Genomic DNA, 57,671 nt, shown 5'->3' with positions numbered 1-57,671 from the left:
TCGGTGGATGACACACCGCAATCGGGGGCAAGCCCCCTCCCACATTTTTACCGCGTTTCTTCAGGGCGACATCACCACTCGGCGAAACTGCCGTCGGCATGGCGCCAGATCGGGTTGCGCCAGCGGTGGCCGATGGCCGCGCGCTCGACCACGTATTCCTCGTTGATCTCGATGCCCAGGCCCGGCCCGTTGGGGATCTTCACAAAGCCCTGGTCATAGTCGAATACGCCCGGGTCGCGCACATAATCGAGCAGGTCGTTGCTCTCGTTGTAATGGATGCCCAGGCTTTGTTCCTGGATAAACGCGTTGTAGCACACAGCGTCCAATTGCAGACACGCCGCCAGGGCAATCGGGCCCAGCGGGCAGTGCAGGGCCAGGGCCACGTCGTAGGCTTCGGCCATGTTGGCGATCTTGCGGGTTTCGGTGATGCCGCCGGCGTGGGACGCATCCGGCTGGATGATGTCGACATAGCCTTCACTGAGCACGCGCTTGAAATCCCAGCGCGAGAACAGGCGCTCACCCAGGGCAATCGGGGTGCTGGTCAGGGGGGCCAGTTCCTTGAGGGCTTCGTAGTTTTCGCTGAGCACCGGTTCTTCGATGAACATCAGCTTGTACGGGTCCAGTTCCTTCATCAGCACCTTGGCCATGGGCTTGTGCACGCGGCCATGAAAATCGACGCCAATGCCGACATTAGGGCCGACCGCATCGCGCACGGCAGCGACGTTGGCCAGGGCCAGGTCGACTTTTTCGAAGCTGTCGACGAACTGCAGCTCTTCGGTGCCGTTCATTTTCACCGCAGTGAAACCACGGGCCACAGCCTCTTTGGCCGCGCGGGCCGTGTCGGCCGGGCGGTCGCCACCAATCCACGAATACACACGGATCTTGTCACGCACCTGGCCGCCCAGCAGGTCGCTGACGGACACGCCCAGGGCCTTGCCCTTGATGTCCCACAACGCCTGGTCGATACCGGCGAGGGCGCTCATGTGCACAGCGCCACCGCGGTAGAAACCGCCGCGATAGAGCACGGTCCAGATGTCTTCGATATTGCGTGGGTCTTTGCCGATCAGGTAGTCGGACAATTCTTCAACGGCAGCGGCCACGGTGTGGGCGCGACCCTCAACCACGGGCTCACCCCAGCCGGTGACGCCCTGGTCGGTTTCGACCTTGAGGAAGCACCAGCGCGGCGGGACGATGAAGGTCGTCAGTTTGGTGATTTTCATCTGTTGTCTCTCTTATAGATGCAGCGCCAGCAGGCGCGGAACTTGAACTCAGCTCAGGGCTTTCCAGGCCGCGACATAAGCCTGGGCGCGGCTCGCAACCTGCTCTACGCTCATACCCGGTTTGAACAATCCGGAGCCCAGCCCGAAGCCCTTGGCGCCGGCGTCGGTGAACACTTGCATGTTGTCCGGCGTGATACCGCCCACCGGCAGCAGCAACGTGCCCGCCGGCAATACCGCAAGCCACGCCTTGATCACCGCCGGGGCCATTTGCTCGGCCGGGAACAGTTTCAATACGTCGGCGCCTTCGGCCAGTGCGGCAAAGGCTTCGGTCGGCGTGGCGACGCCCGGCGACAGATACAGGCCCGCCGCTTTCGCCGCCCGCAATACCCTGGCATCGCTGTGGGGCATCACGATCACCTGGCCGCCGGCGGCCTTGACCTGCTCGACCTGCTCGGGCGTCAGCACCGTACCGGCACCAATCAGGCAATCGGCGGGCAGGCTGTCGCGCAGGGTGCGGATGCTGGTGTAGGGGTCCGGCGAGTTAAGCGGTACTTCGATGACGCGAAAACCGGCCTGGTACAGCGCCTGGCCGACGGCTTCGGCTTCGTCCGGGCGCACGCCGCGCAGAATCGCGATCAGACCGTTTTGTGCGAGTGCTGTTTTAAGCATGTCAGGCCTCCGTTACAGGTTGAGTGAGCCCGGCCGCCACGGCCAGTTGCCACAAACCGCGCTCGCTGGCGGCCTGCGCCAGGCTGACGTCGGTGAAGCCGCACAGCGCGAGGGCACGTTGATAGCGAGCGCAGAGGGGGGCGGCACCGACCAGGACGATCGGCTTGGGTTTTGCGCTGTCGGGTAAACCGGCCAGTTCATGACCGATCAGCAGGCCGGACAGGTAGTCGGGCTGCTGCTCGGGCGTCAGTTGGGCAGTCAGGCCAAGGGTGCGGGCACTGAACAGCGTCGAGAGCACGCCGCGCCGGCCATCTGCCGAAAGAGCCACATGCACGCCGCGGTCAAACGCCTCGGTCTGGAAATGTTCCGATGATTGCTGGGTACGCCCCAGGATGCTGTGCTGGCTCAAGACGGCGAACAGCTCACCGGTCATGAAGGTGTCGAAGTGAGTGATACAGCCTTCGACGACCTCGACCCATTTGGAATGGCTGCCCGGCAGGCCAATCAATACGTCGCTCGCAAGCCCGTGCAGCACACCGAGCACCTGGGTTTCTTCGCCGCGCATCACATTGGGCAGGCCGACCTGTTCGATCACGCCCGGCACGATATGCACATCAACCCCACGCACGCTGCGCACCTTATGCAGCGCCTGCCCCAGGCTCGCCACATCCACCGGGGTGTTGCGGTAAGCCGCTTCGCTCCAGCCCTGTGCGCTGCCGACCATGCCGCAGGCAATCACCGGCAGGTCGGGCTGGGCGTCGAGCCAGTCCCCACAGGCGCTATCGAAGGCCAGCTCGAAACCATTGCTGCAGCGCACGCCTGCAATGTCACGCGGTTCGCTGGGCAAATGCATGATGCCCGACGCCAGTGAGCGTCGTTCCAGCACCACGCCGGCGGGGCCTAGTTTGTAAGCACGAAGGGAGCTGGTTCCCCAATCGAGCGCGATCAATTGCGCCTGCATCGCTTCACCTGAAATGAGTGGGTGCTGAAAAAAGCAGATGGGCGAATATAAACCTAAGCTTTGTAATATCTCAATATATAAATATCAGTCCCATATATTGGGAGAATAACGCGAAAAATCATACATCTTCCTGGGAAAATGAGCATTGCATTAGCTTGGAAAGCGCCGGGCCTAGACCGCAATCGATGGCAGGGCCAGCCCGGTCAATGACTGCGCACTGCCGGCCTGCTCCGCCAGCAGCCAATCGACAAACCGTTCGACCAACTGCCCGCGACGCTTGCGCTGGGGCTGCACCACGTAATAGCCGAAGCGCGAGACCACCGTCTCGCTGATCGGTCTGCACAGCCAGTTCTGCTCCAGCAGGTTATCCACCAGGTGGCGCCAGCCGATCGCGACGCCCTGGCCGGCAATAGCCGCCTGAATCAGCAGCGTGTAATTGTCGAAACGCAACTGGCCAGGGGTGGGCGCGGCGCTGATACCCAGCTCGCGAAACACACCGGCCCAATCGAACCAATGGCGATTGTTTTCCTGACGCAAGTGCAGCAGGGGGTAGTCCGGCAGGGTCTGCACCGTCAGCGCAGTGGCCTGGTTCTTGAGCCACTGGGGGCTGCACACCGGGAACACTTCCTCATTGAACAACCAAAGGCTGTCGCCTTGCTTGAAGCGTCCATCGCCAAACAGCACGGCCACGTCGATGTCGCTGCGCAGGCTGGCGTGGTTGCGCTCGCTGGTCACCAGGCTCACGTCAACCTGCGGGTTGGCCTCGTGGAACCGATGCAGGCGCGGCATCAGCCAGTAGGCGGCAAAGGCGAAGTCGGTGGCCACTTGCAGCACTTCGTGCTGGTCCTGCCGGGTGACGGTGCTCAGGCCCAGGTTGATGGTTTGCAGGCCGGCCTGCACGTGTTCGAACAGCAGGGCGCCGGCGTCGGTCAATTCGATGCCACGGTAGATGCGATCGAACAAGCGGATCGCCAACTGCTCTTCAAGCCGTTTGATCTGCTGGCTGATGGCCGGTTGGGTGGTGCCCAACTCCATCGCGGCGGCGGTAAAACTGCGCTGCCGCGCAGCCGCTTCGAACGCGCGCAGCAGGTCGAGGGAGAGGTCACCCAGCGCTTCATACATAAGCTGTGCTTATCCTAGGTATTGTTATTCATGGGCTTTACCACGTTTTTCATGGGCCGCATGCTCAGTGGCATAAACACCGCCTATGGAATGCCGAGAAACCATGAAGCGCAAGAACATTCTTTTCATCATGGCCGATCAAATGGCCGCGCCGCTGCTGCCGTTCTACGGACCTTCCCCGATCAAGCTGCCCCACCTGAGCCGCCTCGCCGAACAGGGCGTGGTCTTCGACGCCGCCTACTGCAACAGCCCGCTGTGTGCGCCTTCGCGCTTCACGCTGGTCAGCGGCCAGTTGCCGAGCAAGATAGGCGCCTACGACAACGCGGCGGATTTCCCCGCCGATGTGCCGACCTATGCCCACTACCTGCGTCGCCTCGGCTACCGCACGGCGCTGTCGGGCAAGATGCATTTCTGCGGTCCCGACCAGTTGCACGGCTATGAAGAGCGCCTGACCAGCGACATCTACCCGGCGGACTATGGTTGGGCGGTGAACTGGGATGAGCCGGATGTACGCCCCAGCTGGTATCACAACATGGCTTCGGTGCTGCAAGCCGGACCCTGTGTGCGCACCAACCAGCTGGACTTCGACGAAGAGGTGGTGTTCAAGGCCCGGCAATATCTGTTCGATCATATCCGCGAGGACGGCGAGCAACCGTTCTGCCTGACCGTGTCGATGACCCATCCCCATGACCCGTACACCATTCCCAAACCGTTCTGGGACCTGTACGAGGACAGCGACATTCCCTTGCCTGCAACGCCGGCCCAGGGCGATCTCGACCCGCACTCCCAGCGTCTGCTCAAGGTCTACGACCTGTGGGACAAGCCGCTGCCTGTGGATAAGATCCGCGATGCACGGCGTGCCTATTTCGGCGCGTGCAGCTACATCGACAGCAATGTCGGCAAGCTGCTGCAAACCCTGGAAGACACCGGCCTGGCCGATGACACCATCATCATCTTCTCCGGCGACCACGGCGACATGCTGGGCGAGCGCGGCCTCTGGTACAAAATGCACTGGTTCGAAATGGCCGCCCGCGTGCCGCTGTTGATCAGTGCGCCGGGGCAATTTGCGGCGCGCCGTGTGACCCAGGCCGTCTCGACCGCCGACCTGTTGCCCACCCTGGTGGAGTTGGCCGGCGGCGAGCTGGACCCGCGCCTGCCCCTGGATGGCCGTTCGCTGCTGCCACATTTGCAAGGCGAGGGCGGGCACGACGAAGTGTTTGGCGAATACATGGCCGAAGGCACCATCAGCCCGCTGATGATGATTCGCCGGGGCGCCTACAAATTCATCTACAGCGAAGACGACCCTTGTCTACTGTTCGATGTACACAACGACCCGCACGAGCGGGAGAACCTCAGCCAGTCACCGGAGCACCGGCCACTGTTCGAGGCGTTTTTAAACGAGGCGCGGGCCAAGTGGGACATCCCGGCGATCCACCAACAGGTGCTCGCCAGCCAACGCCGCCGTCGCCTGGTGTTCCAAGCACTGACCCAGGGCAAACTCAAGAGCTGGGATCACCAGCCACTGGTGGACGCCAGTCAGCAGTACATGCGCAACCATATCGACCTCGACGACCTGGAGCGCAAGGCACGTTATCCACAACCCTGCCAACACTAAAAAATACAGAGGGAAGGCCATGCAAAAGTTAACGGTAGTGCTGGGCATCCTGGCGTTGAGCAGCGCCAATGCATTTGCGGACTCAAGTTGCGAAACGGTGAAAATGGCCGATCCCGGCTGGAGCGACATTGCGGCGACCAACGCCATCACCGGTTTTCTGCTGACCGGCATGGGCTACACGCCCAAGGTCGACACCCTGGCCGTGCCGATTACCTTTGGCGGGCTCAAGGATGGCCAGGTTGACGTGTTCATGGGCAACTGGATGCCGGCGCAGCAAGGCTTCTATGACAAGTTCGTGGCCAATGGCGATGTCGTACAGTTGGCGAAGAACCTCGACGGCACCGAGTTCACCCTCGCCGTGCCGGACTACGTGTGGGACGCGGGCGTGCATGATTTTGCCGACCTGAATAAATTCGCCGACCGATTCGGCAAGAAGATCTACGGCATCGGCTCCGGCGCGCCGGCGAATATCTCGCTGCAGGAGATCATCAAGAAGAATGACTTTGACCTCGGCCAGTGGAAGCTGGTGGAGTCGAGTGAACAGGCGATGCTCGCCGAAGTTTCGCGAGCGGTGAAGAAACAGCGCTTCGTCACCTTCCTCGGCTGGACGCCGCACCCCATGAACGTGCAACTGAAAATGCACTACCTCACAGGCGGCGAGCAGTATTTTGGCAGCACCGGCAGTGTCTACACCTTGACCCGCAAGGGCTACGCGCAAGCCTGCCCGAATGTGGGGAAACTGCTGACCAACCTGAGTTTCACCCAGGACATGGAGAACAGCATCATGGCTGACGTGGCCAACAACAAGGTCAGCAATGCGGATGCCGCGAAGGCCTGGATCAAGGCCAATCCGGCGGTGTTGGACAAGTGGCTGGAGGGCGTGAAAACCCTGGATGGCAAGGATGCGTTGGCAGCGGTAAAAGCCAACCTCTAAAGATCACACTCGTGATCGTTCCCACGCTCCGCGTGGGAATGCATCCCTGGACGCTCTGCGTCCGCTTTCAAACCCGTGACGCGGAGCGTCACAAGAGGCATTCCCACGCAGAGCGTGGGAGCGATCACTGGCAGCCTGATACTCTGGCTCAAACCTTTCTACCCGAGCCTGCGATGTCCCGGCCCAACCGCTACACACTGTTCCCTTTCCTCAGTTGGCTGCCGTGCCAAACCCGCGCCAGCGTTGGCCGGGACGCCATCGTCGGCCTCAGCGGCGCCGTACTCGCGCTGCCACAGTCGATTGCCTACGCACTGATTGCCGGGCTCCCACCGGAATACGGGCTGTACGCGGCCATCATTCCGGTGTTGATCGCGTGCCTGTGGGGCTCGTCCTGGCACCTGATCTGCGGTCCTACGGCGGCAATTTCCATTGTGCTCTACGCCAGTATCAGCCCGCTGGCGGTGCCGGGTTCCCAGGATTACATCACCTTGATCCTGCTGCTGACCGTCCTCGCCGGTGTGTTCCAATGGTTGCTGGGCCTGCTGCGCTTCGGCGCGCTGGTGAATTTCGTCTCCCATTCCGTGGTGCTCGGTTTCACTCTTGGTGCCGCGGTGGTCATCGCTCTGGGGCAGTTGCCCAACCTGCTGGGGCTGGACCTGCCGAGCCAGGCCACCGCGATCAACAGCCTGCTGGCGCTGCTCGAGCATGCCGGCGAGTGGGACCGCGCCTCGCTCATCCTGGGCCTGGGCACCTTGCTGGTCGGCGCACTGCTCAAATACCTGGTGCCACGTTGGCCGAGCCTGTTGATCGCCCTGGCCCTGGGCAGCCTCGCCACATGGCTGTGGCCGGCGCTGTTCGGGCAGGTGGCGTTGGTCAGTTCGTTCATCGGCAAGCTGCCACCCTTGCGCCCGTTGCCCATGGACCTGGACACGATCCTGCGCCTGCTGCCGAGCGCTGTGGCGGTGGGCATGCTGGGGCTGGTGACCAGCCTGTCGATTGCCCGCTCACTGTCGGCCCGTTCGCAGCAACTGCTCGACGCCAATCAGGAAGTTCGCGCCCAGGGTTTATCCAATATCGTCGGCGGATTTTTCTCCGGCTATCTGTCGGCAGGTTCGTTCACCCGCTCCGGGCTCAGTTATGAGGCGGGTGCCCGCTCGCCATTGGCCGGCGTGTTTTCCGCGCTCTGGGTGGCGCTGTTTGCGCTGTTTGGCGCAGGGTTGATCGCGCACATTCCGATCCCGAGCATGGCGGCAAGTATCCTGTTGATCTGCTGGGGGCTGGTGGACCACCGCGGCATCCGTGCGTTGTACCGCGTGAGCCGCGCCGAATTCGCGGTGATGGCGCTGACGTGTGTGGCGACCTTGCTGCTGGAGCTGCAAACGGCCATTTATGCCGGGGTGCTGGCGTCGCTGTTTTTCTACCTCAAGCGCACCTCGCAACCCCGGGTGCAGCAATGGCGCGACGGTGACGAGGATGTCCTGCGCGTGGGTGGCTCGATCTTTTTTGGCGCCAGCCACTACCTGCAGGTGCGCCTGCAACGCTTGCAGGGCGAGCGGGTGGTGATCGAGGCGCAGCAGATCAACTTTATCGACTACTCCGGGGTAGAGATGCTGCACCAGGAAGCGCGGCGGTTGGCGGGGTTGGGGCGTAGCCTGACCTTGCGCGGGGCCCGGCCGCAGGTGGTTGAAGAGTTGAAGAAGCTGGAAGGCGCCGAAAACTGCCCCATCCATTTCGAAGACTGAACACGGTCAAAACTGTGGGAGGGGGCTTGCCCCCGATAGCGGTGCTTCAGCCAACACATGGGTAGCTGACAGACCGCCATCGGGGGCAAGCCCCCTCCCACATTTGGATATATGTCAGGCCAACTGGCGGCGCAGCTCGGCCAGTACCGGCGCCGACTCCGGGCGTACGCCGCGCCACAGAAAGAACGCTTCGGCCGCCTGCTCAACCAGCATGCCCAATCCATCCATCGCTACCGCCGCACCCCGCTCATCGGCCCAGCGACAGAAGGCGGTCGGCGCCTTGGCGTACATCATGTCGTAGCAGAACGTCTTGCCCGGTTCGATCAAACTGCCCGCAATCGGCGGTACGTCGCCTGACAAGCTGGCGGACGTGGCGTTGATAATCACGTCCACCGGCTCACGCAGCCAGTCGAAACCACTGGCGGACACCGGCCCCAGGTCATTGAACAGCTCGGCCAGGCCTTCGGCTTTTTCCACGGTGCGGTTGGCAATGATCAGTGAGGCGGGTTTTTCGGCCAGCAACGGTTCCAACGCGCCGCGTACCGCGCCACCGGCGCCCAGCAGCAGGATGCGCTTGCCTTGCAGGTCCAGCCCGGCGTTGACCTTGAGGTCGCGCACCAGGCCTGCGCCGTCAGTGTTATCACCGAGCAACGTGCCATCGGCCAGCTTGCTCAGGGTATTCACCGCGCCGGCGCGTTGGGCGCGCTCGCTGAGGGTGTCGGCCAGCCGGAAAGCGTCTTCCTTGAACGGCACGGTGACATTCGCCCCACGGCCGTGTTGAAAGAACTCACGGGCACAGCCGATGAAGTCCTCCAGCGGCGCGAGCAGTGTGCTGTAGTCCATCTGCTCGCCGGTCTGCTCGGCGAACAGGCGGTGAATCAACGGTGACTTGCTGTGGCCGATAGGGTTGCCGAAGACGACATAGCGATCCATCACACTGCCGCCTTGGGCGCAGTCAGGCCGAGCCAGTCGCGGTCCTGCAGGAAATAGTCGGTAAGGCGCGCTTCTTCGCTCCCGGCCTCGGCTTTCCAGTCGTAGCTCCAGCGCACCTGCGGCGGCAGCGACATCAGGATCGACTCGGTACGCCCGCCCGACTGCAGGCCGAACAGGGTGCCACGGTCATAGACGAGGTTGAACTCAACGTAGCGGCCCCGGCGGAACTCCTGGAACTGACGCTGCTGTTCGGTATAAGCCATCGCCTGGCGGCGCTGCATGATCGGCAGGTAGGCGTCGATGTAGGCATCACCGATGGCGCGGATGAAGGCAAAGCAGGTGTCGAAGCCCCATTCGTTCAAGTCATCGAAAAACAGGCCGCCGATGCCACGCGGCTCGTTGCGGTGCTTGATATGGAAATAGCTGTCGCACCAGGCTTTATAACGCGGGTAAACGTCCGCACCGAACGGCGCACAGGCCTGCTCGGCCACGCGATGCCAGTGGATGCAGTCTTCGTCGTTGCCGTAATAAGGCGTCAGGTCAAAGCCTCCGCCAAACCACCACACCGGCTCTTCGCCTTCCTTTTCAGCAATGAAAAAGCGCACATTGGCGTGGGAAGTCGGTATGTGCGGGTTATGGGGATGGATCACCAGCGATACGCCCAGCGCCTCGAAGCCGCGACCGGCCAGTTCAGGGCGATGGGCACTGGCGGACGGGGGCAAGCCGCTGCCAAACACGTGGGAAAAATTGACGCCGCCTTTTTCGATGACCGACCCGTTTTCAATCACACGGGTGCGACCGCCACCACCGGCAGGCCGGGTCCAGGCGTCTTCGATAAAGCGCGTGTCCGTTTCGAAGGTTTCCAGGGCACTGCAAATACGGTCTTGCAGGTCGAGCAGGTAGGCTTTTACAGCCTCGGTGCGAGTAGTCATGGCATCACCTTGAATCGGGCAAAGCTACGCGAGGCCATTGGGCGTCGGCGGCAAATGGGCGCACAGGATACCACCGCACCTCGTGTCGTCGCAGTTGACGAAGATCAAGCTTAGGAGTCCGATAGGGGCCTTCGTTTATTCGACCCAAGGAGAAGGTAGATGGCCAAACGTATCCAGTTCAGCGCCCATGGTGGCCCCGATGTGCTTGAGTATGTGGACTACACGCCGGCGGAGCCTGGCCCACAACAGGTTCGGGTGCGCAACGAAGCCATTGGCCTGAACTTCATCGACACGTATTTTCGCAGCGGCCTCTACGCGCCACCGTCCTTGCCCTCGGGCCTGGGCGCCGAAGGCGCCGGTGTGGTCGATGCCGTAGGCAGTGAAGTCAGCCAATTCCAGGTCGGCGACCGCGTGGCCTATGGCAGCGGTCCGCTCGGCGCCTACAGCCAGTTGCATGTATTGCCTGCGGCCAACCTGGTGCATCTGCCGGATGAAATCAGCTTCGAACAGGCCGCCGGTGCCATGCTCAAGGGCCTGACCGTACAGTACCTGCTGCGCCAGACCTATGAGCTGAAGGGCGGCGAAACCATTCTGTTCCACGCCGCCGCAGGCGGTGTGGGCTCCCTGGCTTGCCAATGGGCCAAGGCGCTGGGCGTGAAATTGATCGGCACGGTGAGCTCACCGGAGAAAGCCGCCGTGGCCAAATCCCTCGGCGCCTGGGAAACCATCGATTACAGCAAGGAAAATGTCGCACAGCGCGTGCTGGAATTGACTGACGGTAAAAAGGTGCCCGTGGTGTATGACGGCGTTGGCAAGGACACTTGGCTGACGTCGCTGGACAGCGTCGCACCGCGAGGCCTGGTGGTGAGTTTCGGGAATGCGTCGGGCGCGGTGGACGGGGTGAACCTGGGGATTCTGTCGGCGAAGGGCTCGCTGTATGTCACGCGGCCGACGCTGGCGACCTACGCGAGCAACCCGAAGGACTTGCAGGCGATGGCCGATGACCTGTTCTCGATGATCAAGAGCGGCAAGGTGCGCATTGATATCAACCAGCGCTATGCACTGGCGGATGCGGCGAAGGCGCAGACCGAGTTGTCCGGGCGGCGCACGACCGGTTCAACCATCCTGCTGCCTTAAGAAAGCCATCGGGGGCAAGCCCCCTCCCACCCTTGACCGAGGTGTCTCGACGAACACCGATCAAATGTGGGAGGGGGCTTGCCCCCGATAGGCGCGACTCGGTCTCAGGACGGTCGCACCACATCCCCCGTCGCCAGGTCACGGATCAGGCTCGGGTTCTTGCGTCCACCCAGGGCGCCGCCCAGTACAAGGTCCACCTGCCCGCGGAAATACTGCTCCACCCGAATCCGCGTACGTGCGGCCGGGCGGCCCTGGGGGTTGGCCGACGTGGAAATCAACGGCCCGACCTGGGCGCACAAATCCCGTACCAGCGGATGGTCACTGACCCGCAGCGCCACGGTGTCATGCACCCCCGTGACCCATTCCGGCAGCAAGTCCTGGTGGGGCACCAGCCAGGTATTCGGCCCAGGCCAGGTGCTGGCCATGCGCTCGATCCAGGTGTCGGGAAAGTCTTCGAACAGGAAGTCGAACTGGCGGATATTATCGGCCACCAGGATCAGGCCCTTATCCACTGAGCGATTCTTGATCGCCAGCAAACGGTCCACCGCTGCTTCATTCCACGGGTCGCAGCCCAGGCCCCAGACCGCTTCGGTCGGATAGGCAATCACCGCACCTGCGCGAATTTCTCGTGCAGCTTCCAGCACACGCCACCTGTTGACCATTGTTTACTCTCCGAACTAAAGCTCTGGGCAGTTTACCGATCTTCGTTGCAAAACCCAGCTACAACCGTTCGCCACGCGCAAGCCAGCGCCCACTTTCACAGATCACCCGGCCTTCGAGTTCCAACTCGGTAAGGCTCGCCAGCACCTGGGCCAGCGGCCGTCCACTGGCAAGCGCCAGGGCTTCGCTGGTGTGCGGGGCCGCGTGCAACAGCGCCACCAGCGGATGCACAACCGGTACCGGGGCCGGGCGTGACAACGCCTGCCAACCGCGCAAGCCTTCAAGAATGTGCTCGATGGTTTCCACCAGCACCGCGCCATCGCGGATCAACTGATGACAGCCCTTGGCCGCCGGATGATGGATGGAACCCGGAATGGCGTACACCTCGCGTCCTTGTTCCGCCGCCAGCCGTGCGGTAATCAGCGAACCGCTGGCGATGCTGGCTTCCACCACCAGGACCCCCAGGGACAAACCGCTGATAATCCGATTGCGCCGTGGAAAGTTACCGGCCTGGGGTGGCGCGTCCAGTGGAAACTCGGAAACCACGGCGCTGCCCTGGTCAATCATGGTCGCGGCCAGCTTCCTGTGGCGCTGTGGATAAAGTTTTTCCAGACCGGTGCCGAGCACACCGATGGTATGACCGCCCACGTCCAATGCCGCCTGATGGGCCGCGCCATCGATACCCAACGCAAGGCCGCTGGTGATGACAAAACCGGCGCTTGCCAGGCTGCGCGAAAAGGCGGCGGCGGTGTCCATGCCGGGGCGCGAAGCACGACGACTGCCGACCACGGCCAACTGCGGTTTTTCCAGCAGCGATGGGTCGCCGGCAACGAATAACAGCGGCGGAGCGCCCTCTGTCTGGCCGAGCAGCGCAGGGTAATCGGGCTGGTCCCACATCAGTAAATGCTGGCCAGGGCGGGCCAGCCAGGCCAATGCCGCACTGGCCCCATCACGAATATCCACACTGCGCCGGGCATCGGCACTGACGGCCGGCAACCCGAGCGCGCGCCAGGCGCTGGCAGGGGCACTGATGGCTTTCGACGCAGAACCGAACGCCTCGATCAACCGGTGAAAACGCCTGGGACCCAGTTCCGGCAACCGGTGCAAGCGCAGCCGGGCTTCCAGCTCTGCCGGGGAAATTTGATTGCTGTTTATCGGAAACATCTGATCATCCTTGATCGCAACAAGCTGTGGATAACTCTGTTGGTAACTTATTTAGCAGGCTATTTATTGCGATTGATCGTCAGTCTCGAAACGATCCATCACGGCCAGCGGGCGGGACGCGCTGAGAACCAGGGCGTAGCTGAGTTTTTCATAGGTGCGAAACACCAGCAGGGTGCCGGCACGCACATCCGGGAGTCGCGTCGGGGCCCCTGTCAGCGCGTCGCGCACCGAGGCGCCGGCCCTGATCACCGTGAGCAATTGGCCTTCGACCACACCGTCCCGGCGCCCCTTGTTCAAGGTCACCGCATCCAGCACGCCGATCTGTGTGACGCCCTTGGGAATGTCGATGATGTGGCCTTCAACAAAGGGGGCGGATGCAGGCGTTTGCAGATTGGCCAGGTCCACGCCAGGTTCGGCGCGCAGCAAGCGGTCGCCTGGGCGCACTTCCTGGGTAACCCTTTGCACGGCCAGGGTGGTGAGATCATCGCTCAGCACAAAGCGCGCGGTGCCGATGTCGTCGGCATTGATTCCAAGCAGTTCGCGGGTGTCGGGGTCGGTATAGACCTTGCCTCGGCGGAAGATCCCGTAGTTCGGCTGGGTCGGGTCCAGACTGCCCCTGGCGTAGACGCGCTCGCCGTTGGCGCCCAGCACGCGCCCACCTTCGGCGGCGACGATATAGGGTGCGTTATCCAGGTCCTCGGGGGAATCGAGCAGGCGGTTGTGCAGCAGGAAGCCCTGTATGGCCTTTTGCGTGACAGGGTCCAGGCGCTGGCCGGGCTGTGGAATCAGCGCCATGGCCAGCGGGGCCCACAGCAGCAAGACGAGTAGCGATTTCCTCATGGGGTCAATCTCCTTTATTATGTACGTTCGCGTGAAACGCCATAGCCTTCGCGGCTTTCGAACGTTTCACACCGGCTGCCTGGGTCCATCCCACCGCCGATTTGCCTCTACCTCACATGTGCAGCAATTACGCTTATGGCTATTTTGAACATCCTCGAATTTCCCGACTCGCGCCTGCGCACGATCGCCAAGCCGGTGGCCGTAGTGGACGACAAGGTTCGTCAGTTGGTCGATGACATGTTTGAAACAATGTATGAAGCCCCGGGCATCGGCCTCGCCGCGACCCAGGTCAACGTGCATCTGCGCGTCGTGGTCATGGACCTGTCCGAAGATCGCAGCGAACCCCGGGTGTACATCAACCCCGAGTTCGAACCGCTGACCGACGAGATGGGCGAATACCAGGAAGGTTGCCTGTCGGTGCCGGAGTTCTACGAGAACGTCGAACGCCCATTGCGCGTGAAGATCAAGGCCCTGGACCGCGACGGCAAGCCGTTCGAGCTGATTGCCGAAGGCCTGTTGGCGGTGTGCATCCAGCACGAGTGCGACCACCTCAACGGCAAGCTGTTTGTCGATTACCTGTCCACGCTCAAACGTGACCGGATCAAGAAGAAGCTGGAAAAAAAGCATCGCCAGCAAGCTTGATGCCCTCCTTCCAAAGGCTTGCTGCGGCAAGCCTTTTTCTTTTGTGACTGCTTTTAACGAGAACTCCGATGACCGAGCCACTGCGCATTGTTTTTGCCGGTACACCCGAATTTGCCGCCGAACACCTCAAGGCGCTGCTTGCCAGCCCCTATGAAATCGTCGCGGTGTACACCCAGCCGGATCGCCCGGCCGGGCGCGGGCAAAAACTGATGCCCAGCCCGGTCAAGCAGCTGGCGCTTGAGCACAACATCACCGTGCTGCAACCACCGACCCTGCGCAATGCGGATGCCCAGGCCGAACTGGCCGCGCTCAAGCCGGACCTGCTGGTCGTGGTCGCCTACGGCTTGATCCTGCCCCAGGCCGTACTCGATATCCCACGCCTGGGCTGCATCAACAGCCACGCTTCGTTGCTGCCACGCTGGCGCGGAGCGGCGCCGATCCAGCGCGCGGTGCAAGCTGGCGACAGCGAAAGCGGCGTGACGGTCATGCGCATGGAAGCAGGGCTGGACACCGGCCCGATGCTGCTCAAAGTCACCACACCGATCACTGCCCAAGACACCGGCGGCAGCCTGCACGATCGCCTGGCTGAAATGGGGCCGCCGGCCGTCATCCAGGCCATCGCCGGTCTTGCTGCCGGCACCCTGGAAGGCGAGGTGCAGGACGACAGCCTCGCCACCTACGCGCACAAACTGAACAAAGACGAAGCCCGCATCGACTGGAGCCGCCCGGCCGTGGAGCTTGAGCGCCTGGTACGTGCGTTCAACCCATGGCCTGTCTGCCACAGCACGCTCAACGGCGAAGCCTTGAAAGTATTGGCCGCGACCCTGGCCGAGGGCACAGGCGCTCCGGGTGAAATCATCGGCGCCAGCAAAGACGGCCTGTTGGTGGCGTGCGGCGAACAAGCGCTGTGCCTGACCCGTCTGCAATTGCCCGGTGGCAAGGCGCTTAATTTCAGCGATTTGTTCAACAGCCGTCGTGAGAAGTTTGCCCTGGGCACCGTTCTCGGCGTGGTCGCCCAATGAACCCGCGTCTGGCCGCCGCCAAGGCCCTCGCCGCCGTGCTCAACGGCAAAGCATCGCTGAACAGTTCGCTGCCCGTGCAGATGGATAAGGTTGAAGACCGTGATCGCGGTTTCACCCAGGACCTGGCCTTTGGCACGGCGCGTTGGCAGCCAAGGCTGTCGGCGTTGGCGGCCAAGTTGCTGCAAAAACCGTTCAAGGCAGCCGACGCCGATGTTGAAGCGCTGCTGCTGGTCGGTCTCTATCAACTGCTCTATACCCGCGTACCGGCCCACGCCGCCATCGGTGAAACGGTGGGCTGCGCCGACAAACTGAAAAAACCCTGGGCCAAGGCCTTGCTCAATGCCGTGCTGCGCCGCGCCCAGCGCGAAAGCGAAGGGCTGCTGGCCGAGCTGGAACATGACCCGGTGGTGCGCACCGCGCATCCGCGCTGGCTGCAAAAATCCCTGAAGGCGTTCTGGCCGCAGCAATGGGAAGCCATTTGCGCGGCGAACAATGCCCATCCGCCGATGATCCTGCGGGTCAACCGTCGCCATCACCGCCGCGACGCCTACCTGCAGTTGCTCAGCGAGGCGGGCATCGACGCCGCGCCGTGCGTGTACAGCGTCGACGGTATCGTGCTCCAGGCTGCCACAGACGTGCGCAGCCTGCCGGGCTTTGCCGAGGGCTGGATCAGCGTGCAGGACGAAGCCGCACAACTGGCCGCCGACCTGCTCGACCTGGCACCCGGTCAACGCGTATTGGACGCCTGCTGCGCACCGGGCGGTAAGACCTGTCACATCCTGGAAGTCGAAAAGGACCTGGGCGGTGTGGTAGCGGTCGACCTGGAAGCTAAACGCCTGGTGCGCGTAAGGGAAAACCTCGCACGCCTGGGTTTGAGCGCCGAGCTGATCGCCGCCGACGGCCGCGACACCGCCACCTGGTGGGACGGCAAACCGTTCCAGCGCATCCTGCTGGATGCGCCCTGTTCGGCCACCGGCGTGATCCGCCGCCACCCGGATATCAAGCTGACCCGCCAACCCGACGACATCGCCGCCCTGGCCGTGCTGCAGGGCGAACTGCTCGACGCACTGTGGCCCACCCTGGAAGTCGGCGGCATTCTGCTTTACGCCACCTGTTCCACCTTGCCCACCGAGAATACCGAGGTCATTCAAGCCTTCCTCGCCCGCACCAGCGGCGCACGGGAACTGGACCTCGCGACCACGGCCGGCATCAAACAACCGCACGGTCGCCAATTGCTCGCGCAGGAAGGCGGGCATGATGGCTTCTACTACGCCAAACTGATCAAGATCGCCGCCGCGCGCGGCTGAATGGTTTTAAGGGAGTGACCGGATGAAAATCATCATCCTCGGGGCAGGGCAGGTGGGCGGCACGCTGGCTGAACATTTGGCCAGCGAAGCCAACGACATCACCGTGGTCGACACCGACGCCGAGCGCCTGCGCAATCTGGGCGACCGCCTGGACATCCGCACGGTGCAGGGCCGTGCGTCGTTCCCCACCGTGCTGCGTCAAGCCGGCGCCGACGATGCCGACATGCTCGTCGCGGTCACCAACAGCGACGAGACCAACATGGTCGCCTGCCAGGTCGCCCACACGCTGTTCCACACCCCGACCAAGATCGCCCGTGTGCGCGAAGCCGCCTACCTGACCCGCGCCGGCCTGTTCGACAACGATGCCATTCCGGTGGATGTGCTGATCAGTCCGGAACAGGTGGTCACGCACTACATCAAGCGCTTGATTGAAATTCCGGGTGCCTTGCAGGTGATCGACTTCGCCGGGGGCAAGGCGCAGTTGGTTGCGGTGAAGGCCTACTACGGCGGGCCGCTGGTGGGTCAGCAATTGCGTCAATTGCGCGAGCACATGCCGAATGTGGAAACCCGCGTCGCCGCGATTTTTCGGCGTGACCGGCCGATCCTGCCCCAGGGCGACACCGTGATCGAAGCCGATGACGAAGTGTTTTTCATCGCGGCCAAGGCGAATATTCGTGCGGTGATGAGCGAAATGCGCCGGCTCGACGAGACCTATAAACGCATCGTCATCGCCGGCGGCGGGCAGATCGGTGAGCGCTTGGCAGAGGCCATCGAAAGCCGCTACCAGGTGAAGATCATCGAGATGAGCCCCACGCGCTGCCGGCATTTGTCCGACACGCTCGACAGCACCGTGGTGTTGCAGGGCAGTGCCTCGGACCGCGACCTGCTGATGGAAGAAAACATCGCCGACGCCGATATCTTCCTGGCGCTGACCAACGACGACGAGGCCAACATCATGTCCTCGCTGCTGGCCAAGCGGCTGGGGGCGAAGAAAGTGATGACCATCATCAACAACCCGGCCTATGTCGACCTGATCCAGGGCGGCGATATCGACATTGCCATCAGTCCGCAATTGGCCACCATTGGCACATTGCTCGCTCACGTACGCCGTGGCGACATCGTCAGCGTGCACTCCCTGCGCCGTGGCGCGGCGGAGGCTATCGAGGCGATTGCCCATGGCGACTCCAAATCGAGCAAGGTCATCGGCAGGGCCATCCGCGATATCGGCTTGCCACCGGGCACCACCATTGGCGCAATCATTCGCGATGAAGAAGTGATCATTGCCCACGACGATACGGTGATCGCCACCGGTGACCATGTGATCCTGTTCCTGGTGGACAAGAAACATATCCGCGATGTGGAGAAGCTGTTCCACGTGGGCCTGAGCTTTTTCTGATCTGACGGAGTGGACGACATGCTCGAATCCCTGGAGAAAATGCTCGCCAAGGGTGTGGATAATTCGCTGCTGCGGTTTGGCTTGGGCAAGGGTTATCTGGATCTGAAGGACAACGCCAAGGCGGCGGAGCATTTGCAGCGCTGCGTCGAGTTCGATCCGAAATATTCGGCGGCGTGGAAGCTGTTGGGCAAGGCGCAGCAAGGGCTTGGGGATAGCGTCGCTGCTCGCCAGGCGTGGGAGAAGGGCATCGAAGCGGCCCAGTCCCATGGCGACAAACAGGCCGAAAAAGAAATGACGGTATTCCTGAAGAAACTCGACCGCCTGGCCTGAGCAGAACCCAAATGTGGGAGGGGGCTTGCCCCCGATAGCAGTGTGTCAGCCAATACATGGTTGACTGAACCACCGCTATCGGGGGCAAGCCCCCTCCCACATTGGGTTCTGTGGCGATCTTGAGTCAGGTGTGAATCAGTACCACCGTGCCTCACCTGGCGGGCGTTTCTTGAAGCGTTTCATGCTCCACATGTACTGGCTCGGGTAGGCGCCGACATACCGCTCCACCACCTTGCTCATCGCCGCGCAGGACGTGGCGGTGTCAGTGCTGTACATGTCTTCCGGGGCCGCTTCCAGGATCACCTTGTAGCCCGAGCCGTCCGGCAGGCGCAGGGCGTGCAGGAACACGCCCACCGCCTTGTGGCCGGCGAGCATGTTCGGCACGAACTTGCTGGTCAGCGCCTGGGTTGCGAAGAACGGTACGAAGATGCCGGCGGATTCAGCCGGCTCGGGGTCGGCAGGGATACCCACCTGGCCGCCTTTGCGCACTTCCTTGATCACGCTCAGGATGCCTTCCTTGGTGGAGGCGGCCACGCGGTTGCCCAGTTGCACGCGTTGCTTGCGCAACAAGTCGTCAACAGCCTTGAGCTTGGGCGGGCGATAGAAAATGATCGGTTTGCACTGGCTGCAATAAAAATGATTCAGCACTTCCCAGTTGCCCAGGTGGCTGGTGATGCCCACCACGCCTTTACCCGAGGCCAGGGCATCGTGCAGCACGTGCAGGCCTTCGACTTCGCGCACCAGGTCGATGGAGCGCTGGGCCGGCCAGATCCACGCGCAGGCGCTTTCGGTCAGGGACTTGCCGATGTCCATCAGGCTGCGGCCTACCAGGCGCTCGCGTTCGGCCGGGTCCATGTCCGGGAAACACTTGGACAGGTTGATCCGTACTGTCTCGCGGGAGCGGTTGGGGGTTTTCCACATGATCCAGCCGATGCCCGTACCGACGGCCTGTACGGCGCGCCAGGGCAGCAGGGCAAACAACCGAAGAGCGCCTACCAGCAAGGCGCCTTTAAACTTTTCCACAGGTCACTCCTGATCGTGTGTGGTACGCAAAGCGCGCATTCTACCCGGCGTTGACTAGGTCCGCGTAACGGTCGCAGTCCTGGGTGTGGTCCATGACCATGCCCGAGGCCTGCATGAACGCGTAGCAGATGGTCGGCCCGACAAAGGTGAAGCCGGCTTTCTTCAAGGCTTTGCTCATCGCTTGGGCTTCGGGTGTAATCGCCGGGACGTCGCTGCGGTCTTTGAAATGATTGACCTTGGGCTTGCCGCCGACAAACGACCAGAGCAACCCCACAGGGTCTTCCAGCGCCAGCCAGGCCGCGGCGTTGCGGCGTGTGGCGTTGAGCTTCAGGCGATTGCGCACGATGCCCGGGTCCTGCATCAGCGCTTCGATTTCAGCGTCGGTCAGCCTGGCCAGACGCTGCGCATCAAAGCCGAACAGCACCTTCCGATAATGCTCGCGTTTGCGTAAAACGGTGATCCAGGACAAGCCCGCCTGGAACCCTTCGAGCAAAAGCAACTCGAACAGTCCCTGCGCATCGCGCAGCGGCGTTCCCCACTCTTGATCGTGATAAGCCATGTACAGCGGATCTTCAGAACACCAAAAGCAGCGTGGCATAAGGCTCCAGGGAGTGGTGGCGGGGCCGAATCGGGTATACTCCCGCTCTTTAAATCGCAGCCCAAGTAACAGGTGAATTTCGTGAGCCAGCCTACGCCAGCCGTGCGTACCTTCCAAGACTTGATCCTCGCCCTCCAGCAATACTGGGCCGAGCAAGGTTGTGTGGTACTTCAGCCCTACGATATGGAAGTAGGCGCCGGCACTTTCCACACCGCTACCTTCCTGCGGGCCATCGGCCCGGAAACCTGGAACGCCGCTTATGTGCAGCCCAGTCGTCGCCCGACTGACGGCCGCTACGGCGAAAACCCGAACCGTCTGCAGCACTACTACCAGTTCCAGGTGGTGTTGAAGCCCAACCCGGACAACTTCCAGGAACTGTACCTGGGCTCGCTGAAACATGTCGGCCTGGACCCGCTGGTCCACGACATCCGTTTCGTCGAAGACAACTGGGAATCGCCGACCCTGGGCGCCTGGGGCCTGGGCTGGGAAGTCTGGCTCAATGGCATGGAAGTGACCCAGTTCACCTACTTCCAGCAAGCGGGCGGCATCGAGTGCTACCCGGTGACCGGCGAAATCACCTACGGTCTCGAGCGCCTGGCCATGTACCTGCAGGGCGTGGACTCGGTCTATGACCTGGTGTGGGCTGACGGCCCGTTCGGCAAAGTCACCTACGGCGACGTGTTCCACCAGAACGAAGTGGAGCAGTCCACCTACAACTTCGAACACGCCAACGTCGACAAGCTGTTCGAACTGTTCGACTTCTATGAAAGCGAAGCCAAGCGCCTGATCGAACTCGACCAGCCGCTGCCGTTGCCGAGCTATGAAATGGTGTTGAAGGCTTCCCATACCTTCAACCTGCTGGACGCGCGCCGTGCCATCTCGGTAACCGCGCGCCAGCAATACATCCTGCGTGTGCGCACCCTGGCGCGTTCCGTCGCCCAAGCCTATCTGCTGGCACGCGCCAAGCTGGGCTTCCCGATGGCAACCCCGGATTTGCGTGATGAAGTGTTGGCTAAGCTGGAGGCTGCACAATGAGTGCTCAAGATTTCCTGGTTGAACTGGGCACCGAAGAGCTGCCACCCAAGGCACTCAATACCCTGGCCGATGCATTCCTGGCCGGTATCGAAAAAGGCCTGCACGGCGCCGGCCTGAAGTTTGCGGCGAAAAAAGTCTACGCCGCGCCACGTCGCCTGGCGGTGTTGCTGACCGCGCTGGAAACCCAGCAGCCGGACCGCAACATCAACCTCGACGGCCCGCCGCGCCAGGCCGCATTCGACGCCGAAGGCAATCCGACTCAGGCGGCACTGGGCTTCGCCAAGAAGTGCGGCGTCGAGCTGAGCGAGATTGACCAGAGCGGCCCGAAACTGCGCTTCAGCCAGGTCATCACCGGCAAGCCGACGGCCAGCCTGTTGCCGACCATCGTGGAAGACTCCCTGAACGACCTGCCGATCCCCAAGCGCATGCGCTGGGGTGCGCGCAAGGAAGAATTCGTACGCCCAACCCAATGGCTGGTGATGCTGCTCGGTGACCAGGTCATCGATTGCACCATTCTCGCCCAGAAGGCAGGCCGTGATTCCCGTGGTCACCGCTTCCACCATCCCGAGAGTGTGCGCATCACCGCGCCGGCCAACTACGTCAATGACCTGCGCGCCGCCTACGTGCTGGCCGATGCCAATGAGCGTCGCGAGCTGATCAGCAAGCGCACCGAAGAGCTGGCCCGCCTGCAGGAAGGCACCGCCATCGTGCCGCCAAGCCTGCTCGACGAAGTGACCGCCCTGGTCGAATGGCCGGTGCCGCTGGTGTGCTCGTTCGAAGAACGCTTCCTCGACGTACCGCAGGAAGCGCTGATCACCACCATGCAGGACAACCAGAAATACTTCTGCCTGCTGGACGCGGACGGTAAGTTGCTGCCGCGCTTCATCACCGTGGCCAACATCGAAAGCACGGACCCGCAACAGATCATCGCCGGTAACGAGAAAGTCGTGCGCCCGCGCCTGACCGACGCCGAGTTCTTCTTCAAGCAGGACAAGAAGCAGAAGCTTGAAGACTTCAACCTGCGTCTGCAAAACGTGGTGTTCCAGGAAAAACTCGGCAGCGTCTACGACAAGGCCGTACGCGTTTCCAAGCTGGCGGCCTACATCGCGCCGCGCATTGGTGGCGACGCCGCCTGGGCCGCACGCGCGGGCCTGCTGTCCAAGTGCGACCTGGCCACCGAGATGGTCGGCGAGTTCCCTGAGATGCAGGGCGTGGCCGGTTACTACTACGCCCTCAACGACGGCGAACCCAACGATGTGGCGCTGGCGCTGAACGAGCAGTACATGCCCCGTGGCGCCGGTGCCGAACTGCCGAGCACCCTGACCGGTGCGGCCGTTGCCATCGCCGACAAGCTGGACACGCTGGTAGGCATCTTCGGCATCGGCATGCTGCCCACCGGCAGCAAGGACCCGTATGCGCTGCGCCGTGCAGCCCTGGGCGTGCTGCGTATCCTGATCGACAAGAAGCTGGACCTCGACCTGACCCAGGCCGTGGTGTTTGCCGTCGGCCAGTTCGGTGCCAAGGTCAAGCAAGCGGGCCTGGCCGAGCAAGTGCTGGAGTTCGTGTTCGACCGCCTGCGTGCGCGTTACGAAGACGAAGGCGTGGACGTTTCCGTCTACCTGTCGGTGCGTGCCCTGCAGCCGGGTTCGGCGCTGGACTTCGATCAACGCGTACAGGCCGTACAGGCGTTCCGCAAGTTGCCGGAAGCCGATGCCCTGGCCGCCGTGAACAAACGCGTATCGAACCTGCTGAGCAAGGCCGACAACCTGGGCACTGCCGACGTGGACCCAAGCCTGTTTGCCGATGCCAAGGAGTTCTCGCTGAACTCGGCCATCGTCAAGGCCGAGAACGCCGTCAAGCCGCTGATCGCCGAGCGTAACTACGCTGAAGCGCTGGCGCGTCTGGCGTCGTTGCGTGAGCCGGTGGATGCGTTCTTCGAAGCGGTGATGATCAATGCCGACGATGCCGGCGTGCGGAAAAACCGCTACGCCATGCTCGCGCGTCTGCGTGGCCTGTTCATCAATATCGCTGACATTTCCGTACTGGGCTGATCATGTTGAAACTGCTGATTCTCGATCGGGACGGGGTGATCAATTACGACTCCGACGCTTACATCAAGTCGGTGGCGGAATGGATTCCACTGCCTGGTTCGATCGAGGCCATCGCGCAGTTGAGCAAAGCCGGCTGGACCGTGGCCATTGCCACTAACCAGTCCGGCATCGCCCGCGGTTATTACGACATTGCCACCCTGGACGCCATGCACGCGCGCTTGCGCAGGCTGGTGGCCGAGCAGGGCGGAGAGGTGGGGCTGGTGGTTTACTGCCCCCACGGGCCGGATGAGGGCTGCGCTTGCCGCAAACCCAAGCCTGGCATGCTGAAAACTATTGCAGAACATTACAAGGTGCCCTTGGCTGGGATATGGTTCGTCGGGGACAGTCTCGGTGACCTGGAGGCGGCCAAAGCCGTCGACTCTCAGCCAGTTTTGGTAAAGACCGGGAAAGGCGAAAAGACCCAGGCGAAAAACCTGCCGGTAGGCACTTTGATTTTTGACGATCTGGCGGCGGTTGCCGCAGAACTTATCAACAACTAGCCGCCCTCGACTTCCTGACCAGGGATTGTTCGGGAGTGCGCTTTTAACAGGCGGGCCGTGTCCCGCAACGGTAAATGCCGCCATGTCGATCTTGCAGGCCATCAGAACCTTTTTCTTTTACCTGCTGCTGGGCACCAGTTCGTTTCTCTGGTGCACCCTGAGCTTTTTTATTGCACCTTTCCTGCCGTTCAAGGCGCGCTATCGCTTTATCAATGTGTATTGGTGCCGCTGTGCGCTGTGGCTGTCCAAGGTGTTCCTGGGCATCCGCTTCGAGATCAAGGGCGCGGAAAACGTCCCGGAGCAGCCCTGCGTGATTCTGTCGAACCATCAGAGCACCTGGGAAACATTCTTCCTCTCGGCGTACTTCTCGCCGCTGAGCCAGGTGCTCAAGCGTGAGCTGCTGTACGTGCCGTTCTTTGGCTGGGCCATGGCGATGCTGCGTCCGATTGCGATCGACCGTGACAATCCCAAGGCGGCGCTCAAGCACGTCGCCAAGAAGGGCGACGAGCTGCTCAAGGATGGCGTTTGGGTGCTGATCTTTCCCGAAGGCACGCGTGTGCCTTATGGCACCGTTGGCAAATTCTCGCGCGGCGGCACTGCATTGGCGGTCAACGCCAACCTGCCGGTGCTGCCGATTGCCCATAACGCCGGCAAGTTCTGGCCCAAGACCGGCTGGGCCAAACGCGCAGGCACCATTACCGTGGTGATCGGCGAACCCATGTACGCAGAAGGCGAAGGCCCACGCGCGATTGCCGCGTTGAATGACCGCGCTGCGGCATGGAATGAAGCGCAGCAACGGGCCATGGGCTCATTGCCGCCGGAGCCGGTGGTGGTGGAGACACCCGCTGTTTGAACTTCTGTGGATAACCTGTGTACGGTTTGTTGGCAAATTGGAGTTTTTTGATCATAACTGGCTGATCTGGCTACATATTTCTGAAACTTATAAAATCACCAAAAACGTGCATAAGTTTTTTCCTCATTAAAAAACCGGTCCTGGTGACCGGTTTTTTAATGCACACGCAAGAGGTCGCTTTTCAGTCGTCCAACAGTGGCAGTCGCAGGATGAACGTCGAGCCCGTGCCCAACTCGCTTTCGCAGGTCACACGCCCACCGTGGCGTTCCACCACGGCCTTTACCATCGTCAGGCCCAACCCCAAGCCGTCACTGCCCTGGGCCGAGTCGAAGCGCCGATATTGATTGAACAGTTCCGGCAGATCCTGCGGGGCAATGCCTGGCCCCTGGTCGCTGATGCGGCATTCCAGCCAGCCCTGCGCGCTGCCATGGCTTAACCTGACACGGGTGTTGGCGGGAGAATATTTGATCGCATTTTCCAGCACATTGAATAACGCTCGGGTGAGCAGCGATTGATCGGCGTTCACCATGCCTTCATCCGCTTCATCCAGATCGTGAACCAGGTGGATGCCCTTGAGCTGGGCGATAACCGCGACTTGATCGAAAGCGTCCATCACCAGCATGGCAAACAGGGTAGGTTGGAAGTGGTAACCATCAGCCTCCGCTTTCGCCAGTTGCACAAAGGACTCGGTGAGGCTCAACGCACGGCGGACCTGTTGTTCGATCTGGCCGAACACGGGCGATTCGCTCTCATGCAGATCCAACAGGGCGAGGATTGCCGAATGCGGCGCACGCAGGTCATGGGAGAGGAAGCGCAGCATGGTTTCGCGATGCTGTTGGGCTTCGCGTTCCTTGCTTAAATCCGTGAGGCTCAGCAGCCAACCCAGGGCGGTGTCACCTTCGGCCGGCAGCAAGGGCGCAAGCTCCATGCGCAGACTGCGTTGGTGGATATCACGGAACTCCACGAGCACCAGCTCAGAGAGGGCAACGCGCACGCCATTGTGCAACGGCGGATAACCCAGGTCGGCCAACTGCTCCAGCAGGTTCTCGGCGACAAGGTCATTGCCGAATACCTCGCGGGCAACGCGGTTGGCCAGCAAGATATTGCCCTTGGGGTCGGTAATCAATGTGGCCACCGGTAAGCATTCGAGACCATCGGCCATGAACCGCCGGGTATCCCGTGTGCGGCTTACGGCTTGCTCCAGGGCAAAGATACGCGCCTGCAATACATCACCCTGGCTGGCGGGCGCACGGCGGCGCTCAGGCAGCACTTTGGGTTCGTTATCCAGGCGCGCCAGTTCCCAGCCGAAGTAAGCGATGATCACGCTGAGGCGGCGCCAATTCCAGATCAAGTAGCTGAGCAGCAACCCGATCAGGCTGGCCGCAGGCGACCACCAATGGCCGAGACGCAACAGGGCCCAGGCGCCGAGCACCGCTGCGGCCATGCAGCCCAGGGTCAACCACAACGCATAACGCGGACGGTAGAGCAGCAAACCCAGCAACAACGCCACCAGTGACGTCGCCATCAGCGCCGCCAGCCAGCCGGGCAGATCGACAGTACTGTGCCCCTGCAACAGACTATCGAGCACATTCGTCTGAATCTCCACCCCCTCTGTAGTACCGGGCGTGGAAGACAGCGGCGTGACAAACCGGTCGCCCATCCCGGACGCCGTCGCCCCCACCAGGATCAGGCGATTGCGCAGTTGCTCGGCAGGCACTTCACCGCGTAACACGCTGGCGTAGGACACATGGGGTAAATCAGTCTGCGCCGCGCGCACGACTTCGGCCAGGCGCTTGTCATTCGCGGGAGCGGCGGGGTCACTGAAGATTGCATCGAACAGAATACCTGCTGGTTGCGCCGCACTCAGGCGCCCGATCAGATCGGCGTGCACGTTAGGCGGCCAGGGCCATGGCCCCAGCTGTTTCAGGCTGTCCTCATCGATGGTCACCAGCAGGATGCGTGAGTCCACGGGCAGTGGAGTGAGGCGGCGCAGGCTGTCGTATAACGGGTTATTCAAGGCCAGGCCCGGGCTAAGCGACAGGTAAGCGGTGATGGGCAACAACAGCAAACCGATCCACAACCACTCACGCACGAGACGGTGAAACAAGCGCTGGGCCTGGGTAGGTTGACGTTTATCGGCCGTTCTCCAGAGCGTCATCGGTCAATGTGCCTGGGTAGTTGGTGGGTGATATGAACTGTCATGGGTCGCGGTTCCTCTCTGCTGGCTATTGTCGTCATGGGCCGACCAGCGCACTTCAGAGAACGAAGCTTTGAGCCCAGTGAAGCTCATTTTTCGGCACGCAGGAAAACTTTTCCTGTCTGATGTTCATTCCAGAGAGCCACTGAGATCAGCACACAGCCGTTTACGTCAGCGCATGCGTCGGCTGATCCTTTTCCTAACCGTCGGGAGCCGGTATCTTTCCCCTGTCGGTACGGAGGACTTTAAAGCGTGAAACCGCTCCTTAATCCCATCGTACCGATAGATCCAAGGGGTCGACGAATCCGAGCACAATTCTTCAGATTCAAGACTGGCATCTGCGCAGTACGTGCCGACGACTGCCGTACTTTTCAAGAAGAAAGGACCCACCCATGCGTGTCGCAATACTGGATGACGAACCCGCAGAACTGCGCCGGGTAGAACAGACACTGCGACAGATCCCCAGTAACGTCGAACAGCCTTGGACCCTGCATTGCTTTGAGCGCGGCGAAGACCTGCTACGCCAACTGCGCCGGGAAACCTTCGACCTATTGATACTCGACTGGCAACTGCCGGACATCACCGGGATCGCGCTTCTTCGCTGGACGCGTGAACACATGGAATCGCCGCCCGCCGTTATCATGCTGACCAGCCGGGATGCCGAGAGCGATATCGTCACGGCGCTGAACAGTGGGGCCGATGATTACGTCAGCAAGCCCTTTCGCCCTAATGAGCTGAAAGCTCGCGTGACGGCGGTACTAAGGCGCCATGGACTAAAGAAGTCGGCGACCCAGGAAGTGCAGAGCTTCAACGACCTGACCTTTGACGACGCTGAACTGACTGTGACCCGCTCGGGCAAGCCTATCAATCTCACTGAACGTGAATACCGTTTGGCCAGTTGCTTGTTCGCCAATTTGGCGCGGCCGCTGTCGCGCGAATACCTGTATGAACGGTTTTGGACTCACGAAGAAATGGTCTCCTCGCGACCGCTGGATACGCATATCTATCGGCTGCGCAATAAGCTGGGGCTGACTGCGGACAGGGGTTGGCAGTTATTGACGATTTATGGGTATGGGTATCGGTTGGAGAGCGTATCGGCAGTGGCTCCGGACTGAAAAAGTTGATGTTCCACGTGGAACGCTCATATCCGTTGCAGAACGTAGCTGTTCTCGAAGCCGTGCACACTGCCCAGCACATTGAAACCTTCAAAGAAACCTGTGGCTCTGAGCAGGTCGACCGTCGGACCCACCTCTGGCGAGTGCTGAAAATCGCGGTAGTCGTCTAATACGATGAAACCGCCCGAGACTACGCTTGGCGAATACAGCAGGAAATCCAGCACCACGTTGCGCCGTGTGTGGCCACCATCGATATGCAACAGCGCAACGGAGGGCTCGAGGTTGTAGAAACGTTCGGCACTCAGTTCCGAAAAGCCACGGACCACCTGTGCATCAGGCAGCATCAGGTCCTTGTAATAACTAAACTCTTCGAACTGGTTTGGCAATTCGAACGGGTCAATACCAATGACGCGACGCTCGTGGTTGCATACCTCATTCATCAGCATCAACGATTTGCCCTTCCACACGCCGATTTCCACCAAATCACCCGGTAGCTCGGCAATCAGAAATGTAAGGTAGCCCAATAAACGCACTTGATCATGGAACGACAACTCGCGACGCTCCATTGCGAGCTCAGGCGGCAAGCTGGCCTGCGCCTGCTCGAAATGCTGGCCGATAAACTCCCAGATCTGCGTGATGTTGTCAGTCAACTCCGGGCCACTGGTAAATTCGTTGAGCGCTTGAATAGTTATCATGGTTCTCTCCGCTTACTTCTAATGATTACGAGGGAAGCTCTGAAAAAGACTTCCAGAATTGATAAGACATTGAAATAACAAGCGGACCAGTCAATCCCTGAACCAGGCATTTCGCCAGGCAACCAGGTGTTCATCCCGGAGCATCCATTTATCGACGACAGCACTGCGTAGAGCCTCTCCGGCAGCGGCGCTGGCGCTTGGTTCAGCAAGATGCTCGCGGATAGCGGCAATCCATTCTTTTGACTTGTTCCGCACCCGAGTCACAGGCAAATCACCACGATAACAAAGGATGTCCGAGCAGATCACAGGGAAGCCGCAGGCGCCGTATTCCAGCAGCCGTAAGTTGCTTTTACAGGCGTTGAAGAAATTGTCTTCCAAAGGCGCCAACGCCAGGTCCAGATTCAAGTTGGCCAGCTGTGCAGGATATCTCTCGATATTTACGCCGTTATGGAACTCATGGACATACGGACGAAGTTCAGGTGGGCACATGCCCATAAATACCCATTCCACTTCGCCAGCCAGTTCACGAACGACATCGGCGATCACGAGCAAGTCGCCACCGTGGCTCGACCCGCCCGCCCAACCGACCCGAGGTTTGCGGCCTTGTTGGCGATGGCTCGTCAGCCCGCTCCACCAGTGAATTGGCAGGCGGTTCTCCACCACACGAATGTCAGCGTTAAAACCCTTTAACGCATCGGCCAGTGGCTGGGTCGACACCACCAGCCGGTCGCACATACCCGCAGCTTTTTTCAGGCGCTTGGCGATATCTTTGGGAAACAGTTCTCGGCTTGGGTTGCTGCTGGGCAATTTAAGAATGTAGTCATCCAGCTCAAAAACCTTGAATGCCTTAGAGAAGGCCTGGGTGTTCTGCATGATTTCCAGCTGAGGCGTACTGCATTGCCGCTGGAAAATGATCGTGTCTGGCGCCAGGCGATGCAGCTCCACGGGGCGAAGCAGCCAATTGCTTACAGTGCCACCTATCAGGCCTGCGGCTTCAAGGGCCGCGAAGGGCTGGCGAACACGATAATGTCCAATGCCGAAAGGGTCGGAGGGACAGCACAGCGCGTAAGGCAAAGAGCGACCGGCCAGCGGTTGCCAAGCCACCTCGCTACGGCATTCGTAGCCAAAGCCGCCACGTTCCAAGGTCAGGTTTGGGTTGTAGGCGGGGTCGCCAGCGAGCTGAGGCAGCCACTTCTCGTACATCACCGACTGCTCGCGCTTGAAACGCTCTTGCTTGACGTTCAACTTCGCCTTGTCGACCTTATTCTGGCTGACGTTAGCTTCGTGCATGAGAAGCGCATAAGGCGTCCAGACGATCAGTTGCCCGGCCTGGCCGACTTTCAGGCACAGATCGACGTCATTATAAGAAACCCCCAGGCTGGTTTCGTCCATGCCACCGACCTGGCGGTACAACTCGGTGCGGATCATCAGGCAGGCGGCCGTCACGGCGCTGTAATTCTGGTCAACCTGGAGACGGTGCAGGTAACCATTGGACTGCATCGGGGCACCGACGAATGCGTGGTCTGCCAAGCCACGCAAGCCGAGCACCACACCTGCATGCTGAATGGTTCCGTCGGGAAAGAGCAATTTGGCGCCGACTATCCCAACTTCCGGCCGCTGGGCGTGATGGAGCAGCGAACCAAGCCAGTCCCCATCAATGACGGCGGTGTCATTGTTGAGCAACACAAGATAATCACCACGGGCGTGGCTGACGGCAAAATTATTGATCGCCGAATAGTTGAACGCGTGGGGGTAACGCAGGATGCGCACCTTTTCGCTGTTCAGGCGCTCCATACCCGCGAACCAATTCTGTGCTTCAACCGTTTCACTGTTGTTGTCGACGATGATGAGTTCGAAGTTCGTGTAGCGGGTTTTTTCCATGACGCTTTCGACGCAGCGCATCAGCATCGGCAGTTGGTCTTTAGTAGGAATCACTATAGACACCAGCGGCTGTGAGGTGTGCTGGTAGATCACCCGGTTGACCATCGGCAAAGGTCCTGGGCGCAACTCATGAGCCACGCCCAGACGTTGCAGGTGCGCCTCGACGATAGCAGCGCTGTACTTGACGACCTGGGGTTCGACCAGCCACTGGCCGAAGTTGATTGCATGATGTACCAGCACTTCACTGAGGTGTCCGACAGTGCCCAGTCCATTAATTTCAATCAACCGATACAGCAGATCGTGGGGTGCCAGTTCGGCAAAAGCGAGATCGAAGCCATTAGCATCCAGCGCGGCCGTTCGGTTGAAGGCCAACGCTCGGCCGACATACGGATAACTGCGCAACAGGTCCAGGTTCAGGTCCGGCTTGAATATCGGGTCTTGGCAACCCTCTGGGGTAAGCGTGTCTTCATCGCTGTAGCACACGCTGATACCCGGGTTCAGGGCTATACCCTCGGCGAGTAGCAGCAGTGCGTGGGGGTCGATTTGGTCTCCACCCCGAAGCAAATAGCACCAGTCGACATCGATCCCTTGCAGCAGCTCATTCAGCTGGCTTGGCCAGCACTCAGCGAGCGGCAGCCAGACCAAATTGTCGGCTGCCGCTACCCCGACAGGCTCGGCGTTAGAAAGCACCGCGATGGCTGCCGCGCCGTAAAGCTGGCGATCAATGCTTTCCAGGCTGGAACGTAACTGCGCAATGTCACCTGTGGTATCAGTCAACACCACCAGAATGTTTGGGTGCTGCTGCCAATTCGCAAGCCGTGCGGGCAAACCTTCGAACTCAGCGGCGGATAGTTGCCGGGTATCCAGCCAGCGACGATACAGATTGATATCGCGTTGCTCTTTACCCACATTCGCCAACACGCCAAAAAAACGTTCCAAAGCGTGGGCCATGGTGCCGTCCAACTGACCGCATTCAGTTTCAAAATCTTCGTCGGTCAAATGCATCTGTTCTAAGTGAGCCAACACCTCTCTACGCACAAAGAACATGGTACCGGCAAAAAAATCTGCCTGGCCTATTCGCTGTGGATCAATGCCAGCACGCTTAGCGAGAGTAAGGAGGTGAGAGTAGTTGGCCTCACTAAGGTTTTTGGCCACCGCCTGTCGGTAAGGCTCAGTGCCGAGTAGCGGATGATGCATTGGGTCGGCAAGGTACTCTACTGATTCCCTGAAGCGCACAGGGTTTAGCAGATCATTGAAAAGGTCTTGGGCCCAAGCGCTTTCCATGTGCAGCGAACGCTTGGTGTGGAGTTTGACCACCGTCTGGATGTTGTCTGCACGTAAAAACGGCAGCACTCGCAGGAACGGCAAAATATCCCTTCCGTGATTGGGTACCCGATACAACGAATAGCTCAGCCCGCTCGCTGCCAGCAGGTCGCCCACCTCTTTATCATTACCTCCCACGCAGGTGACGTAGAGGTGCAGGTGTTCATTCAATTGCGTCAACCGGCGCAGGATTTCCTGCAGCTCACCCGGGTAATACGCATGGATGACGACTCCGATTGGCGGCTCACCGTCTTCAAGCCAAGGTTGGCCCAAGAACAGGACTTCGCACTGCTCGGCGAAGGGGATAATGCTGCCGGCGGTATAGAGGTTCAGGCTGTCAGGCGCCAGGTAAGCCTCTCGCAACCGAAACAGTTGAAAGGCCTGGCCGGCTGACAAGGGCGCTCGGCGCACTTGCCTTAACGGCTGTGGGTTATACAGCCCCAGAGCACGTATCTGCTTGACGAACCTTGCACGACCCTCGTTGAATAAGTCTTGCATGTCTGGCTGTTTCTGGCGCTGTTCGACGTGATGGCGAAAGAGCGACAGAGGCTCACTTAGAAACGCCAAGTGGCCGTGTTGCAGCAAGTTCACATACAACGCCAGGTCGTTGATCGCATCAACGAGCACGCCTCCAAGGGCGCAAATATTCGGGACTTTGTCTATCACCTGAACCCGGCGAAACATGACGGTGGTGGGTTCGCCAATGAAGTTAACGGGCCAGTCGCAGAGCAGTGAAGTCAGGTCGGCGCCATGAAGGCAGACATCCTCGTCAAATACTTTAGACGTCTCGAGGATATCCGGCAGCGTCTCGCCCTGGGCATCTATCAAACGGCGCCGCGAGGTGACCAGCGATATGTCGGCGCGGGCATCCAGCACAGCGGCCATGCGCGTTACACAATCTGTCAGTAATACGTCATCGTCGTTGAGAAACTTGATGTACTCACCCCTGGCTTCTTCCAGGCCGCGGGTGAGATTGAGCAGACCGCCCAATTGCTGTTCGTTTTTCAGGTAACGAACCGGCACCGTGGTTTGTGCGGCAAGACGTTCAGTGATCAAACGAATACCATCGCCGCGACAGTCGTCGGTGACCACGATTTCGATATTGGCGTAGCACTGGTTGATCGCACTGTTCAGCGCTACTTCGAAGAAGCGCGGGTTGTGAGCCGGTATCGCAATGCTGACAAGCGGCAAGCGTTCAGCCAAGAGGGGATTTGTCATGCTCACACCAATTTGCACAAGGGATGAAGGTAGGACTCGCTTAAGCCGCTTTCACTGCCTGGCTGACAGCCTGACTCTTTGCCGGCCGGCCTATACGGTGCCAGTAATTGTTCTTGGGTCATTGATTCACCTGCTTTTCAGCAAGCAGCTCAGCCAGGCACTCGATCACTCTCTGGATGCTTGCATCGTTCAATGAAAGGTGGAATGGCAAACCCAGCAGACGTTCGGCCAAGAGGTCAACAATTGGCAGCGGGCCCATCGCGCACGCCTGAAAGGCCGGGTGTCCCTGGAGGGGAGGGCAGTACCAGCGGCGGGTTTCGATGTTTTTGCCCAGCAGCCGCAGTTGAATATCAGCAGCCTGGAATCCCGGGGGCAGTAGCACCAGCATAAGGCTGTAAACGCCATCCATGGGTTTGGCCTGGAGTTTCAGCGCGGGAATTTTTTCCAGAAGCCGTTCAGTGTAGCGCTGATGTAGATTGCGCCGTGCTTGAGCAACGGTTGGCCAGTTATCCAGGGCAGCCAATGCAACTGCGGCGTGATATTCGCTCATCTTACCGTTCTCACCCGCCTCGAAGACGAGCCCGCCGCTGTGTGCATCGATACCGAAGTTACTCAACGCTCGCATGCTCTGGGCATACGCAAGGTGCCGCGAAGCGACGAAACCGCCTTCTCCACTACCGAGGGCCTTAGTGGCGTGCAGGCTGAAGGCGACTTTGGTGGTCAGGCCAATCTCCTGGTTACCCCAGGCACCTGCGGCGTCGACAACAACAGGAATGCCGGTTTCGGCAGTGAACAGGTCCCACCCTGTGACATCCTGGGGGCAACCGTAAGTGGACACCGGCATCACTGCGTCGAATGGCGTTTCAGCAAGGGCTACGCGTGCGATAGCGGGCGTCAGTAACCAGCTTTCGGCGTTTACGTCACTGATCAAGGGAGTGAGTCCTGCCCGGATGATCGCAGTTGCCGTGGCGACGAATGTCAATCCGGGCACCAGTACGCGCGCTCCACGGCGTAGCTTCAACGCTTCCAAAGCAATTTGCAGCGCACAGGTGCCATTCGCCATGGATACAACGTGCACCTGCGTTGGCTCCCGACTGAATGAGAGCGACAGCCGACGTTCGAGCTCGGTTACAAGCGGTCCGAAGTTGGTGTACCACTGGTTTTCATCGATTTGCTGCCAGTAAGTGAGAATCTGCTCGACTTTAGGCATCTCAGGAACTAACAACTTGATGATGCTTTTCATGGTACACACTGCCGTCAATGAAATGTCGTCCTGTATGATCAGAGGAAGGCTTAAGCAGAATTCGCGCCAACTTCCAACGGCCATACCTCTGACGGCAAGTTCCACACTGCCGCCATCCTTCAGCGAGAAGGCCGGCCAGACGCATTATCCCGCTGGCTGCCTGGATGAGCAGGGTGGAGAGCTTCTTTGGAGGCATCAAGGTGTATCCGCGCGATGGCAACTCCGCCCCCGGCCTTGACCTGAAAAGCGAAATGGCAACATTATGGATTACGTAACACTCAGCCGACCCGATATATTTGGAACGCAGAGAGAGAAGAAGGTTTGAACAAAACTCAATGAATGCGCGAGACGCTTGAATACATAAATAAGAAGTCAGTTATTCCGAGAACAGCGCACTGGAATACTCAATACACTCCTGATACTGACAACGTTCGGCCGTAGCATTGCTCAGACCACGGATAATTCAGCTAACACTTTAGGAGCTGATATGAAAATTTACGCAATTGTAGGCGCGGGCGGTTTTGGCCGTGAAGTTGCACCTCTGGTCAACACAATGCCGAGCGTAATAGATCAAGGTGATTTCAGAATTATCTTTGTTGTCGATAACCCGAAAGATCAGACTATTAATGGCTATGATGTGGTGAGCAGGGAGTCTTTTTTAAACATGGAGGGGGATAAGTTTTTCAACATTGCCATCGCTGACAGTAAACATAGACAGGAAATCTCCGAATACCTTATTTCGGCGGGCATCACTCCATTTACTATTTCAGCGTTGAATGCGGTAAATTTGAGCCACAATACTATTGGTCAAGGCGCTGTCCTCTGCCCATTTACCACTATCACTGCGAATGCAAAAATCGGTGATTTTTTTCATGCAAACATTTATTCGTATGTTGCTCACGACTGTGTGATCGGTAACTTTGTGACGTTCGCCCCTAACGTGCATTGCAATGGACGTGTTGTCATCGAAGATCATGCCTACATTGGAACTGGCGCGATCATTCGTGAAGGCTCCCCCGACAGACCAATCGTTATTGGTGAGGGCGCCGTTGTTGGGATGGGGTCCGTTGTAACGAAAAGCGTGGCACCCTATACAACAGTCTTTGGTAATCCAGCAAAGCCCATGCGCACCACTCAACCGTAAATCAACGCGAATAGATAACCTGGCCCAAAAGGGAAGGGCTATCGGCAGGATCGGTCAGTTTCCAATCAGCGCCCTTTCCGGCCTCGCAACGCTACAGCACCCGCAAGTACCGCTCCAACTCACCCGCATTCACCGGCTGCCTCAGCATCCCCAGCAACTGAATATGATGGGTCCTGGCCCAGGCAAATATTTTCGGCTGATCGGCGAAGGTGAAGTCACCGAGTAATAAAAATCGCTTTATCAGGCAGCCGTGACTCAGCGTGCGGATGTGCTGTTCGTCGGCAGTGCCAATCTTGAAACCGTCGACGATAAAGCAGTCGATCCGTTGGGTTTTTGCCAGGGTACGCTTCACTTCCTTGATCGATGAGCACAGGCCGATCCGAAAGTAGCCGACGTCGTTCAACAGCGCGCTGTATTTCAGCAGGACGCCGGCGTGACGGCACAGCACCAGGATGTTTTTCTGCTTCACGCACTTGCCGTTCATGTCGATGATCCGTGTAGGTCGATGAACGCATGATCGAAGGTGCGTCAGCTGCCGGCCATCAGGCAGTTCTTAAAAGTGGATGAGGGTTACTGAAATTTCCCGGCGTTCACGCAATAGGTCACCAGGGCCTGGTCGGTGGTGACTTCCAGCTTGCGCATGGCCGAGACCTTTTGTGCGCTCACCGTTTTACTGCTGCGATTAACCATGCGCGCGATAGCAGTCACGCTGTGGCCGGCGACGAAGAGGCGCAGCACCTCCATTTCTCGCAGGGACAGGTCGGCAAAGCGCTCGTTGACCTGCTGCGGGTTGTGCAGCACCGAGGTGGCATCCTGCACGGGACTCTGATAATTACGGCGCGATGCGATAGCGTTGAGAGCGTTCTCGATTTCTTCGTGCAGGTGGTTTTTTTGAATCACGCCCATCACGCCCAGTTCATGCAGGCGAGTCACGATCAGGCTGTTGGACATCATGGTCAGCACCAGGATCTGCGTGTCGACGAACCGCCGGGTGAGGTACTCGATCAGTTTGAGGCCGTCGCCGAATGTGGAGTCGCCGGGCATGTGGAAGTCGGTGATGACCACCTCCGGTTTTTCGCTCTGCAGCTTTTCGATCAGTTGGCTGGAGCTGGTGGCTTCGCCGACCACTTCAAAACGTCCGTCGCGCTGGATGACTTCACGCACGCCGAGCAGCACGATGGGGTGGTCGTCAGCAATCACTACGTTGATTTTCTTCATGTCTACCTGTCCGATGGTTGGCCCTGTGAGCCAGGGTTGAGCGCGAGGGCGTCCAGTACCGCTTCCAGGCGCTGTAGCAGGTTGCGCACCCGCGTGGCCAGGCTCGTGGTTAACGAGCCTTTGTACAGCGCCTCCTCCAGCGCATTGCAGGCAGCGCTCAAGCGCGAAGCACGCACCGATGCGAGTGAGCCATTCATGCGGTGCAAGTGCCGCACGACCTGTTCCTTGTCAGCGGCGTCGAGGCCCTGGCGCGTCAAGCGCATGTCGTCCTGCATGGTGGTGATGAACAACTGGTGCATGCTCGCGGAAAACGAACTCCACCCATCCATATCGCCCTGCTGCAGGCGGGTATCTTCGAGCGGCTCGACCCCGCGCTCGCCGCAATAGCGCAGCAGGGTTTTGCGCAACGCATCCAGGCTCAAGGGTTTGACCACCCACGTGTCCATGCCCGCAGCCAGGCACTGCTCGCCTTCTTCCCTCAGGGCATTAGCGGTGACGCCAATAATCGGCATTTGCCCGTCGCGTTCGCGCAGGGCTCGGGTCAGGCCATAGCCGTCGAGCCGTGGCATGTTGATGTCGGTGATGATCAGGTCAAAGGCGCCAGGCGACCAGCGTTGCAGCGCGTCTTCACCGTCTTCAGCGACAACGACGGCGGCGCCCAGTGCTTCCAGTTGTTCCTGCAAAATGGCGCGGTTGATCGGGTTGTCTTCAGCCACCAACACTCTTAGCCCCACAGGCTGGGCGATGGCGGCTTCGGTTGCTCCGTACGGCTTGACGCTGCCCGGGCGCGCTTGCGACAGCGTACGGGCAATGCCGCGTATGTCGTAGGCGTTGACCGTCCAGCTCTGCGCCAACGCGTGGGCATACGGTGCGCCGAGTTCGGTGGCGGTAATGTGCCGGCCCTTCCAAACCGCTTGCTGGCCGGGACCGGTCACGCTGTCCAGCAGCAATTCATTTTCATCACCCTCGTAACCCGACGGCAGTGCGAGCGCGCGAGCGCCCCAACGGTTAAGCCAGTCGATCAGCGATTGCTCAAGCTCCTTGAACGGTGCCCGTACGTAAACCGCCAACCCTTGCAGCTCGATGGCCGCACACTCCGGCAATGGGCCGGGGACGATGGGCACGCGTTGATGCAGAGAGAAACTGCTGCCCAGCCCCGGCTCGCTGACCACCCGCAGTTGCGCGCCCATCAGCTCGCTCAAGCGTGAGCAGATCGACAAACCAAGACCCGCTCCGCCCGCCTGCTGGCTGCCAGCCAGTTGCGAGAACGGCTTGAACAATTGCCCCAGTTGCTTTTCGCTGATGCCGGCGCCGGTGTCGGACACCTGCCATTGCAACGTTGCGTGATCCGGCTCCAGGTCCGTCACCTTGAGGCGCACGATTACCCGCCCGGAATCGGTGAACTTGATCGCATTACTGAGCAAATTATTGAGGATCTGCCGAATGCGCCCAGGGTCGCCGCTCATCAGCGCCGGCACGTTCGCGTCCACACAGGCGAAGACCTGCAAGCCTTTGTTGAGCGCGGCGGCCGCGTAGCTGTTGACCGCATCTTCGAAGATGTCCAGCGGGCAGAACGCCACGGTTTCCAGCGCCATCTGCCCGGACTCGATTTTCGACACGTCCAGCACATCGCTGATCAACTGAAACAACACCGCCGAGGAGCGCTCGATGGTCTGCAGGTAGTCTTGCTGGCGGGCGTCGAGCGGGGTCAGCCCCAACAACTCCAGGTTGCCCAGCACGCCGTACAGCGGCGTGCGGATTTCATGGCTCATGGTCGCCAGGAACAGCGTCTTGGCCGCACTCGCCTCGTCGGCGGAACGCTTGGCCTGCTCCAGCAACTGCGCATCGTCGACATGCCGAGTGATATCGTTGAACCCGCAGAGCACCACGTCTTCGTCCTGATAGCGACTGAACCTGAACGACACCAGCAAATGCCGCCCGGCCACCTCGATTTGCATCTCACGCGGGTCTTCGTTGCGATAGTCGCGGTTGAGCAGGCCGATCAGCTCTGCGGTTCCTTGCCATTCCTGGGCGCGCTGGTTTTCCAGCAACACCTTGCTGTTGTTGCGCTGCACCACGCAAAACCCCACCGGCGCGCTCTGCAGCATGGCGCGGTTGAATTCCTCGCTCTCGGTCAGCAAGCGTGTGGCGCGTAACGCCGGCTCGACGATGCCAGCGCGGTACCAGCGGTTGATCCGCCAGCCCAGGAACACCGCGAGCAGAAACGCCGCCGCTGTGCCCAGCAATGACCACTTGGCGAAGCGAAAGAAGTTTTCATAGCTGATGGTGTACAAACCCACCCATTGATCCTTGCCGGTGGACACCACCTTGAAGCGCAAACCTTCGGCGCCCAGACTCATGCCCACCGGCAGTGACGCTGAATCCTTGGCATCACCCAGCAATATTTCGCCTGCCGGCGAGATCAGCGTGACGCGGTGGTCGATCGGGCGTATCAGCAAGCGGTCCAGGTCGTTGATCTGCCCGGCGTCCAACAACGCCGCGACCGTCAGCAGGCCGTCATCCCTGTGTTCGGGCATGACCAACGGATTAATGTCCAGGCCGATAAACGCCACAATCGTTTCGGAACCCTGCAACAGCCCTGGGGGTGCGCGCATCCAGCTCACACGCCGGTTGTTGAGTTGTTCGTGACGGGGGAGGAGCCCTTGGTGGAGGCGCGACGTCACGTCAAAGAAGTTGCTCTTGAGCAACACCGATGCCTTGCGCGTGCCATCGACGCCCGGAATCGCGATGTTGAACTGGTCGGTCGGCGAAAACAGGAATATCTGCGGCGCCGAATAGAACGAGCTGGCCCAGAATGCGCTGTAGTAATCGGTCAGTTGCACGCCCAGCGAATAGCCGCCCTGCAACTGCTGCAGGTCGTAATGCTTGCGCTCGCTCAGGGTAAACGGCTGGGACAGGGCCAGGCCGTGGTTCTGGAACACGCGCTCCTGGCCTTTCTGCAGGATCTCGACACGGGACACGGGGCGGATGTCGGTCAGGGTGTTCTGGTTGCTGCGGTCATACGCACTGGCGACGCTGCGCAAAAACGTGTCGTACTCGTGGATGCTTTCGATCAAGCCCGAAAAATGAAAGTCGACCTTGATCCGCTCTTCGTCCAATACCCGTTCGACCGCCCAATAGCACATGCTGACCAGCAGCACGGTGAGACCGGCGAGTACCAGCAATAGCTTGTTGATTCGTTGAGAGCTCAAGGCGAAGACGCCGAACTTCAGGCTTGCATTTTTCATCACCGACGCCCCGGGTGCAGGAATGAGGCGGCGGGGAGTTTCTCCGCCACTGTTGCCATTCCATGGCGCGCTACAGGTAGACAATTTGGCTTCAATTTAGTGCTGGCTTAAAGCCATCTTCACGCAGCAATTCCAGAAATCTTTCAGGCGAGACCGCCGCACAAATCAAAAAGCCCTGCGCCTGATCACACTGGATCTTGCGCAAGAACTCTAGCTCGTCTTTGGTTTCCACACCTTCTGCGGTGACGATCAGGCCCAGCTTGCGGCTCAGCTCGACAATGCTCTGTAGCGCGGTGGCGAGGCTGTCGTTGTCGACACAACCGTGAACCAGCGAGCGGTCGATCTTCAGTTCACTGAAGGGCGTAGACACCAGGTTGAAATAGGAGCTCAGGCCTTTGCCGAAGTCATCCTGCGCCAGCCCGAAGCCTTTCATGCGCAAGCGGCAGGCGCCGGCATAATAATCGCTGAGCGACTCGGTGGTGGATGTCTCCAGCAGTTCGAAGCCGATCGAGGCGGGTTCGGCGCCCAATGCCAGCACGCGGTCATGCAGGCGATCGGCAAGGTCAGGGCTGTCGAGCAAGTGGGTCGGCAGGTTGATGGATACCGGCACTTCGCAGCCCCGGCGCCGCCAGAACGCCTGGGCTTCGATGGTCTGCTCCAGCATCAGCCACAGCAATGCTTCCTCCAGCCCGAAGCATTGCAGCGACGGCAGAAAATCCCTGGGCAGCAACGTCCCCTGCTGCGGGTGTCGCCAACGCACCAGCGCTTCAGCGCTGCACACCCTGCCGTCACGCAGGGATTTTTTCGGTTGGAACCACGCCTGTATTTCTCCACTCTGCATGGCGGCCAACAGGCACTGGCGAGCCGGCTGCAGCGGATGGTTGCGGGCGACATCCAGGTCGCTGCGGCGCTTATCGAGGCACGCGCGCAGGCGCAGGATATCGCACGCCTCCACCGGCTTTGAAATCAGCCCGAGCACCTCCAGGCTCAGGTTCTTCGCCACCAGCCCGGCACTCACTAACATGCGCCGCGAGGCCACGCTCATCAGCGCCAGGGCCGGCGCGTTGTCGAGCCTGGCGATGCTCTGGATCAGCTGCACACCGTCCATCACGGGCATGAACAAGTCCGTCACTACCAGGTCGTAGGGCTGCGCATTCAGGCGCTGCAGCGCCGTAGCGCCATCCCACACGGCCTCCGCCTGGAACCCACCCAAGGTACCGAACAGGTTGCGCAAAAATTCATGCTGAAACGGGTGGTCTTCAACAATCAGCACCCGATAGGGTTTCAATTGCCACTCCTTTGGTAAGGTTCCAGGCAGGTGTACAGCGTGCGCAAGGCAAACGGCTTGACCAGGCAGCGGTTCATGCCGGCCTGCAGGCACCGCTCGCCTTCTTCGCTCATTGCGTTCGCGGTGGCGCCGATAATCGGCAAGTGGCAGTCGAGGCTGCGCAATGTGGCGGTCAGTTCGTAGCCGTTCATGCGCGGCATATTGATGTCAGTGAGGATCAGGTCGAACGTCGACTGGCGCCACATCTCCAGCGCCGTGAGCCCATCTCCGGCCAGTTCGACTGTACAGCCGAGCTCTTCGAGTTGATCGCGCAGAATCAGCTGGTTGATAACGTTGTCTTCGGCCACCAGCACGTGGATGCCCAGGTTGAATACCGGATAGCTTTGCGCCGGTGCCGCCGCGCCGCGCATGAGTTGCCCTTGAGCAGCGCCGACCGCCTTGCGCAGGGCTTTGAGGCTATTGAAACTGACCACGCCGACCGGATTGCTCAATGCCTCATCGTGCAAGTCACCGATCGCCAGCACCCGCGGGCCCTGCCAGTGTGCAGCCAGGGTCTCGCCCAGTCGGCCGGGATGCAGTTCAACCAGCACCGCGCCCTCGGTCGTGTCATAAGCCTTGGGCAACCCCACTTGGGCGCGCGCGCCCCAGCGGCACAACCAGCCGCAGATGCTCTCGGCCAGCTCACGTATCGGCGAGACCACGCAGACCAGCTCCGGCAACAGTTCGTCAGCGCCCGCCGAGGGCTCCAATGCAGACAACTGCTCAAGGGGCAGGTGCAAGGTAAAGCTGCTGCCCAGGCCCGGCTCGCTCACCACTCGCATGCTGCCGTTCATCAGGTGCATCAAGCGCTTGCAGATGGACAGGCCCAAGCCGGTGCCGGCGACCACGTGAGTATTACCATCGGCCTGATAAAAAGGCTCAAACAGGTGTTGCTGGTCTTCGTGGGAGATGCCTTTGCCAGTGTCAGAGACTTGCCAGTGCAACATCACGCGCTCACCGTCGCGGCTGTCGAGTTTGACGCGCAGGATGATTCGCCCACTGTCGGTGAATTTCAGCGCATTGTTGAGCAGGTTACTGAGGATCTGCCGCAGGCGGCTGACGTCGCCATTGAGCCAATCCGGCAGTTGCGGATCGACACAGGCAAACAACTGCAGGCCCTTGCGGTGAGCGGCGGCGGCATAGCCGTGAATCACTTCCTCGATCAGCTCCAGAGGTGAGAAGCGGTTGCACTCCAGTTGCAACTGACCCGCCTCGATACGCGACACATCCAGCACGTCGCTGATCAACTGCAACAAGTTGGCAGAAGAGCCCTCGATGGCCTGCAGATAACTTCTTTGCTGATCGCTCAATTCGGTGCGTGCCAACAATTCCAGGGTGCCCAGCACGCCGTACAACGGCGTGCGGATTTCATGGCTCATGGTCGCCAGGAACAGGGTCTTGGCCTCGTTGGCCGCGTCAGCCATACGCCGTGCGTGGTCGAGCGCCACTTCCACCTGCTTGCGTGCGCTGATATCGCTGAACGCGCAAATCAACACATCCTCGCGCTTGTAGCGAGTGCGCGCGAAGCTCAGATACAGGTGTCGACCGTCGGCCAATTGCAGCTCGTCGAAGGTGTTGTGTTCGGCATCATCAAAGCCGCGACGAATCCAGTCTGCACTGCGTTGCTCGCGTTCCTGGCTGTGGCCGATCCACTGCGTATACAGCGGATTATCAAGCACCACCTCGCCGTTCTGGCGACGCAGCACGCACAGCGCAACCGGTGCGATGCGGATGACCGCTCGGCTGAACGCCTCGCTTTCCACCAGCGCTTCAATACGGTTGCTGGCCGGAATGATCAGGCGCTGATCAATGCGCCGCATCAGCCAGATCATCAGCCAGGTAAAGAGCAAGCACAGCGCCAGGCAGGTCAGCACGGGGGATATCAGCGCGGAGAACAGCGCTTGCATGTCGAGGGCGTAGACGATTTGCCAGTTGGAAAAGCCCAGCTGTTTACGAATCGCCAGATGATCCGGCAACCAGTGGCCGCCCACCAGGCCGAACGACTGGGGCGCCGGTAGTTGGGCCAATTCCTGGCGCAGTGACTGGCCTTGCGCACTGTCAAAAATCAGCTCGCCGCGGGCATCGAGCAAGATGAACTGGCCGGCGTTTTCGTTGTGCAGGGCGCTCAGCAGGTCGGGCGACTCGACTTCCAGGCCCAGCCACCCCGACTGCGGGCTGCGGTCATCCAGCCGGGTGAAGATGTACAGCGGCGAATCATCGCGCTCAGGGTCGGTGAGCCACAGCTCGTCAACGCTGCTGTTGTCTTGTGCGTTGAGCCGTTCCAGCAAATGTGGAGCAATCAGTTGGACCGGTTCGCGCGCGGGATTCAGGCGCAGGACCTCGGCCCGGTCGCCGGTCGCGACGTACAGCAGGTTCACTTTGTTGAGCCGCAGGTGGTCGGTCATGCGGCGCGTCAGCCAGAGGCTCCAGGCCTGTTTGTCCGACCCCAGGCCGACGTGCACCTCTTCGCCGGCGACCACATTGGCACTGGCGACCGGCGCCGTGGTGCTGCGCACGGCCGCCAGTCGCAGCGTATCGAGCAGCGTCTGGCGGCTGACAAAAAAACTTTGCGCGTTGGCGATTGCCGCATTCATGTAGCTGCGCCGCAGGGATATTTCCTGGCTCAAGGTGGCGCTCACGTAGCTGTAGACGCCAGCGTAGAACCCCAGCACGAGAGCGATAAACAACAGGCGCAGTAGCTTTCTCGCCGCCGCGGGGGTGGAGAGCGACGTGTCGAGCGGAGGTAAGGCTTGGCGTAGTTTCATCAGGGAACGTTAAGCCAAGGCCCGGGCCCTCGGAATAAGACGATCCTCAAAGTCGCAGACGGTGCTGTCGGCGCTCCCCCCGGCGTGACTTTTAAGAATCGCCTGATTAAACCCCGCACTTGCTCTCCCTAAGATTGCGGCGCCTGGACAAGCACCGTTACGCCCGTCGGCGAACCGGACAGCCTCCATGCATTGTCCTAATCACCGTTAATGAGGAGTTCCACCATGAAGCGTATTGCCTTGATCCTGGCGATGACCGCCGCGCCCGCCCTGACCTTCGCCGCGGGCCAGAACACCATCACGTTCACTGGCCAGGTATCGGATCAAACCTGCGCCGTATCGGTTAATGGCAACGCTGCGAACCCGGTGATCCTGATGCCTACCGTCAGCGCAGCCGCCCTGACCGCCGTGGGTAGCACAGCGGGCGAAACGCCGTTCACCATCAGCGTGAGCGGCTGCACCGCACCGACTTCGAACCTGGCCATCAAAACCGCGTTCCTCGGTAACAACGTGACCAGCGCAGGCAACCTGGCCAACGCCGGCACAGCCTCCAACGTGCAAGTACAACTCCTGAACGCCGCCGGCGGTTCTGCTGTGGTACTCAACGGGATTACCTCGGTTTCGGGCCTGACCCTGAACTCCGGCGCCACCAGCGCCAGCCACGATTTCGCCGTTCGCTACATCAGCGAAGCCGGTGCTGCCACCGCCGGTACCGTATCGGCCACCGCTCAATACGCCCTGGATTACCTGTAAGACCAGGCATCTGCCGGGCCGCGTGCCCGGCAGGTTTATCCACACCCCCCGATTCTTTATTCGCTCTGCGCCTGCTGCACGGAGAACACCATGACTCGCCTGAAGAAAACCACCCTGGCCCTGGCGCTGACGCTCGGCACAGCCATGACCTCTTGCGCGCACGCCAGCGTCGTAATGACCGGAACCCGCGTTATCTACCCGGCTCAAGCTCAGGAAAAAGTGGTGCAACTGACCAATCAGGATACCCATCCCTACCTGGTCCAAATGTGGCTCGACACGGGTAACCCGAACCTCACGGCCCAGACTGCCGATGCCCCGTTCATTGCCAGCCCGCAAGTGTTTCGCATGAACCCCAATGCCGGCCAGGTGGTGCGCCTGGTGTTTACCGGCAGCGACCTGCCAAAAGACCGCGAATCGCTGTTCTACCTCAATTTCATGCAGATGCCGGCCATCAAGACCAGCGAACTGCAAGCCAACAAATTGCTGCTCAGTGTCAGTAGCCGCATGAAGCTGTTCTACCGCCCGCAAGGGCTGGCCGGCAGCCCCGACGCGCTGAGCCAGTCGCTGCATTTCAAGCTGCAGGGCAGGGCGGTGATCGCCAGCAATGACAGCGGCTATTTCGCCACCGTGCGCCGTGCCGATGTGGTCAGCCACGGCAAGTCCTACACGCTGTCCCAGGCGTCGATGGTCGCGCCGTTGAGCCACGCCAACTGGCCACTGCCCGCCGGCGCCTCCGCCGCAGCGGGAGACACCGTGCGCCTGACCCTGGTCAACGACTTCGGTGCGGATGTCGTCACTGATCTGCCGCTTCTCTGATCCGCCCGGAGTATTCGTCATGCCTACTCGTCGCGTATCAACATTCAAACTGGATTGTGCACGCGCACACCACCCCTGGTTGCGCGGTTTCGTTCACTCAAGCCTGCTTGGCGCGCTCAGCCTGGTCAGCCCGGGTATTGCCCTTGCGCAAAGCGCTACGGCCACGCCCGGCGACGCCTATGTGTTCGACGACAACATGCTGTTCGGCGGCGGTTCGCTGGCACGCTTCAACAAGGTCAACGCCATCGAGCCAGGCCAATACCGGGTGGACTTGTTTATCAACGGCCGCTTTATCGACCGCGTCGACCTGCGCTTCGCCGACCAAGGCGCAGGCGATGTTCAGCCCTGTCTGCCCGTCGTGCTGCTGGAAAGCGGCGGCGTACTGAAAAGCGCCATCCAGTCGCCAGCGACCGCGCAGTGCCTGGTGCTCGGCAATGCCGTCGAGGGCGCATCGACTGCCTTCGATTTTGGGCGCATGCGCTTGGACTTGAAGGTGCCGCAGAGCCTGATGCAGAAAACACCAAGGGGCTACGTTGCTCCGCAGAACCTCGACGGCGGCGACACCATCGGCTTCGTCAACTACAGCGCCAGCCAGTACCACGTCACGCGCACCGGCAACTTCAGCGGCAGTTCCGACTCCAGTTACCTGGCCCTCAACAGCGGCTTGAACGTGGGGCTGTGGCGCCTGCGCCAACAAGGCAACTTGCGTTACGACACCGACAACGGCAGTCACTGGAACACCACGCGCACTTACGTCCAACGTGCGCTGCCCGGGCTGCAAGGCGAAATGACCGCAGGCCAGGGGTTTACCTCGGGTCGGTTCTTTTCCGGCATGAGCTACACCGGGGTGGAGATCGCCTCCGACGACCGCATGCTGCCGGAGTCTGTGCGCGGTTATGCGCCGACGGTCCGCGGGATTGCCAAGACCAACGCGCAGGTCATCGTGCGCCAGAACGGCAATGACATTTACCAGACCACCGTCGCGCCCGGTCCTTTCGAGATCAGCGACCTCTATTCCACCAGCTACAACGGCGACCTTGACGTTTCGGTGGTCGAGGCCGACGGCAGCGTCAGTCGTTTTACCGTACCGTTTTCGGCGGTGCCTGAATCGCTGCGTCCCGGCCTTTCGCGCTACAGCATGGCGCTGGGCCGAAGCCGTGACTTGGGCGACCACGACCCGTTCAGCGAGATGACCTACCAGCGCGGGCTGACCAACAGCGTGACCGCCAACAGCGGCTTGCGCCTCGCCGAGGGCTACCAGGCGATGGTGCTGGGCGGCGTCTACGCCAGCAGCCTCGGCGCGTTCGGGCTGGACACCACCTACTCGCGCGCCAACCTGCCGAACGAAGGCAAGCTCGATGGCTGGATGGCGCGGCTGTCTTACAGCCGCACGTTCCAGCCGACCAACACCACCTTGTCGATTGCCGGCTACCGCTATTCCACCGAAGGCTATCGCGACCTCGGCGACGTGCTGGGTGTGCGCGAGTCGCTGCGCAACAACCAGACCTGGGAGTCGACGAGCTACATGCAACGCTCGCGCTTCGAGGTGTCGATCAATCAGAACCTCAAAGAATACGGCAGCGTGTTTTTATCCGGTTCGACCCAAGACTATCGCAGTGGCCGCGAACGCGACACGCAGCTTCAATTTGGCTGGGCCAACACCTTGCGCAACAACGTCAGCGTCAACCTCTCGGTGTCGCGCCAGAGCACCGGCAGCTACCTGAACCGGCGCAGCGGTAACTACAACGATCAATTGGGCAACGCTGTGGCAAACAATGGCGTGGGCACCACGCGCACCGCCGGTACCCAGGAGACCGTCACTCTGCTCTCGGTGTCGTTCCCGCTGGGCAGTCCGTCCCGTGCGAACGTGCCGTCGCTGAGCAGCTCGGTGACGCACAGTTCCAGGTCAGGCGACCTTTACCAGACCTCGCTATCAGGCACCCAGGGCGCCGACCAGACCTTGAGCTACAGCGTGGACGTGTCCCGCGATGCCGATCAAAAGCAGAACGTGTGGAGCGCCAACGTTCAGAAATACCTGCCCAACACCTCGATCAGCGCCAGCGCGTCCAAGGGGCAGGATTATTGGCAAGCCTCCGGCAGCGCGCGCGGGGCCCTGGCCGTGCACGGCGGCGGGGTGACTTTCGGGCCGTACCTGGGCGATACCTTTGCCTTGATCGAAGCCAAAGGCGCCAGCGGGGCAAAAGTCATGAACGGCATGGGTGCAACCATCGACAGCGACGGCTACGCGCTGGTGCCGTCGCTAACCCCTTACCGCTACAACACCGTGGCCATCAACCCCGAGGGTATGAGCGAAAAAGCCGAACTGGATGACGGCCAGCGCCGCGTCGCACCGTATGCCGGCGCCGCGGTAAAGGTTGAGTTCAGGACCCGTGTCGGCAACGCCATTCTGGTCAAGGCCGTGCGCCCGGACGGTGAGGCCGTGCCTATGGGCGCCGATGTACTGGACGAAAACGGCAGCGTGATCGGCATGGTTGGCCAAGGCAGCCAGGCGTACCTGCGCACCGAAAAACTCAAGGGCCGCCTGACCGTGCGTTGGGGCGAGGGCGCAGACGAACAGTGCCGGATGCAGTTCGACCTGGCGCGACAGGATGTCAGTCAAGCCCTGATCAAACTCAACAGCGATTGCCGTCGCCCCTGAACCTCTTTGAAATCGGAGCTCCCCATGACTCTTGCTCGCACACTGTTCACTGTGCTTCTAGTTCTCGGCGCCACGCTGGGCGCAAACGCCGAGGCAACCTGCAGACGCGTCTACAACGGCAGTCAGGTCTACGATGGCAACTCGGCGCAACTGACCTTTGGCCGGGTCAACCTCACATCAACCTACCTGCAACCGGTCGGCACGCAGCTGGGTTCGGTGGTGATCTCACCCGCAACGGCACCCGGGCTCACGAGCGAGACAGTGCTGTGGGAGTGCGATGTGAGTGACGCTGACAGTATTTACGAGGTGTTCGCCACCAACGGTGACGACCGGGTGGGCGGCTACTGGGAAATCGGCAACGGTTCAGGGGCTTCGGTCAACGATGGGCTGCCCGGTTACTACGCCACTTGGTTCCCCTATGTCGGGATCAAACTGACGCACCTGAACTCCGGCAAGGTGTTCACACGCTATTGGCAGGACGCCAAAATTACCCAGTACGACACGGTCGGCAGCAAGATCCAGATCAAAGCCAAACACTTGAGCATGATCCAGGGCGACCTGGCTCGCGTGTCCAGCCTGCCGCCCGCGTCGGGCTCGGGAAGTAACTATTGCGGCGGCCAGGCGGCCTCCAGTGGCAGCGGCACCTACAGCTACACGTGTACCCAACCCAATGGCTATGTGCAGTTTCGCGGCGGCGGCATCGCCTCGGACCCCATTGGCTCGGACTCCAATAACCACTACAACTTCTGGGGCGCGGCCAACGGCATCGCGTTTGGCATGCGCTCCGCGTCTTCGATCAGCTACACCGCCACCTGCGTGGCCCGCAACGTCACGCCGGTGGTGAGTTTCTTGCCGATCACCGCAACTGAACTGAACCAGGGCATGACGCGCAGCAGTGACTTCACTATCGGCCTGGAATGCAGCAACACCGCAAGCTCCGGCACTGCCAACAACCAGACTGCATTGGGTATTCAAGTGGCCTACAGCGCGTATACCCAGGCCCAGTCGCTGGGACTGTTGACGGGTGGCGGCGGGGTTACCTACCTGGTATCCAACGGCTACGGCACCGACCCTTCGGTCGCGACCGGCGTGGGGATCAGCTTGCGCAACGCCAGCAACGGCAACACGATGAATTTCCTCGGATGGTCAGGCACCGGCACGGGCGCCACCGGTGGCTGGTACCCGGTGCTGGCGGGCGCCAGCAATGCCGGCAGCAGTACGTCCGGCTACACCAGCTACCTGCAGACGATCACCGCGACCCTCAGTACTTTGCCAGGCGCAACGGCCAAGCCGGGCAGGGTGAACGCCACCGCTTACGTCTTGGTGAAGGTGCAATGATCAAGTTGATGTTCTACGCAGTGCTGGTGTGGGCATGCTTTGCGATGAGCGCGTCCTCCATTTCGCATGCCGGCGTGATGCCCGAGCAGACCCGGTTGATTTTCCATGAGGGCCAGACCCAACGCTCGTTGATGCTCGCCAATACCAACCCGTATCCGGTGGTGGTGCAAACCTGGATCGACGACGGCGAAGGCAACCGTGCGCCGGAAAACTCAACCTCGGCGATGATCGCGCTGCCCTCGGTATTTCGTCTGCAACCTCAAGCGTTGCAGGGCCTACGCATTGTTTACGACGGCAGCGCGTTGCCCAAGGACCGCGAGTCGGTGAGCTGGCTGAACCTGTACGAAATCCCGCCGGCTAAGACCGATGCGCCGGCGCTGCCTACGCGCATTGCCGTAACGATGAACACCCAAATGAAAATTTTCTACCGTCCCGCTCACCTGCCCAGCCAACCGGAAAGCATGGCGGGTAGCCTGACGTTTCGGATTGAACAGCAGGCCGGTGCCTGGGTGCTGGTATGCCATAACCCAAGCCCCTATCACGCTTCGTTTTCTTCTTTACGCGTGAGTGCTACAGGACATGAATATCCTGTGGCAAAGGCACTCGACATGATGACCCCACCTTTGAGCGAGAAAACCTACCCACTGGGCCATTTCACCGATGACGCGAGGGCCAGCGTGCCCGTCAACTACACGCTAATCGATGACGAAGGCCATTATCTGGATGGTCACGCAACCGCCTACGTGCACCGAGCGCAGTGATGGACATGGCGAGATTCGCTCCCCTGTGGCAACGTCACCATCGCGCATGCCACCGTTTTATGAGCAAAAAAAAGCCCGCTATCAGCGGGCTTTTTTCTGAAATGACTACCTAACCCCAGGGGCTGGTTGAACCATTTCTTTGTGAAACGTCGCAACTATTCTGTGAACCTGCACCTGATGTAGGGTCACAAAATAGATGACTCGGGAACCCCAGCAAACGCTGGCAGAAAACCATCTTTTTTGTGAGTCCGCCGGCTGGACTCACAAAATAAATGAGAAAAACCTACTCGTCTCACAGAATAGATGCATCCGAGTAGAAAAGTTCTCACTTCAGCCGCTCAACCGTCCATCCAGAGTGTTTGTGTACATAAAGGAAGGAAACGTAAAACTCAGGGGCGGAGCGTGCATGCCGGTGATGCCGTAAAGGTGAGCGCCCATGCCGCCAAGCTTTGGAGCTTGGTTCCGCCAAAAACTCTGGTAGCGGGATAGGATCGTTGACACCTAAGAGGCCCGAGCTATGACCCCTCCGTCTATATATAGAAGCAATGCACTCACCGGTTAGCACCTTCTTTACAAGCCAGGGCCTCAGATCATTCAGCAGCTTTTCGTTTTCAAGACAACAGAAGCCACGTCAAAAATGCTGAGGGTCCAGCCAGGCCGTATTTGGCATTTGTTGCCCTGAGATGCACGCCCACCCCAGAAACTGGAGAATGGGGAGAACGTAGGTAATAACCCGAACTCTCCCATTCGCCCCCCTGGCGATGACACATAGGCCAGTCCTAACCGGATCACGGTTGCTTGAACCTATCATGGGAGGCAAGGCTGGGCTGGAATTGACGGCGTGAAGATGGATGACCGTGCGGACGAAGGACTCAACAGAAATCCGCACAAGAGCCCCCCTCTCTGTGCTGATCGTAATGATGTCAGCACCATTTTGATAAATAGTGAACTGCCGTGCACGTTGCTGATCCGGTGTGAGGAATCTCATACCAATGGGCAGCGTGTTGAGCTGAGCCATGAGGGTCTCGCGAACTGTTTCGGGATGCATAAAGATCTCTTGAGAAATGAACCTTCAGCTTAATTAGTGTAAGGATCATCCCCAAGTACTTTTATCAACGTATAGACCTGGGGCCATCCTTTCAAATGAGATGGCGGGCATCGCATAGCAGTGCTCGTGATATGTACTTTCCACCTGTGGAGGATCGTAGATTATCCATATAGCTTTCGAGCCCAGTTCTCACGCATGCGTAGTCACTCGGCGCAGCCCGCCCAAAAATGATGCTCAATGCAGTGTCGACCTCAGGCCTCGCTCGGACTTTTTCCGAGATAACGGCGAGACCCACGCTTTCCAAAATGATAAACAACGCTTCCTCAAGGCAAATCAAACGGGCCCAAAGCGCATCTATCACAGGCTCGTCATCAACCTGAGCGAGAGCTACGAATGCTCTCTTGTCGCCACTGATTACTGAATCCTCTTCGGCTTCATGCAACGCAGCAAACAGCGTCGCTTCTCCAGAATCTAAATCAGGTCGATTCAAGCCGAGTATGGGATTCGCAGTATCAGCTACCACGATTACTTCCGATGCAGCGTCGATCAATTGGTTGGCGAGTTCAAGCGCTTCAGCCGAGCCCAATCTGGCTAAAGCGGAAGCCGGGTTGGCCAACTTGAGTTGGAATCGAAGCTGAGGGAGGACAGCGAATCCTTCAAGCCCGCATCCCAGAGCCATAGCCAGCTCATTTAGCAGATGGTATTGGCAGATTTTGCGGGCCACGTCGCTGTCGAGTAAGTACAAGGAATACCTACCCCCCAAATCCTTGAATGAACAAAACGTGTTCCTGGTTTTCTTCACTCAGCGATTCTAAGACCGTGTTAGCCCTGAATTTTTGCTCCACAAGCTCAATGGCACCAATCGGATTGGGCATAAAGTTGAGCGCTTGGTTAGCTCTTGCCCAGTCATCATGCTCCTTGGCGTAAGAAAGAATCAGATGACCCGGATCAATCGCGTGCGCTCGACCAACCGACATCGCGCTTGATGCGAGCGTCGCAGCAGAATCTGGACGACCCATTTCACGTACGGGGTTGGGGTGCCCGTTTCTCAATAAAGCGAGAGCAAATGCATCAGCCTCACGCTCTTCGCCATCCTTTCGAACCACCTGGCTGCCCAAGAGGGTATCGGTAACACCAGAAATGTCCTCATCAATAAGGACACCATTATCCTCAAGGTGACCGCATAGAATGTGAGCCAACTCGTGGGCCAAAACAAAGAGCTGCCTGGAGTGCTGAGCGGTATTGAAGCCCAAAATTATTGTAGGCCGACCGTCTACGTTCACCGTCATTCCGGTCATACGTTTTGTGTTTTTTGGCATTCCTTTTAAAAACAGAACCGGAATCCCACAGGACCAACATAAGTCCAAAAGCCCTTCAAAATCGACAAAGGTTTTTTTCGACTCAGACAGCACCAGCGCACGAATAGCCAATGGATCTGCTTGTGGAGGTTTATACGGTATAGACGTGCAGAAAATTGCCAGCCTTGCTAGGGCTATGCCCAAGCTGGCAGCTATGTTCAGTTCTTCTTCATGGGTGTCACTACGCCGTTTGTAGCGCGCCTGTGGCGCTGCCATTTGGATCTCCAGCGCACCATTTTGACCAAACTGAACGTTCAGACCCAACCGCTGCTTCAAGATCATCGCGAACTGGAAAGCGCCCGCACTCGTTTTGAAAAGACTGTTATCCCACCAATCAGGCAACAGTTTCTCTACATAGGGACGTGGGTATCCAGCTGCTTTCAAGCTATCAAACGCAGATTTCACCGTTATTGGAGTCGTGGCCTCACGCATTGCATCCTCCTATAACGCATTTTTCGAAAATCATTTTCCCATACTCGCTCGACGATGGGCGAAAAGCAGGTCCGCTAAGCGACGAGCGTGTTCTTCACTTCCGTCCCAGATAACACCTAGGGCATCCATCAGGACCTGGGAAGTTGCAGGATTGACGGGATCAACCACAATTGAAACATTCGCATAAATGCATAGCTCACGGATGGTTTTTGTCAGTCTCTTGGGTTGACCGAACAGATTGCGATAGATCTGAGACTGAGAAATTCCTGTGAGCTTAGCTATGCCGGCACTGGATGTCACACCTTGGTCAGCAAAGAATTTCTGAAGCTCTGAGACTACCTGCGCTGTAGATTTATGCATATTCATGCAACAATACTAGCATATTTGCATAAATCTGAAGATGCTCAGGTATCAATCAAAAATGGCTAATTGGGTTATGCTGACCCGCTTTTTTGGCGCCCTGCCAAATCCTGGGACATGAAATGCGCGAAGCCGAGATAAAACGAGCTCTGGCACTGCACCTCAATAGTTTGCCGGAAAATCTTCCTGGCTCATTCCTTGAAGAGGTTGAGTTAAGCGGCGGTGAGATACGTGCCGATCTCGTGCACGTGATGGATATGCACTGCTATGAAATCAAAAGCGAAGCGGACACCCTCAAACGTTTGATTGGTCAGGGGGCTCGTTACGCACGAGTTTTCGATCGAGTTACGCTGGTAACGGCAGAACGACATTTGAAGAAAGCCCTACCGATTCTTCCCTCTTGGTGGGGAATACTCGTCCTACCGGACGAAACCACAGACAAATTCAAACAAATCCGATCAGCAAAACCCAACAAGCGACACGAACCTGATGTGCTTGCCACACTGCTCAAGCGTGATGAGGCTCTTGACCTCCTCGATAAACTTGGTCAGCTACGGGGATGGAAAAGTAAAAGCCTTTACCAGATTCAAGCCCATATCGCCCAGATCCTGAGCCTTGATGAATTACGGCAACATGTTCGAGAGTATCTTCTTAAGCGGGTCGGCCTTTCTCAATCTAACCACTGCCAAGAAGAGCTCATCGTCGAGCTCGAAAACCTCACAACGGATCTGAGCTCTTCCGATCTGTACGAAAAAGCCCGCACTCTTTCTATCTGAAAGGAGGGGACACCCCTCCCTCGATATGTAAAGAACTCACCCTTTGCGCGGAAAGCTTCCCGGCAGGCACGAGTCAGGAATCAGACCACATGGCGAAATCGCAGTCCTTAGCTCTCGGGGAATGGGCTAAACGAATCGATCTTCCCGCCGTGTATGCCAGGTCAGTACTGCTCCTTGACCACTACCGCAATGTGATGACTCCAACCTTCCGTGATGTGGTAATGACGTATCCGTCCGGCGAAGTCATCTACCCAGCCCCGCAAGGCCACGGCATGGTGTGCACTTAAATTTGAGTGGACACCAGGTCTAGCCTTTTAAGCGGGTATTTCATGCAGCCACAACGCCGTTCCTACTCCAAGTCCTTCAAGGCCCAAGTCATTCAAGAGTGCGCCCAGCCCGGCGCTTCGATTGCCAGCATTGCGCTCAGCCATAGCCTCAACGCGAACCTCGTCCACAAATGGATTCGGCTGCACGCGCAGAAAAGCACGGCGCTGCAACCTGCATTCATTCCGGTACCCATGCAGCTGGCCGAAGTGAATTCGCAAGCTGCGTCGCCGAATATCTGTGTCGAAATCCAGCACCCACGCGGTACCGTCAAAGTGAGTTGGCCTACTGAAAGTGCTGTTGCTTGTGCGACCTTTCTTCGAGACTTGCTGCGATGATTCGCATCGACTCCATCTGGCTCGCCACCGAGCCGATGGACATGCGCGCTGGTACCGAGACTGCATTGGCCAGAGTGATTGCGGTGTTTGGTGCGGCGCAGCCGCACTGTGCTTATCTGTTCGCCAACCGCCGCGCTAATCGGATGAAAGTTCTGGTGCATGACGGGTTTGGCATTTGGCTTGCTGCTCGCCGGTTGAACCAAGGCAAGTTCCACTGGCCAGGCATTCGCCATAGCTGTGAAATAGAGTTGGATACCAAGCAACTCCAGGCTTTGGTATTGGGCTTGCCATGGCAACGCGCGGGCTCCGGCGCCGCAATCACACGGCTTTAACGGCTACCATTAGCCTATCGCTCTATCGCCGTGAATTGCCTGCTCTGGCAAAATCGGCACCATGACCTTGCCCAATCTCGACCACCTGAATCCTGAACAACTGCGCGCTTTGGCGGCGCAGTTGATACAGCGTGTCGAGACACTCGACCAGCAAGTCGAGACGATGGGCAAGACGGTCGAAACAATGGGTAAGAAGATCAACCGCGATCAAACGGTGATCGAGAAGCTGACCCATGAGATTGCACAGCTCAAGCGATTCAAGTTTGCCAAGCGTAGCGAGCAGATGAGTCCGCAGCAGGCCAGCTTGCTGGACGATTTGATCGATACCGATATCGCGGCGATTGAGGCTGAGCTTCAAGCATTGCAAACCGCGCCATCGTTGACCGAGAAAAAGCAGAAGCCCAAGCGCACTGCATTGCCGGCTGAGTTTCCACGCACGTTGATCCATCACGAACCGGACAATACTCACTGCCCATGTGGCTGCGTACTGAAACGCATCGGTGAAGACGTCAGCGAGAAACTGGACTACACGCCAGGCGTGTTTACCGTCGAGCGCCATGTCCGTGGCAAGTGGGTCTGCGATGACTGCGAAACGCTGATCCAGGCGCCGGTTCCGGCGCAAGTCATCGACAAGGGCATCCCGACCGCCGGGCTACTTGCCCACGTCATGATCGCCAAGTTTGCTGACCATTTGCCTCTTTACCGTCAGGAATTGATTTTCGGTCGTGCCGGCTTGGCGATTCCACGTTCAACTTTGGCTCAATGGGTTGGCATGACGGGCGTGCAGTTGCAGCCTCTGGTAGATGCGCTGCGCGACGTAGTGCTCGGGCAGCAAGTTATCCATGCCGACGAAACGCCGGTGCAGATGCTGGCTCCGGGCACAAAGAAAACCCACCGCTCTTATGTGTGGGCCTACGCCACCAGTCAGTTCTGCGAAACAGCGGCTGTTGTCTACGACTTCAGCTCCAGCCGCGCTGGGGAGCATGCTCGCAACTTCCTGCAAGACTGGAAGGGCAAGCTGGTGTGTGATGATTTTGGTGGCTACAAGGCTAGCTTCGAACTGGGCGTGACCGAGATCGGCTGCATGGCCCATGCACGGCGCAAGTTCTTCGAACTGCACACCACCAACAAGAGCACGCTTGCTGAGCAAGCCCTGCGCTACATCCAGTCGCTGTATGAAATCGAGAGCGAAGTGCGCGACCTGGAGCCGGATTTGCGGCGCCGAATACGGCAAGAAAAAGCCGTCCCGTTGATGGATATGCTGCACGCCTGGATGATCGCCCAGCGCGATCTCGTGCCTGAAGGCTCAGCCATCAGCAGAGCGCTGGATTACAGCCTGAAACGCTGGGCAGCGCTGTCGCGCTACCTCGGTGACGGGGCCGTACCCATAGACAATAATTGGGCGGAGAACCAAATCCGACCATGGGCTCTTGGACGCAAGAATTGGCTCTTCGCAGGGTCGCTACGCAGCGGCAAGCGGGCGGCGGCGATCATGAGCTTGATCCAGTCTGCGCGGCTGAATGGTCATGATCCATACGCCTATCTAAAGGATGTTCTCACGCGCCTGCCGACGCAGCGGGCGAATGAGATTACCGACCTACTGCCGCACAGGTGGATGCCCATCTAACGGTGCAACCTCTGACGGGGCACAGTATCAAGATCTGCCTAGTCGCCCAAATTAACGGAATTACCGTTAATCCGGACATAATAATTATCGAATTCACCGCTTTCGACGAACACGAAGCCATGGCGAGTGTAAAAACGATTTGAAGCGCTTTCCTTGAGAGCACCAACCTTGATGGGACGCCCGATCTCATCAGCCTCTCTGAAAATCTGAGTAAGAACTTCAGAGCCGATTCCTGCTCCTTGAGCACCGGGTATCACATACAAATGGTCAAGCAGAAGCTCGCTCTGATGGTCTTTGATAACGACAAAACCGACCAGATCGCCTGATACTTCTATGCGGCGTGTGCTGTTAGCGTCGAACCCACCAAGAAATCGTTCGCGCGCACGATCTGGGTTAAATCGTCCAAGCCGTTCAAGGCTCTCGCGCATGGCCTCAATCCTGATGGCTACCAGATCTTCCAGGTCGTTATTGGAAGCTGCGCATAAAACGACAGCGGAGTTTTGATCAGCGGAGGCTGGCATAACAAGCACCCTAAACATGGCCGGTCAGTCATTATAGAGAACAGAATCCGCATAACCACTACTGCCTCGGTTCAATGGAGGCGATGGCTCCATATCAGCTTCAGGGGGATGTGTTCGCCGGACGCATAC

The 57,671-nt window shown here is 59.6% G+C and carries 48 protein-coding genes; 24 read left to right on the top strand and 24 right to left on the bottom strand.

What is annotated here, in order from left to right:
- Window positions 1-71 precede the first annotated feature (71 nt).
- The 4 genes from dgoD to BFP93_RS24575 form a co-directional block, all read right to left on the bottom strand.
- Window positions 72-1,220, bottom strand: coding sequence for a galactonate dehydratase (dgoD, locus tag BFP93_RS24590; RefSeq protein ID WP_003187297.1), 1,149 nt, complete (start codon window positions 1,218-1,220; stop codon window positions 72-74).
- A gap of 48 nt (window positions 1,221-1,268) precedes the next feature.
- A complete protein-coding gene (locus BFP93_RS24585) occupies window positions 1,269-1,889 on the bottom strand; it encodes a 2-dehydro-3-deoxy-6-phosphogalactonate aldolase (RefSeq protein ID WP_065886736.1) in 621 nt (206 codons plus the stop codon).
- A 1-nt stretch (window position 1,890) separates the two neighbouring features.
- Complete coding sequence (locus BFP93_RS24580) at window positions 1,891-2,850, bottom strand: 2-dehydro-3-deoxygalactonokinase (protein ID WP_065895251.1); 960 nt, start codon at window positions 2,848-2,850, stop codon at window positions 1,891-1,893.
- Between the two features lie 171 nt (window positions 2,851-3,021).
- On the bottom strand, window positions 3,022-3,972 hold the full coding sequence (locus BFP93_RS24575; RefSeq protein ID WP_065886734.1) for a choline sulfate utilization transcriptional regulator: 951 nt from the start codon (window positions 3,970-3,972) through the stop codon (window positions 3,022-3,024).
- A 103-nt stretch (window positions 3,973-4,075) separates the two neighbouring features.
- Between BFP93_RS24575 and betC the strand changes: the two genes are divergently transcribed.
- The 3 genes from betC to BFP93_RS24560 all read left to right on the top strand — a co-directional run bounded on the left by betC (window position 4,076) and on the right by BFP93_RS24560 (window position 8,263).
- Window positions 4,076-5,587 carry a choline-sulfatase gene (gene betC / locus BFP93_RS24570; RefSeq protein WP_065895250.1) on the top strand — a complete coding sequence of 504 codons (1,512 nt, stop codon included), beginning with the start codon at window positions 4,076-4,078 and terminating at the stop codon, window positions 5,585-5,587.
- 19 nt (window positions 5,588-5,606) lie between these two features.
- Complete coding sequence (gene choX / locus BFP93_RS24565) at window positions 5,607-6,521, top strand: choline ABC transporter substrate-binding protein (RefSeq protein ID WP_065895249.1); 915 nt, start codon at window positions 5,607-5,609, stop codon at window positions 6,519-6,521.
- Window positions 6,522-6,694: 173 nt separating this feature from the next.
- Window positions 6,695-8,263, top strand: a complete 1,569-nt coding sequence (locus BFP93_RS24560) for a SulP family inorganic anion transporter (RefSeq protein WP_065895248.1) — start codon at window positions 6,695-6,697, stop codon at window positions 8,261-8,263.
- A gap of 114 nt (window positions 8,264-8,377) precedes the next feature.
- Here the strand turns inward: BFP93_RS24560 and aroE are convergent, their stop codons facing one another.
- Window positions 8,378-9,196 carry a shikimate dehydrogenase gene (aroE, locus tag BFP93_RS24555; protein ID WP_065895247.1) on the bottom strand — a complete coding sequence of 273 codons (819 nt, stop codon included), beginning with the start codon at window positions 9,194-9,196 and terminating at the stop codon, window positions 8,378-8,380.
- Complete coding sequence (gene hemF, locus BFP93_RS24550; RefSeq protein ID WP_065895246.1) at window positions 9,196-10,128, bottom strand: oxygen-dependent coproporphyrinogen oxidase; 933 nt, start codon at window positions 10,126-10,128, stop codon at window positions 9,196-9,198. The genes aroE and hemF overlap by 1 nt, the downstream gene beginning before the upstream one ends.
- A gap of 159 nt (window positions 10,129-10,287) precedes the next feature.
- Between hemF and BFP93_RS24545 the strand changes: the two genes are divergently transcribed.
- A complete protein-coding gene (locus BFP93_RS24545; RefSeq protein ID WP_065895245.1) occupies window positions 10,288-11,265 on the top strand; it encodes a quinone oxidoreductase family protein in 978 nt (325 codons plus the stop codon).
- Between the two features lie 104 nt (window positions 11,266-11,369).
- Here the strand turns inward: BFP93_RS24545 and BFP93_RS24540 are convergent, their stop codons facing one another.
- The 3 genes from BFP93_RS24540 to BFP93_RS24530 form a co-directional block, all read right to left on the bottom strand.
- Window positions 11,370-11,927 (bottom strand): L-threonylcarbamoyladenylate synthase, encoded by a 558-nt coding sequence (locus BFP93_RS24540; protein ID WP_065886727.1) that lies wholly within the window; start codon window positions 11,925-11,927, stop codon window positions 11,370-11,372.
- A 58-nt stretch (window positions 11,928-11,985) separates the two neighbouring features.
- The gene (gene dprA / locus BFP93_RS24535; protein ID WP_065895244.1) at window positions 11,986-13,089 is read right to left on the bottom strand and encodes a DNA-processing protein DprA; all 1,104 of its coding nucleotides are present in this window, start codon (window positions 13,087-13,089) and stop codon (window positions 11,986-11,988) included.
- A gap of 63 nt (window positions 13,090-13,152) precedes the next feature.
- Complete coding sequence (locus BFP93_RS24530; protein ID WP_065895243.1) at window positions 13,153-13,929, bottom strand: peptidoglycan-binding protein; 777 nt, start codon at window positions 13,927-13,929, stop codon at window positions 13,153-13,155.
- Window positions 13,930-14,064: 135 nt separating this feature from the next.
- Between BFP93_RS24530 and def the strand changes: the two genes are divergently transcribed.
- From def to BFP93_RS24505, 5 genes are all read left to right on the top strand, one after another.
- A complete protein-coding gene (def, locus tag BFP93_RS24525; protein WP_005783383.1) occupies window positions 14,065-14,571 on the top strand; it encodes a peptide deformylase in 507 nt (168 codons plus the stop codon).
- Window positions 14,572-14,639: 68 nt separating this feature from the next.
- Window positions 14,640-15,593 carry a methionyl-tRNA formyltransferase gene (gene fmt / locus BFP93_RS24520; protein WP_065895242.1) on the top strand — a complete coding sequence of 318 codons (954 nt, stop codon included), beginning with the start codon at window positions 14,640-14,642 and terminating at the stop codon, window positions 15,591-15,593.
- Window positions 15,590-16,900 (top strand): 16S rRNA (cytosine(967)-C(5))-methyltransferase RsmB, encoded by a 1,311-nt coding sequence (gene rsmB, locus BFP93_RS24515; RefSeq protein WP_065895241.1) that lies wholly within the window; start codon window positions 15,590-15,592, stop codon window positions 16,898-16,900. The genes fmt and rsmB overlap by 4 nt, the downstream gene beginning before the upstream one ends.
- 22 nt (window positions 16,901-16,922) lie before the next feature.
- Window positions 16,923-18,296: a Trk system potassium transporter TrkA gene (gene trkA, locus BFP93_RS24510; protein WP_065886722.1), complete on the top strand. Its 1,374-nt coding sequence runs from the start codon at window positions 16,923-16,925 to the stop codon at window positions 18,294-18,296.
- An 18-nt stretch (window positions 18,297-18,314) separates the two neighbouring features.
- The gene (locus BFP93_RS24505; protein ID WP_065895240.1) at window positions 18,315-18,626 is read left to right on the top strand and encodes a tetratricopeptide repeat protein; all 312 of its coding nucleotides are present in this window, start codon (window positions 18,315-18,317) and stop codon (window positions 18,624-18,626) included.
- Between the two features lie 135 nt (window positions 18,627-18,761).
- On the opposite strand, the gene BFP93_RS24500 is transcribed toward BFP93_RS24505, so the two are convergent.
- The gene (locus tag BFP93_RS24500) at window positions 18,762-19,649 is read right to left on the bottom strand and encodes a lysophospholipid acyltransferase (RefSeq protein WP_065895239.1); all 888 of its coding nucleotides are present in this window, start codon (window positions 19,647-19,649) and stop codon (window positions 18,762-18,764) included.
- 40 nt (window positions 19,650-19,689) lie between these two features.
- A complete protein-coding gene (locus BFP93_RS24495; protein WP_065895238.1) occupies window positions 19,690-20,247 on the bottom strand; it encodes a DNA-3-methyladenine glycosylase I in 558 nt (185 codons plus the stop codon).
- Between the two features lie 81 nt (window positions 20,248-20,328).
- Between BFP93_RS24495 and glyQ the strand changes: the two genes are divergently transcribed.
- From glyQ to BFP93_RS24475, 4 genes are all read left to right on the top strand, one after another.
- Window positions 20,329-21,282 (top strand): glycine--tRNA ligase subunit alpha, encoded by a 954-nt coding sequence (glyQ, locus tag BFP93_RS24490; protein ID WP_003187265.1) that lies wholly within the window; start codon window positions 20,329-20,331, stop codon window positions 21,280-21,282.
- Window positions 21,279-23,333, top strand: a complete 2,055-nt coding sequence (gene glyS, locus BFP93_RS24485) for a glycine--tRNA ligase subunit beta (protein WP_065895237.1) — start codon at window positions 21,279-21,281, stop codon at window positions 23,331-23,333. Before glyQ ends, glyS begins: the two co-directional genes overlap by 4 nt.
- On the top strand, window positions 23,333-23,872 hold the full coding sequence (gmhB, locus tag BFP93_RS24480) for a D-glycero-beta-D-manno-heptose 1,7-bisphosphate 7-phosphatase (RefSeq protein WP_170827553.1): 540 nt from the start codon (window positions 23,333-23,335) through the stop codon (window positions 23,870-23,872). The genes glyS and gmhB overlap by 1 nt, the downstream gene beginning before the upstream one ends.
- Window positions 23,873-23,954: 82 nt before the next feature.
- The gene (locus BFP93_RS24475) at window positions 23,955-24,725 is read left to right on the top strand and encodes a lysophospholipid acyltransferase family protein (protein ID WP_065886717.1); all 771 of its coding nucleotides are present in this window, start codon (window positions 23,955-23,957) and stop codon (window positions 24,723-24,725) included.
- Window positions 24,726-24,906: 181 nt separating this feature from the next.
- On the opposite strand, the gene BFP93_RS24470 is transcribed toward BFP93_RS24475, so the two are convergent.
- Window positions 24,907-26,883 carry a CHASE2 domain-containing protein gene (locus BFP93_RS24470; RefSeq protein ID WP_065895236.1) on the bottom strand — a complete coding sequence of 659 codons (1,977 nt, stop codon included), beginning with the start codon at window positions 26,881-26,883 and terminating at the stop codon, window positions 24,907-24,909.
- Window positions 26,884-27,314: 431 nt separating this feature from the next.
- Here BFP93_RS24470 and BFP93_RS24465 point away from each other — a divergent pair, with 431 nt between their 5' ends.
- Window positions 27,315-28,037: a response regulator transcription factor gene (locus BFP93_RS24465; protein WP_065895235.1), complete on the top strand. Its 723-nt coding sequence runs from the start codon at window positions 27,315-27,317 to the stop codon at window positions 28,035-28,037.
- A gap of 26 nt (window positions 28,038-28,063) precedes the next feature.
- Here the strand turns inward: BFP93_RS24465 and BFP93_RS24460 are convergent, their stop codons facing one another.
- The 3 genes from BFP93_RS24460 to BFP93_RS24450 form a co-directional block, all read right to left on the bottom strand.
- On the bottom strand, window positions 28,064-28,732 hold the full coding sequence (locus BFP93_RS24460; RefSeq protein ID WP_065886714.1) for a class I SAM-dependent methyltransferase: 669 nt from the start codon (window positions 28,730-28,732) through the stop codon (window positions 28,064-28,066).
- A 90-nt stretch (window positions 28,733-28,822) separates the two neighbouring features.
- Complete coding sequence (locus BFP93_RS24455; RefSeq protein WP_176717580.1) at window positions 28,823-33,154, bottom strand: glycosyltransferase; 4,332 nt, start codon at window positions 33,152-33,154, stop codon at window positions 28,823-28,825.
- Between the two features lie 118 nt (window positions 33,155-33,272).
- The gene (locus BFP93_RS24450) at window positions 33,273-34,397 is read right to left on the bottom strand and encodes a DegT/DnrJ/EryC1/StrS family aminotransferase (protein ID WP_065895302.1); all 1,125 of its coding nucleotides are present in this window, start codon (window positions 34,395-34,397) and stop codon (window positions 33,273-33,275) included.
- Window positions 34,398-34,884: 487 nt separating this feature from the next.
- Here BFP93_RS24450 and BFP93_RS24445 point away from each other — a divergent pair, with 487 nt between their 5' ends.
- Window positions 34,885-35,541, top strand: a complete 657-nt coding sequence (locus BFP93_RS24445) for an acetyltransferase (RefSeq protein ID WP_065895234.1) — start codon at window positions 34,885-34,887, stop codon at window positions 35,539-35,541.
- A 91-nt stretch (window positions 35,542-35,632) separates the two neighbouring features.
- Here BFP93_RS24445 and BFP93_RS24440 read toward each other — a convergent pair whose 3' ends face one another.
- The 5 genes from BFP93_RS24440 to BFP93_RS24420 form a co-directional block, all read right to left on the bottom strand.
- Window positions 35,633-36,025: a hypothetical protein gene (locus tag BFP93_RS24440; protein ID WP_065886712.1), complete on the bottom strand. Its 393-nt coding sequence runs from the start codon at window positions 36,023-36,025 to the stop codon at window positions 35,633-35,635.
- 86 nt (window positions 36,026-36,111) lie between these two features.
- Window positions 36,112-36,759 (bottom strand): response regulator transcription factor, encoded by a 648-nt coding sequence (locus tag BFP93_RS24435; protein WP_065886711.1) that lies wholly within the window; start codon window positions 36,757-36,759, stop codon window positions 36,112-36,114.
- Window positions 36,760-36,761: 2 nt separating this feature from the next.
- Window positions 36,762-40,007, bottom strand: coding sequence for a hybrid sensor histidine kinase/response regulator (locus BFP93_RS24430; protein WP_065895233.1), 3,246 nt, complete (start codon window positions 40,005-40,007; stop codon window positions 36,762-36,764).
- Window positions 40,008-40,098: 91 nt separating this feature from the next.
- Window positions 40,099-41,295: an EAL domain-containing response regulator gene (locus BFP93_RS24425; RefSeq protein ID WP_065895232.1), complete on the bottom strand. Its 1,197-nt coding sequence runs from the start codon at window positions 41,293-41,295 to the stop codon at window positions 40,099-40,101.
- Window positions 41,292-44,099, bottom strand: coding sequence for an ATP-binding protein (locus BFP93_RS24420; protein WP_065895231.1), 2,808 nt, complete (start codon window positions 44,097-44,099; stop codon window positions 41,292-41,294). Before BFP93_RS24420 ends, BFP93_RS24425 begins: the two co-directional genes overlap by 4 nt.
- A 225-nt stretch (window positions 44,100-44,324) precedes the next feature.
- On the opposite strand from BFP93_RS24420, the gene BFP93_RS24415 reads away from it, so the two are divergent.
- From BFP93_RS24415 to BFP93_RS24395, 5 genes are all read left to right on the top strand, one after another.
- Window positions 44,325-44,852 carry a fimbrial protein gene (locus BFP93_RS24415; protein ID WP_065886707.1) on the top strand — a complete coding sequence of 176 codons (528 nt, stop codon included), beginning with the start codon at window positions 44,325-44,327 and terminating at the stop codon, window positions 44,850-44,852.
- Window positions 44,853-44,942: 90 nt separating this feature from the next.
- Window positions 44,943-45,668 (top strand): fimbrial biogenesis chaperone, encoded by a 726-nt coding sequence (locus tag BFP93_RS24410; protein ID WP_065895230.1) that lies wholly within the window; start codon window positions 44,943-44,945, stop codon window positions 45,666-45,668.
- A 19-nt stretch (window positions 45,669-45,687) separates the two neighbouring features.
- Window positions 45,688-48,327: a fimbria/pilus outer membrane usher protein gene (locus BFP93_RS24405; protein ID WP_083205716.1), complete on the top strand. Its 2,640-nt coding sequence runs from the start codon at window positions 45,688-45,690 to the stop codon at window positions 48,325-48,327.
- 24 nt (window positions 48,328-48,351) lie between these two features.
- Complete coding sequence (locus tag BFP93_RS24400) at window positions 48,352-49,665, top strand: fimbrial protein (RefSeq protein ID WP_065895229.1); 1,314 nt, start codon at window positions 48,352-48,354, stop codon at window positions 49,663-49,665.
- Window positions 49,662-50,426, top strand: a complete 765-nt coding sequence (locus tag BFP93_RS24395) for a fimbrial biogenesis chaperone (protein WP_256095238.1) — start codon at window positions 49,662-49,664, stop codon at window positions 50,424-50,426. The genes BFP93_RS24400 and BFP93_RS24395 overlap by 4 nt, the downstream gene beginning before the upstream one ends.
- Before the next feature lie 1,139 nt (window positions 50,427-51,565).
- Here BFP93_RS24395 and BFP93_RS24385 read toward each other — a convergent pair.
- The 3 genes from BFP93_RS24385 to BFP93_RS28735 are packed head-to-tail and all read right to left on the bottom strand — an operon-like array spanning window position 51,566 to window position 53,630.
- Window positions 51,566-52,219 (bottom strand): hypothetical protein, encoded by a 654-nt coding sequence (locus BFP93_RS24385; RefSeq protein ID WP_141688010.1) that lies wholly within the window; start codon window positions 52,217-52,219, stop codon window positions 51,566-51,568.
- Between the two features lie 7 nt (window positions 52,220-52,226).
- On the bottom strand, window positions 52,227-53,264 hold the full coding sequence (locus BFP93_RS24380) for an ImmA/IrrE family metallo-endopeptidase (protein WP_065895226.1): 1,038 nt from the start codon (window positions 53,262-53,264) through the stop codon (window positions 52,227-52,229).
- A 30-nt stretch (window positions 53,265-53,294) separates the two neighbouring features.
- A complete protein-coding gene (locus BFP93_RS28735; RefSeq protein WP_141688009.1) occupies window positions 53,295-53,630 on the bottom strand; it encodes a hypothetical protein in 336 nt (111 codons plus the stop codon).
- Between the two features lie 116 nt (window positions 53,631-53,746).
- Here BFP93_RS28735 and BFP93_RS24375 point away from each other — a divergent pair, with 116 nt between their 5' ends.
- From BFP93_RS24375 to BFP93_RS24355, 4 genes are all read left to right on the top strand, one after another.
- A complete protein-coding gene (locus BFP93_RS24375) occupies window positions 53,747-54,400 on the top strand; it encodes a sce7726 family protein (RefSeq protein ID WP_065895225.1) in 654 nt (217 codons plus the stop codon).
- A 329-nt stretch (window positions 54,401-54,729) separates the two neighbouring features.
- Entirely contained in the window at window positions 54,730-55,062 is a 333-nt protein-coding gene (locus tag BFP93_RS24365) for an IS66-like element accessory protein TnpA (RefSeq protein ID WP_065892569.1), read from the top strand.
- On the top strand, window positions 55,059-55,394 hold the full coding sequence (tnpB, locus tag BFP93_RS29435; RefSeq protein ID WP_065892568.1) for an IS66 family insertion sequence element accessory protein TnpB: 336 nt from the start codon (window positions 55,059-55,061) through the stop codon (window positions 55,392-55,394). The genes BFP93_RS24365 and tnpB overlap by 4 nt, the downstream gene beginning before the upstream one ends.
- A gap of 61 nt (window positions 55,395-55,455) precedes the next feature.
- Window positions 55,456-57,021: an IS66 family transposase gene (locus BFP93_RS24355; RefSeq protein ID WP_065892567.1), complete on the top strand. Its 1,566-nt coding sequence runs from the start codon at window positions 55,456-55,458 to the stop codon at window positions 57,019-57,021.
- A gap of 38 nt (window positions 57,022-57,059) precedes the next feature.
- Here BFP93_RS24355 and BFP93_RS24350 read toward each other — a convergent pair whose 3' ends face one another.
- Window positions 57,060-57,542 (bottom strand): GNAT family N-acetyltransferase, encoded by a 483-nt coding sequence (locus BFP93_RS24350; RefSeq protein WP_065892572.1) that lies wholly within the window; start codon window positions 57,540-57,542, stop codon window positions 57,060-57,062.
- Window positions 57,543-57,671: the final 129 nt, after the last annotated feature.

Source organism: Pseudomonas sp. 44 R 15 (assembly GCF_900004965.1).
Classification (GTDB): Bacteria; Pseudomonadota; Gammaproteobacteria; order Pseudomonadales; family Pseudomonadaceae; genus Aquipseudomonas; species Aquipseudomonas orientalis_A.
This window is presented reverse-complemented; position numbering and strand designations above follow the sequence as displayed.

Coding starts and splice junctions, on each gene's coding strand:
- betC (WP_065895250.1), top strand. CDS start 4,076: ATGAAGCGCAAGAACATTCTTTTCATCATGGCCGATCAAATGGCCGCG.
- rsmB (WP_065895241.1), top strand. CDS start 15,590: ATGAACCCGCGTCTGGCCGCCGCCAAGGCCCTCGCCGCCGTGCTCAAC.
- BFP93_RS24400 (WP_065895229.1), top strand. CDS start 48,352: ATGACTCTTGCTCGCACACTGTTCACTGTGCTTCTAGTTCTCGGCGCC.
- BFP93_RS24365 (WP_065892569.1), top strand. CDS start 54,730: ATGCAGCCACAACGCCGTTCCTACTCCAAGTCCTTCAAGGCCCAAGTC.
- BFP93_RS24440 (WP_065886712.1), bottom strand. CDS start 36,025: ATGAACGGCAAGTGCGTGAAGCAGAAAAACATCCTGGTGCTGTGCCGT.
- BFP93_RS24415 (WP_065886707.1), top strand. CDS start 44,325: ATGAAGCGTATTGCCTTGATCCTGGCGATGACCGCCGCGCCCGCCCTG.
- BFP93_RS24405 (WP_083205716.1), top strand. CDS start 45,688: ATGCCTACTCGTCGCGTATCAACATTCAAACTGGATTGTGCACGCGCA.
- BFP93_RS24435 (WP_065886711.1), bottom strand. CDS start 36,759: ATGAAGAAAATCAACGTAGTGATTGCTGACGACCACCCCATCGTGCTG.
- BFP93_RS24410 (WP_065895230.1), top strand. CDS start 44,943: ATGACTCGCCTGAAGAAAACCACCCTGGCCCTGGCGCTGACGCTCGGC.
- BFP93_RS24495 (WP_065895238.1), bottom strand. CDS start 20,247: ATGCCACGCTGCTTTTGGTGTTCTGAAGATCCGCTGTACATGGCTTAT.
- glyS (WP_065895237.1), top strand. CDS start 21,279: ATGAGTGCTCAAGATTTCCTGGTTGAACTGGGCACCGAAGAGCTGCCA.
- BFP93_RS24430 (WP_065895233.1), bottom strand. CDS start 40,007: ATGAAAAATGCAAGCCTGAAGTTCGGCGTCTTCGCCTTGAGCTCTCAA.
- BFP93_RS24580 (WP_065895251.1), bottom strand. CDS start 2,850: ATGCAGGCGCAATTGATCGCGCTCGATTGGGGAACCAGCTCCCTTCGT.
- BFP93_RS24450 (WP_065895302.1), bottom strand. CDS start 34,397: ATGAAAAGCATCATCAAGTTGTTAGTTCCTGAGATGCCTAAAGTCGAG.
- choX (WP_065895249.1), top strand. CDS start 5,607: ATGCAAAAGTTAACGGTAGTGCTGGGCATCCTGGCGTTGAGCAGCGCC.
- BFP93_RS24465 (WP_065895235.1), top strand. CDS start 27,315: ATGCGTGTCGCAATACTGGATGACGAACCCGCAGAACTGCGCCGGGTA.
- BFP93_RS24575 (WP_065886734.1), bottom strand. CDS start 3,972: ATGTATGAAGCGCTGGGTGACCTCTCCCTCGACCTGCTGCGCGCGTTC.
- BFP93_RS24585 (WP_065886736.1), bottom strand. CDS start 1,889: ATGCTTAAAACAGCACTCGCACAAAACGGTCTGATCGCGATTCTGCGC.
- tnpB (WP_065892568.1), top strand. CDS start 55,059: ATGATTCGCATCGACTCCATCTGGCTCGCCACCGAGCCGATGGACATG.
- dprA (WP_065895244.1), bottom strand. CDS start 13,089: ATGTTTCCGATAAACAGCAATCAAATTTCCCCGGCAGAGCTGGAAGCC.
- BFP93_RS24540 (WP_065886727.1), bottom strand. CDS start 11,927: ATGGTCAACAGGTGGCGTGTGCTGGAAGCTGCACGAGAAATTCGCGCA.
- fmt (WP_065895242.1), top strand. CDS start 14,640: ATGACCGAGCCACTGCGCATTGTTTTTGCCGGTACACCCGAATTTGCC.
- BFP93_RS24545 (WP_065895245.1), top strand. CDS start 10,288: ATGGCCAAACGTATCCAGTTCAGCGCCCATGGTGGCCCCGATGTGCTT.
- dgoD (WP_003187297.1), bottom strand. CDS start 1,220: ATGAAAATCACCAAACTGACGACCTTCATCGTCCCGCCGCGCTGGTGC.
- BFP93_RS24460 (WP_065886714.1), bottom strand. CDS start 28,732: ATGATAACTATTCAAGCGCTCAACGAATTTACCAGTGGCCCGGAGTTG.
- BFP93_RS28735 (WP_141688009.1), bottom strand. CDS start 53,630: ATGAATATGCATAAATCTACAGCGCAGGTAGTCTCAGAGCTTCAGAAA.
- BFP93_RS24530 (WP_065895243.1), bottom strand. CDS start 13,929: ATGAGGAAATCGCTACTCGTCTTGCTGCTGTGGGCCCCGCTGGCCATG.
- BFP93_RS24350 (WP_065892572.1), bottom strand. CDS start 57,542: ATGCCAGCCTCCGCTGATCAAAACTCCGCTGTCGTTTTATGCGCAGCT.
- BFP93_RS24355 (WP_065892567.1), top strand. CDS start 55,456: ATGACCTTGCCCAATCTCGACCACCTGAATCCTGAACAACTGCGCGCT.
- BFP93_RS24445 (WP_065895234.1), top strand. CDS start 34,885: ATGAAAATTTACGCAATTGTAGGCGCGGGCGGTTTTGGCCGTGAAGTT.
- BFP93_RS24455 (WP_176717580.1), bottom strand. CDS start 33,154: ATGACAAATCCCCTCTTGGCTGAACGCTTGCCGCTTGTCAGCATTGCG.
- trkA (WP_065886722.1), top strand. CDS start 16,923: ATGAAAATCATCATCCTCGGGGCAGGGCAGGTGGGCGGCACGCTGGCT.
- BFP93_RS24560 (WP_065895248.1), top strand. CDS start 6,695: ATGTCCCGGCCCAACCGCTACACACTGTTCCCTTTCCTCAGTTGGCTG.
- BFP93_RS24380 (WP_065895226.1), bottom strand. CDS start 53,264: ATGCGTGAGGCCACGACTCCAATAACGGTGAAATCTGCGTTTGATAGC.
- def (WP_005783383.1), top strand. CDS start 14,065: ATGGCTATTTTGAACATCCTCGAATTTCCCGACTCGCGCCTGCGCACG.
- BFP93_RS24395 (WP_256095238.1), top strand. CDS start 49,662: ATGATCAAGTTGATGTTCTACGCAGTGCTGGTGTGGGCATGCTTTGCG.
- BFP93_RS24375 (WP_065895225.1), top strand. CDS start 53,747: ATGCGCGAAGCCGAGATAAAACGAGCTCTGGCACTGCACCTCAATAGT.
- BFP93_RS24475 (WP_065886717.1), top strand. CDS start 23,955: ATGTCGATCTTGCAGGCCATCAGAACCTTTTTCTTTTACCTGCTGCTG.
- hemF (WP_065895246.1), bottom strand. CDS start 10,128: ATGACTACTCGCACCGAGGCTGTAAAAGCCTACCTGCTCGACCTGCAA.
- BFP93_RS24470 (WP_065895236.1), bottom strand. CDS start 26,883: ATGACGCTCTGGAGAACGGCCGATAAACGTCAACCTACCCAGGCCCAG.
- aroE (WP_065895247.1), bottom strand. CDS start 9,196: ATGGATCGCTATGTCGTCTTCGGCAACCCTATCGGCCACAGCAAGTCA.
- BFP93_RS24420 (WP_065895231.1), bottom strand. CDS start 44,099: ATGAAACTACGCCAAGCCTTACCTCCGCTCGACACGTCGCTCTCCACC.
- BFP93_RS24505 (WP_065895240.1), top strand. CDS start 18,315: ATGCTCGAATCCCTGGAGAAAATGCTCGCCAAGGGTGTGGATAATTCG.